The organism is Pseudomonas sp. A-RE-19, assembly GCF_019956555.1.
Lineage (GTDB): Bacteria > Pseudomonadota > Gammaproteobacteria > Pseudomonadales > Pseudomonadaceae > Aquipseudomonas.
Genome location: NZ_JAHBDQ010000044.1, coordinates 57,203 through 112,997, shown reverse-complemented (window position 1 = coordinate 112,997; position 55,795 = coordinate 57,203). Strand labels below are relative to the sequence as shown.

Below are 55,795 nucleotides of genomic sequence, written 5' to 3'. Positions count from 1 at the left end.
TGTGCTGCCGTGGCGATTCTTGCCGCGCAACGCCTGGAACGCATGGCCAGCCTGAGTATTCTGGTGTCGGCAGGCATTCTGTTGTCGGCCATCGGTTTCGCCCAACCGAACCTCATCGGCGCGGCGCTGTTCTATCTGGTCAGCTCGACCCTGGCCCTGAGCGCGCTGTTCCTGCTGGCCGAGTTGATCGAGCGTTCGCGTTCAGCCAACGAAATGCCGCTGTTCGATGACGGCGAGCTGCTTCCACGGCCTCTGGAATCCTTGCAGCCACCCAAGGGCATCAACCTCGATGACGACCGCAAAGCCGTGGTCGGTCAGGTGATCCCCTGGACCATGGCCTTCCTTGGCCTGAGCTTCATCGCCTGCGCCCTGCTGATCATCGGCATGCCACCGCTTTCCGGGTTTATCGGCAAACTCAGCCTGCTCAGCGCCCTGCTCAATCCGCTGGGTCTGGGTCATGGCGGCGACGTACCGGTGTCGAACGGCGCGTGGGGGTTGCTCGCCCTGTTGATCCTGTCCGGGCTGGCTTCGCTGATCGCTTTCTCGCGTGTGGGCATCCAGCGTTTCTGGACCCCGCAAGAGCGGCCGTCACCCTTGCTGCGGCGCTTGGAATGCGTGCCGATCGTCGTACTACTGGGCTTGAGTATTGCGCTGACGTTCAAGGCGGAACCGCTGCTGCGCTACACCCAAGCGGCTGCGCAGACGTTGAATAACCCTCAGCAATACGTGATGGCGGTGCTTGGCACCCGTGCGATTCCGAGCCCGGAAGCGAAGGCCGCACGGCTGGAGGTGCAACCATGAAGCGTCTGTTTCCCGCACCGTGGTTGTCACTGGCGTTGTGGCTGCTGTGGCTGGTGTTGAATCTGTCGATGAGCCCCGGCAATTTGCTGCTGGGCGCCATGCTGGGGTTCTGCGCGCCGTTGATGATGCGCAAGCTGCGGCCGCTGCCGATCCGCATTCGTCGCCCCGGGGTGATCCTGCGTTTGTTCTTGCTGGTCGGGCGCGACGTACTTGTGTCCAACCTCGCGGTGGCCTGGGGCGTGCTCAACGCGGACCGTCGTGCACCTCGCTCACGGTTCATCAAGGTGCCGCTGGACTTGCGCGACGCCAACGGCCTGGCGGCGCTGTCGATGATCTGCACGGTAATCCCCGGCACGGTCTGGTCGGAGCTGGCACTGGATCGCAGCATTCTGTTGCTGCACGTTTTCGATCTGGATGACGAAGGCCCATTCATCCAGCACTTCAAGACGACCTACGAGCGCCCCTTGATGGAGATCTTCGAATGAGCGAATTACTGTCGAACGCGATCCTGCTGAGCCTGTTCATTTTTTCGGTGGCGATGATTCTGACCCTGATCAGGCTGTTCAAGGGGCCGTCGGCCCAGGATCGGGTTCTGGCCCTGGATTACCTGTACATCGTCGCCATGCTGATGATGCTCGCGCTGGGCATTCGTTATGCCAGTGACACTTACTTCGAGGCGGCGCTGCTGATCGCCCTGTTCGGCTTCGTCGGCTCGTTTGCCCTGGCCAAATTCCTGCTGCGCGGCGAGGTGATCGAATGAGCGCCGAACTGTCTCTGTGGGTGGAAATACCGGTGGCGATTCTGCTGGTGCTCAGCAGTCTGTTTGCGCTGATCGGCGCGGTAGGGCTGCTGCGGATGAAGGATTATTTCCAGCGCATGCACCCGCCGGCACTGGCCTCGACACTGGGCGCGTGGTGCGTGGCATTGGCCTCGATCATTTACTTTTCGGCGCTCAACTCGGCGCCAGTGTTGCATGCCTGGCTGATCCCGATTCTGCTGTCCATCACCGTGCCGGTGACCACGCTGCTGCTGGCCCGGGCGGCGTTGTTTCGCAAGCGCATGGCGGGGGATGATGTGCCGGCTGAGGTGAGTAGCCGGCGCACAGGAAGCGAGAGTTAGTTCAGGGATTTGTGTTGTTTGGCGGCGCCTCTTCGCGGGCAAGCCTCGCTCCTACAAGGTCTGCGCATGATCTGTAGGAGCGAGGCTTGTCCGCGAAGCTTTTCAGATCCAGGCCACTGCCAACAACCCCGCACCCAACACCACACACAACGGCGAATACGCCCACGTATCCAGCCGGGCAAACCTCGAATCCTTGACCTGCTTGAAGAACCCCACCAGGTTCGAATCGCCGATCGCCCGGGCGAACATCAGCATTGCGATCGCGCTGATCACCCATTGCAAAGACCAGTGATGCACCGTGGGCAGATACAGCCCGACCCGCAGACACACCAGCATCGCGATCAGCAGCAAACCTACCGCCACCAGCAACGTGGCATAGCCCGACGGATTGAATGCAGGCTTTGACTCCTCGCCGCCCTCCCCGGGCACTCGTGGCACCGATACCTCGCTGCCCCACTTGCCACCCGCCGCCCAATACAGGTGTAAAAGGCTGATACATAGAAAGATTGCAGCAATCCATTGCGCGACCAAAAGGCTCATATTCAGACATCCAGCGTGAAATGTTGCAGCAGGATGAACTTCCTTGCGCGTTTTTGTAAGGGTATTCGCTTTCTAACAGTAGCTCGGCTGCAAACGCGGTTGGAAGCGCCCCCCGGTAGGAGCTGCCGCAGGCTGCAATCTTTTGATCTTGTTTTTCAGAAGCAAAGTCAAAAGATCGCAGCCTGCGCCAGCTCCTACGGGTTTTATGTACACCCGAGAATTTCCGGGTGTTCATGAATCGGTTTATTTCAGGGCGGCAGACACCTTGTCCGCCACATCCTTCGGCACCCAAGCCTGCCACACGTCCGGGTGCGCCTTCATGAACGCCTGCGCCGCTTGACGTGGCGGGGTGTGTTTTTCGCTCATGTCAGCCAGGGCCTTGTTCAACGCTTCGATCGGCAAATCGACCTTGCTGAAGAACTCGACAATCTGCGGATACTGCTTCTGAAAAGGCGCGGACACGCCAATGGACAGCTTCGAGGGCAGTGAGCGAGTCGGTTTCGGATTGGGGTTGTCGGCGTCGGTCAGGGTTTTCCAGGCTTCGGCGTCGAAGGGTGGCTCTTGCAGCTGAATCAGCTTGAAATGGCCGAGCAGCGGCGTCGGTGACCAGTAATAGAACAGAACCGGTTTGCCGCGCCGAATCGACGAAGTGATCTCTGCGTCCAGCGCCGCCCCCGAACCACTGCGAAAGTTCACGTAGCTGTCGTTCAGCCCATACGCCTTGAGCTTCTGTTTGTTGACCACTTCCGACGTCCAGCCGATCGGGCTGTTGAGGAAGCGCCCCTTGCCCGGGGTTTCCGGGTCTTTGAACACGTCCTTGTAGCGTGGCAGATCGCTGACACTGCGCAGGTCCGGTGCCATCGCCTTGATGCCCTTGGCCGGGTCACCCTTGATCACGTACTCCGGCACCCACCAGCCTTCGGTGGCGCCCTTGACCGTATCGCCCAGGCTCGCGACTTTGCCCTCGGCCTCAGCCTTGACCCAGACCGGACTGCGACCGGCCCATTCTTCGCCAATGACCTGAATGTCGTTGTTGGCCAGTGCGGTCTCCAGGGTAATGGTCGTCCCCGGCAGGGTGTCGGTCGGCAACCCGTAGCCCTTCTCGACGATGATCCGCAGGATATCGGTGATCAGGCTGCCGCTTTCCCAGTTCAGATCGGCGAAATGAATCGGCGCCTGGGCCGCGAATACCGGAACGGGTGAAGCCAACAAGCCGAACGTGGCCAGAGTGGCGGCCAGTAACCGTCGAAATCCTTTCATGCTTCTGCACCTCGTGCTGTTCACAGCAATAGCAGGATGGCCTGACAAAGAAGACCGCAAGCCTCTGAACACTCAGTCATCTGACTGTAGTAGAGGTTCCTGCTTTCGAGGGGCGAGGATTAATTTTCGGAATGTTCCTGCAAGCGCGCAAGCTCTCTTCTGACCATGCTGGCGTACGCCGCCGGACGCAACATGTAGATCTGTGACGCCACCCAACTCAGCCAGGATCCCTGCAGAACGGCCTTTTGAGCCAACAAGCGCTGCGCCTCGGCGTGGGCACTGGCCTGGTTCTGTTCGTGGAAATCGGCGCGGGTCAGGGTCATTACTCGCTGGCCTTGAAGGTCACCAGTTCACCTTTACGCCATTTGGCGGCCTTGGCGGTCACGGCCTTCAGTGTTTTGGTCAGGCCTTCCTGCAATTGTTGATGGGCCGCGAACACCATCACCACGCTATGACCTTCCTTGAACACAATGCCGTGGCCGTCCGCGGTGGTCACGAACGCGTAGTCACCCAGCCCATATACCGTCAGTTTGATTTCGCGGAACTTGATGTCCAGCTTGCCGCCTTCGCGACTGGGTAATACCGAGGCGCTGAAATGATCGCCGACCTTGAGTTTAAGCCCTGGTTTGTCATCCACTACCAGCGCTGATTCAGTGTCGAGTTCGGCAATGTAAATGCCTTCGGCGTTCTGTTCGGTGATGTAGACGAAACGTGACTGAAACTGTTTAACCAGCTTTGCGCGCAAATCACCCAGTACGAACAAAGCATGCATATCGAGATTACTTACTGCCAAGGAAACATCCCCACATCTGAAAATGACGCCATACGCGGGAAACGCGCACAGCAGAAAAAAGCGGCAATGCCGAGGTGTAGCCAAATGACCCGGGTCGAATCCTGGAATGAGCAGAGGGCCCATTCATCGCGAGGATTGAGAAGATTACTGGAACATCCCTCACGTCGTCTTGCCTGGCGGTCGTCAGATGTTGAAGGAAAACTCCCTTCTGACGGCCAGAGAAAACCGGATTACCAACTTTAGGGAAAAATCTCTTTAAAAAAAGCACTTTTCCGACATATCGCCAGTAAAAAATTGCTTTAGATGAACACCAATCGTCAACCAGTGATGACGATTCTAGAGCAGCGATGCTCACTGAGACTACCCAAAACGACGGACACACGTCGGTAAAACCACGAAAAGGACTTCATATGTGCACACTGACTCACTTTGCCCAGCCTCACACACAGCACACAAATGGCTCGTCACCTCTGCATTCGATGGTGCTCGGCCAGCAGGACTTCCTACCTGAAGAGCCTCTACTCCCACGTTTTCAGGTGGTATTGGCCGGCAACGCCTTTTTCCACATCAGGGAAATATCCACCGGACGTGTAAGAGGTTTCCGCGGCAGTCATAACGAAGCCTGCGCCCTTGCCCGTTCACTCGAGGCAGGCAGTTGAGGCACCTGCCGCATTCACTGCTATAGACGTTTCGTCACGCCGGCGACTTAACTCAGCCGCCGGCAGGCAACTACTGCCATACTGCCCGACCAATGAAACCCGTCCCCAGGGCGGACGGCGCTCAACACAACAGACTATTTCCAAGGGAAGACTGCTACGTGACGGAATTTGATATCGGTGAATTTTTTATCCGGGGCGAAGCCAGAGAGGTCGAAGGCGAATTCCAGGCAGTCATTATCATGCGCGCCAAACCGCCATTGACCACGGTGACGTATCACCAGGTCGAAAAGGATCGCTGGTTCAAGACCGTAGATGTCGCAGCCATTGCCGCCCAGGAAGCTGCCAAAGCCCTGAAGCTTGCCGTCGATGAAGGGGCATTGAAAGCCTGATCATCGAATTTGCAGTCTATGCTCATCCCTGCTTTTGAATATCGCTATCGAACGCCTGAAGCGCGGCTCCCTCGGATGCAATGAAGCCGCACCTCGGATCTCGCACTCGACGCGACGGATGATCAGCAAGGAGATGAAGATGGATTCACCCATTCATGATTTGAAAGGCTTGTTCGACCAGCTCGGCCTGGACTCCAGCGAGAAGGCCATCGACGATTTCATTGCCAGCCATTCACCCTTGGCTGACGACAAAAAACTCATCGATGCCGAGTTCTGGACCCCGCAACAAGCCGGCTTTCTCAAGGAACAACTGCGTGAAGACGCCGATTGGGCGCATGTGGTCGACGACCTGAACCTGCGTATGCACCAGATCCACTAGCCCGGGATTCAATGCAGGCTGTCGGTCATTTCGGCGTTCAACTGCGCCAACCAGGCAGCCCTGCACTCTTCAGCTTCATGGCGACTGGAGAACGCCGTCCCCCGGCGCTCACCGTTGAGCAGCACGACCCAACAGACGCTCTGCCCCATCGCACGCAAACTGGCGGGCACTCCGCTGCCAATCATGACCGCGACATCGACTTTACTGTGCATGCTCACCTCTCGAATTTCATTAGCGACCTAACTATGTAGGCATGTTAATGAGTTCACCCGTGAGGAAACAGCAATGGCCGTGCACAGCTTCATTGCGTAACCGGTAACAATTGCCGGAGCTGTCAGCGAGGACTTTCCGGTTTGTAGCCCAAGCGCAACCCACCCCAATGCCGGCCCTTGAGCATGATCGGTACCGAGAGGTCGTGCATCAGTTCACCGGTGTCGCGAGTATAAGTCTGCAACAATACGGCCTGCTGATGGCTGCCGCAGCGGATCCCGGTGCGGTCGGCGAACTTGCGCTTGGTGCGATTTTGCAAGGTATCGACCTGTACATCACCGGTCAGCGGCTGACTGAACACGGTGTTGTGGGTCGGCACATAACCCTGCTGCGTGCAGGCGATGGCGAACACCAGGCCTTCATGACGCGGCAGCAAAGGTTCCTGAATCGCCGGCAGTACCTGATCGGTGTAGCGATCGAAACGGGTCTGGTATTTGGCCGGGCTGGTGTTGGGGATCGCCTGGTAATTGCGATCAAACAGGTCATCGAGGCTGATCCGGCCCTGGTCGATATCCGCTTCGAAACGCGCCGCAATCTGACTCGCGCCTTCGCGGGCCAGGTCGTAAATCCGTTGGTGATAGTCATCCAGCCCGACTTCGGCAAGACGTTCGCTGATGGTTTCGGCCTGCCCCTCCATTTGCACCGCCGCCCGGGCCAGACGCTGGGTTTGCTGGTCGCTGATCGCCAGGTCACTGCGCATCTGTTCGATGGCGTGGAACAGGCTGTCGAGCTGTTCGCGATTGGTGTCCGCACCCTGAGCGATTTCCCCGACCTGCCTTTCGACGCCGGCGGCCAGGCGCGCGATGTTTTCCAAGTGCTGACCGGTGTGCTCGACCTGCGCGACACCGGTATTCAGATCGCTGGCCAGTTGACGAATCTGCTCCACCACTTGCGCCGTGCGTTGCTGGATGTCCGCGACCATCTCCCCGACTTCACCGGTCGCCGTCGCCGTGCGCGCGGCCAGACCGCGGACTTCATCGGCCACCACCGCAAACCCGCGACCGTGCTCCCCGGCCCGGGCCGCTTCGATGGCCGCGTTCAGCGCCAACAAGTTGGTCTGGCTGGCGATGGACTGGATCACCAGCGTTACCCGCTGGATATCGTCACTGCGCAGGCTCAGGGCTTCGATCAGCTCGCGACTGCTACTGGCACGCTGACTGAGTTGATGCATGCGCGCAATGGACTCGATCAGTTCCGTGCACCCTGCCGCGCTGCTCTGATGAGCCTCACTGGCCGCACTCAAGGCTTCCCGGCTGAGTTTCGACGTGGCGTGTTCGGTGGTGATCATCACTTCAGCACTGCTGACAATCTGCGCGGCGGCGTCGAGCTGCGATTGCAGTTTGTCCGCCAGTTGCTTGACCGAGTAGGCCACGCCGGCGGCCGATAAGGCGTTGTGACTGGTGGTGTAGGAAAGATCGCGGGTCAACGTGGCGATGGCGCTGGTGCTGTCCGTGGGGGCGGCCTCAGGGGCGGTGCGCGAGCGCAGGCGCGGCAGCCAGATAATCACCACGGCCAGGGGCAGGCCAAGGTAAAGCGACCAGCCCGCCAATGCCATGCCGCACAGCAATAGCATCAGGGCGATGCTTTGCAAGGTCGGCGTCAGCCAGCGGGTTTTCGGTAACAGCACTGGAGCAGGCACAGCCTGAACCAGAGATCCGTCTCTCGTCATCTTCGTCACCCCACGCGTCTTCTAATTGTTGTGATCGCATTAAACGCCACTACAAAGCCATTATCTATGGTCCATTAGTAGTGGGCGTTGCAGCAGATCAATAGAAATGCGTGGGATTTTTCGGACGACAAAAAGCTTCACGGGCAAGCCTCGCTCCTACAGATATCCGTAGGAGCGAGGCTTGCCCGCGATGGGGGCGCTACTGAATCAGGCCTGACGCTGGTGCTTGTCGATCTGCTCGTGACGCTCTTGAGCTTCGATGCAGTATTTGGTGGTCGGGCTGATCAGCAGGCGTTTCAGGCCAATGGCCTCGCCGCTGTCGTCGCACCAGCCAAAGCTGTCTTCCTTGATGCGTTCCAGGGCCTGTTCCAGTTGAGGCAGCATGCGCTGGTCGCGATCGATCGCGTTCACCAGCCAGGTGCGCTCTTCTTCGACGGAAGCCGCGTCAGCCGGATCGGCCGGGGTATCCAGGCTCTCGATGGCGATGCGATTCTGCTCGATGCGCTCGTGGGTTTCGACTTTCATCGCTTGCAACAGCTTGGTGAAATAAGCCAGTTGCTCGGCATTCATGTAGTCATCCGCCGGCATGGCCAGCAACTTGTCCTTTGTCATTGATATCTCTATAAAAAAACGTGCATTAAGGCGAATTAGGGAGCGTTCCGCTGAACCTGAGTCGGTCATTGGAAAGGCGCCGTTTATTCCAAGCGCCACCCGGCACTCAATTTACGAGGGGCGGCAGTCTAAGGCCGACTTGAAGCCTCAGCAACTGAAAAGACAGCGAATCTGTCCGACAAAGCCCCGAAAGTGCTCTATGGCAGGCTTTGAGGTGGTCATCGGAGTGCGTTTATAGCAAGAAATTCAATCAAGCGGCGGCATATAGAAGACAAACGGCTGCGCCACGCGGGTCAGGCGTGGCGCATTTTCGTGTTTCTTCCGGCTTCAGCGCTTGAGTTTGCGCTTGTTGCGGTATTGGTCGATGACCACCGCCACCACAATAATCAGCCCCTTGATGATGTCTTGAATATAAGCATCAACACCGACAAAGGTAAAGCCGCTGGCCATGACCCCGAGGATCAATGCGCCGATCACGGTACCGGTGATCCGCCCCACGCCACCGGCCAGGCTGGTGCCGCCGATGACCGCCGCGGCAATCGCGTCCAGCTCATAAGACATGCCCATCCCGGCCTGCCCGGTCGCGGCCCGCGCCGACGCCACCACGCCCGCCAGGCCTGCAAGCAACCCGGCGATGCTGTAGACGATCACCAGATGCCGCTTGACGTTGATGCCGGAGGTGCGCGCCGCTTGCATGTTGCCGCCGATGGCGTAGGTGTACTTGCCGTACTTGGTGTAACGCAGGGCGATGTGAAAAATCACCGCCACCACCAGAAAGATAATCACCGGCATCGCGCCATGTCCGATGGCCGTGTAGGAATCCGAGAGCATGCTCACCGGCTGACCTTCGGTGTAGTAGCGCGCCAGGCCGCGAGCCGAGACCATCATGCCGAGGGTGGCAATGAACGGCGGAATCCCGGTGATCGCAATGATGCTGCCGTTGATCGCCCCCGCCAGCAATCCCACCCCAAGCCCGGCGATCACCGGAATCCACACCGGCAAGTCCGTCAGGGACGGAAACACTGCCCGGGCAAAGTCCGAGGTCTGGGCCAGGCTGGCGGCTATCATTGCCGACAGCGCCAGCACCGAACCGGAGGACAGGTCGATACCGGTGGTGATGATGACCTGGGTCACCCCGATCGCCAGCAGGCCGATGATCGACACTTGCAGGATCATCAGCACCAGGCGCTGAGAGTTCATCAGGAAGCTCTGGTCCCGCACGATCCAGCCGAACATTTCGAAGACCAGGCCAATGCCGATCAGCACCAGGAAGATGCTCAACTCGGTCGGAAAGCGCCGGCGACTCTTGACCGGTGCCACGGCAGGCTTGTTTTCCAGTATCGCGTTCATAACCACTCACCCTTCTATAGCGTCGTCGACGGAGGCCATGGCCACCGCCGGCATCCATTAGTGAACCGCGGACATGCCCGAGGCCAGTTGCATGACCCGTTCCTGGGTCGCTTCGCTGCGGTCGAGGGTGCCCATCAGGTCGCCCTCGTGCATGACCATGACCCGGTCGCTCATGCCCAGCACTTCCGGCAGCTCCGAGGAAATCATGATCACCGCCATGCCTTCGCTGGCGAGGTAGGAAATAAGCCGGTAGATCTCGGCCTTGGCGCCGACATCGATGCCCCGGGTCGGCTCGTCGAGAATCAGGATGCGTGGATTGGTCATCAGCCAGCGCGCCAGCAAGGCCTTCTGCTGATTACCGCCGGACAGCGTGTCGATGCATTGCTCCAGCGACGGGGTTTTCACCCGCAGCTTCTTGCACATGTCTTCACACAACACGCGCAGGGCTTTCTGCTGGATGAAGCCGTTGCCGACGTAATGCGGTAATACCGCCATTTCCATGTTCTCCAGCACCGACAGGCACGGGAACAGGCCACTGAGCTTGCGATCTTCAGTCAACAGCGCGAAGCCCTTCTCGATCGCCATGTGCGGATCGCTGATGCGCACTACCTCGCCGTCGAGGCGGATTTCACCGCCGTCGCTTGGCGTGATGCCGAAAATCGCTTCGGCGACATTGGTTCGCCCCGAACCCATCAACCCGGCGATGCCAAGAATCTCACCGGCATGCAGATCGAAAGAGACGCCCTTGAAAATGCCGTCCAGCTTGAGGTCGCGTACCGACAGCAACAGGTCGCCGATCGGCTTTTCGCGCACCGGGAACAACTGGCTCAGCTCGCGGCCGACCATCATCGAAATCAGGCTGTCGCCGTCCATGCTGTCGGCCCGTTGCAAGCCGATGTAGGCGCCGTCACGGAACACCGCCACTTCATCGGCGATGTTGAACACTTCGTTCATTTTGTGAGTGATGTAGATGATGCCTTTGCCCTGGCTCTTGAGGTCGGCAATGATCGAGAACAGGTGCGCGACTTCCTTATCGGTGATGGCCGAAGTCGGTTCGTCCATGATCAGGATGTCGGAGTCGTAGGACACCGCCTTGGCAATCTCGACCATCTGCCGTTCGGCGATGCTCAGGTTACCCACCTGCTCTTCCGGGTCGAGGTTGATCCGCAGACGCTCCAGCAATTGCGCCGTGCAACGGTGCATCTCGCGGTGGTCGATCATGTGCAGACCGTTGAGCTGTTCACGGCCGATCCAGATGTTCTCGGCGATGCTCATGTGCGGCATCAGGTTGAGTTCCTGATGGATCATCGCGATCCCGGCCTGGAGCGCAGCCAGGGGTGTTTCGAAGACCACCGGTTTGCCCCGCAGGCGCAGCTCGCCAGCGTCCGGCTGGTAGATGCCGGCAATGATTTTCATCAGGGTCGACTTGCCTGCGCCGTTCTCGCCCATCAGTGCCAGCACGGAACCGGGGCGCACCCGAAGCTGTACGTCGGACAAGGCCACCACACCGGGAAAACCCTTGCTGACGTTGATGATCTCCAGCAGGTACGGCTCATCGACAGGTGTTGCGGTTGGCTGGACACCCATAAACGGGGTGCTCGAAGCAGTCGCTGAAGCGAACATGATCAGGTCCTCCATCAGCAAGGTCGCGTTGCAACCTTGCGTGCTTATTGTTGTTATCGAACGGACGGGCTATTTGAAGGTGTCGACGTTTTGCAGCGTGATCAGACGATATGGCACCCACACGGCCTGTTCAACCGGTTCGTTCCTGGCCATTTTCACCGCCGTGTCGATCGAACCGTCCGCCTGACCCTTGGCATCCTGGAACACCGAGACCAGCAGAGAGCCCTTCTTCACCGCGTTCAAACCGTCGGGCGTACCGTCGACACCGGCGATCAGCACACTGCCTTTGGCAACGCCAGCCTGTTGCAGGGCCATTGCCGCGCCAATCGCCATCTCGTCGTTGTTAGAGACCACTGCGTCGAATTTGCGGCCCTGGGTCAGCCAGTCGTTGACCAGGGTCATGCCCTTGTCCCGCGACCAGGTGCCGGACTGCTCTTGCTCGATCTTGATGTTCGGGTACTTGGTCAGCACCTCTTTGACGCCCTTGGTGCGGTTGGTGGTGGAGTTGTTCGCGAGGTCACCCAGCAGAATCACGATGTCGCCCTTGCCGCCCATCTTGTCGGCCAGGTACTGCATCTGCATCTGGCCGGCCTCCAGATCGTTGGAGGCGACAGTGACCACGCCTTTGGGCAGGTTCAGGTCATCGGGACGACGATTGACGTACACCAGCGGAATACCGGCCTTGACCGCTGCTTCAGTGATTTTTTTGGTGGCGGCGGTATCCACCGGATTGACCACAATGGCGTCGACCTTCTGACTGATGAAGCTTTCTACCTGGCTCAGTTGCTTGACCACGTCGCTGCGCGCGTCTTCGAACTGCAGCTTGACGCCATCGGGATAGGACTTGGCTTTTGTGTCCATGGATTCGCGCAGGTAGGTCAGCCAGGTGTCATCGAACTGCGACATGCTGACGCCGATCTTCATGTCAGCGAGTGCGGCGCCGCTGGCGAACATCAGGGACAAGGCCAGCGAGGCGAAACGGATGTTGGTCTTCATGAAAAGTCTTTCTCCACATTCTTGTTGGTTTTATGGATAAGGCGTGACGATTTCAGTGAACGGGCAAGCGGACAATCGGCGCACCCGGAATACCGCAGACCAGGGCGCCCTTGCGTTCGACGCAAAGCAAACGAAAGAAGGAATGAAACGAGACGCGAGGCAAGTCGCGAGAGAGGTGCAGCGCGCAACGTAAAGCATGCAAAGCAGAGTTGAAGGTTTTCATCGACGGTACCTGGCTTTTGTTTCTTGTTTTTGGTGCGTCCTTCACCCGTTCAAGGCCTGCTTGAGCGTGATCGGACGTTGATAGTCGGCAACCTGGAAATGACTTTATTGGAAAATAATTTCTATATCAACTCATTTTAGAATTTTATTCTGATTTTGTTCCATGGCTCTCAAATGGGCTCAACGCCACCACTTGATGCCGCTCGAAGCTGAGTCGCGCAGCGTCTAGCACGCGGGTGGTCGCCAGTGCATCATGGGCATCGACCGGCAGTGGGCCACCGCTCTGCAACGCGGTTTGTAGCTGCAAATAGAACTGGTTCCAGCAGCCACGCTCGGACGGCACCCGCTCCCGCACTTCGCCCTGCTCGAACCAGCCCCAGCGCCGGTGCTCTTCGACACCCCAGCGCTCGCCTTCGGATTTCGGCGTAAGCCCGGCGAGGGTCGACGCTTCCTGCCCGTCCAGCCCCTCGACGCTGTAACAGCCTTGGGTGCCCGTCACGCGAAAACGCGGGCCGGGTGTGTTTTGCAGGCAACTGCCGCCCAAGTGCGAGGTCACGCCGCTGGCATGGGTCAGGGCCATGAAGAAGCCATTGTCGAAGACCTGGCCTTTTTCAAGGTATTCCAGTTCGGCATAAACACGGGTGACGGGACCGAACAACAGCAGCGCCTGATCCACCAGATGGCTGCCCAGATCGCGCAGGAAACCGCCACCGCTGCCGTTGTTCACCGACTGTGGCGAATAGCGCTCGATCCGCGATTCGAAACGGGTGATCTGGCCCAGCGCACCGGACTCGATGAGTTTGCGCACGGTGAGAAAGTCCGAGTCCCAGCGCCGGTTCTGGTAGACGCTCAGTTGCACGCCCTGACGCTCGGCCATGGTGATCAGGGTTTGCGCCTGTTGCGCATCGGCGGCGAACGGTTTGTCGCTGACCACCGCCACCCCGTGTTCGATGGCGTCGAGCACCAGCGCCGGGCGACCTTTGAGCGGCGTGGACACCACCAGCACATCGACCCCGGCTTCGACCAGTTGGCCAATGCTGTCGAAGGCCGGCACGCCAGGGTGTTCCGTGGCCAGCAATTGCCGGCGCTCGGCGGATCGGGTGACCACGCCCACAAAGCTCGCCGCCGGCAAACTGCTGATCAGCGGAGCATGGAAAAACCGGCCGCCATGGCCGTAACCGACAAGTCCGATACGCATCATTGATTCCTGTGTTCGCATGATCCGTAGGAGCGAGGCTTGCCCGCGAAGCTTTTAGCGATCTTGAGGGCCTCTTCGCGGGCAAGCCTCGCTCCTACAGGGATAGGGTTATTGGCAGAGTTCTCGGGTGACGCGTTCGAGCATCATCCGGTTGGACTCGTCCGGCCGGTCTTCCCAGGCGAACACCGAGACAGTGGCGATGCCATCGAACTTGATCTCGCGCAAGGTGCCGAAAAACGCGTCCCAGTCGACCTCGCCCTGGCCGATGTCCAGATGCTGGTGCACGGTGGCGGTGACGCCCGGCGGGTTGACGATGTAGCGCAAGCCCGAGGAAGCCTTGTGGTTGTAAGTGTCGGCGATGATCAGGTGGCTCAGTTTCGACCCGGCGTACTTGAGCATCGAGGCGATGTCACCCTGGCCATCGTCGTAGAAAAACGTGTGTGGCGCGGCGTAGAGGTAGTTGATCCAGTCCCGGTCCAGCCCGCGAATGATGTCCACCGACTCGTTATTGCGCTCGCAGAAATCATAAGGATGGGCCTGAATATCGAGCTTGATGCCTTCGCGTTCGAACTCGGGGATCAACTCGTCCATGGAGCGCATGAACTGGTTCTCGCACACCAGCGGGTTGTCCGACTGGCCGGTGAACTCGGTGTTGACCAGTTCGCAGTCCATCTCCACGGCAATCTGGATCGCCCGCTTCCAGTTGCGCACGGCGGCCACACGCAAACCTTCATCGGCGGCGGCCCAGTGGTACATCGGTAATAAGGAAGAGAGTTTGACCCCGGTGTCGCTCAAGGCTTTGCGAAATTCCTTGATCCGCGCCTTGTCGACTCGCGGGGCTTTATAGAAGGGCAAGAAATCTTCCCGGGGTGACAGCTCGATGTGTTCGTAACCGAGCTCGGCGACCTTGTCGACCATCTTGCCCAGGGACAGGCTGCGGTACATGTAGGGGTCGAGTGCGATGCGCATGTTTTTCTCCTTGATCAGGTCCTTAGCCTTACCACTCCTGTGGGAGCGAGCCTGCTCGCGATGACGACAGCACATCCAACATCAATGTGACTGTCAGATCGCAATCGCGAGCAGGCTCGCTCCCACAGGGGATCGGGTTTAGTCGTAGAAGCGGGGGCGGTCTGGCAGGCCGACTTTTATGATCTGCCCACTGTTCTGCGCTTCGATGCAGGCATCCGCCGCCACCGCCGCCGCAAAACCATCCCACGCCGACGGCCCGCCCACCTGCCCGGCCCGCACGCCATCGATGAACGCCTGCAACTCGACGTCATACGCGGCGATGAACCGGTCCTTCCAGTCCATCAGAATCGCATTGGACAGCTTCGCCCCGCTGCGCAATTGAACCTGCGACGGTTCCGGCAGTTTGGCGATGCCCGTCTCCCCCACCACTTCGCACTGGATGTCGTAGCCGTACTGACAGTTGACGAACACTTCCACATCGATGCGCGTGCCCTTGGCGGTTTCCAGCAGCACGATCTGCGGGTCTTTCAAATGGGCGTGAGCCTTGCTGGTCTTGCGCGGGAACACCACTTGCACCGACACATAGTCGTCGTCGAGCAACCAGCGCAACACGTCCAGCTCATGGATCAATGTGTCGGTGATCGCCATGTCGGTCTTGTAGTTCTCACCCACGGTCGGGTTACGGTGAGCGCAATGCAGCATCAACGGCTCGCCGATCTGGCCGCTGTCGATCACTGCTTTCAACGCCCGATACCCTTCATCGTAGGGGCGCATGAAACCGACCTGCACCAGCCGCTTGCCGTGAGCCACTTCGGCCTCGACGATCTTGCGGCAACCTTCGGCGGTGACGGCCAATGGCTTCTCGCAGAACACCGGTTTGCCGGCGGCAATCGCTGCCAGTACAAACTCTTCGTGGCTCGGGCCCCAGGAGGTCACGAGGATCGCTTCGACTTCCGGCGCCTTGATCAGCGCATGACCGTCGGGATAGACCTCGGCCGTCAGCTTCAGATCGGAAACGACCTTGGCCGCTTGCTGCAAATTGATGTCGGTGACCGCGACAACCTGGCTGTTGAGCAAGGTCTGGCTGCAACGACGGATGTGGTCCTGGCCGATGGCCCCGGTGCCGATGACGCCAATGCGCAACGAATTGGAAAGCAAAGACATGTAAACACTCCTGTGGGTTCGTTCAGGGCAATCAGTATTGACGGGCCTTGGCCAGTCGCTCGTTGAGGGTCTTGGCCACCGCGTCGGTGCGGGCGCTGGTCGAGACCTGCGCCACGCCGACCCGCCACCACGACAGGTATTTGTGAATCATGGTTTTGGGCAGGACCTTGATGTCGATCAGCGTCGACACGGTCTGCAACCGCGCATCCGCCAACGCGGCTTGCAACTCTTCAACGGTGTTCACTTTGTAAGTCTTACAGCCGTAAGCCGCCGCGCTCATGGCGAAATCCACCGGCACGAAACCGCCATCGAGCTTGCCGGTGTCCGGATTACGGAAACGGAACTCGGTGCCGAAGCTGTCCATGCCGTGTTCCATTTGCAGGTTGTTGATGCAGCCGAAGGTCATGTTGTCCAGCAGCACCACGTTGATCTTGCGCCGCTCCTGGATCGAGGTCGCCAGTTCCGAGTGCAGCATCATGTAGGAGCCGTCGCCCACCAGCGCATAGACCTCGCGCTCAGGCTCGGCGAGCTTCACGCCCAGTGCGGCGTTTACCTCGTAACCCATGCACGAATAACCGTACTCGACGTGGTAGGTGTTCACGCCTTTGCTGCGCCAGCTGCGCTGCAAGTCGCCGGGCAAACTGCCGGCGGCGGCGACGATCACGGCGTCATCGGCCAGGGTTTCATTGAGCACGCCGAGTACCCGGCTTTGGGTCAGGCAGGAACCGGTCAGCTCGATGAATTCGCGCAGCACCGCCGGGTCCAGGTGGTCGTTGATTTCCGGGACGAAATCTTTCGCCTGGTATTCGACCTGATAAATTCGATCGACTTCCTCATCCAGTTGCGCCTTGGCCTGACGGGGTTGATCGTCCCAACTCGAGCGGTAATCGCCCAGCGCTTCGGCCAGTGCCTGCAAACCGGTTTTGGCATCCGCCAGCAGTTGCACGCCGTCGAGTTTCAGGGCATCGCAGGGGCTGATATTGAGGTTGAGAAACTGCACATCCGGGTGTTTGAACAAGGATTTCGACGCGGTGGTGAAATCACTGTAGCGCGTGCCCACACCGATGATCAGATCAGCGTCCCTGGCCAGCAGGTTCGCGGCCAGGCAACCGGTTTCACCGATGCCACCGACGTTCAGCGGATGACTGGACACCACCGCGCTCTTGCCGGCCTGGGTTTCGGCGAAGGGAATATCGAAGCGCTCGGCGAACGCCTGCAATGCTGCATTGGCGCCGGAGTATTTGACCCCACCGCCGCAGATGATCAGCGGTTTGCGCTTGCCTTTGAACAGTGCCAAGGCATCACCGAGCATCGCTTCGGTGGCCGGGCGACGCTCAATGCGGTGCACGCGTTTTTGCAGGAAGTAATCGGGGTAGTCGTAAGCCTCGGCCTGCACGTCTTGTGGCAAGGCCAGGGTCACGGCGCCGGTTTCGGCGGGGTCGGTAAGCACGCGCATGGCGTGGATCGCCGCCGTCATCAATTGCTCGGGACGGTTGATGCGGTCCCAGTATTTGCTCACGGCCTTGAAGGCATCGTTGGTGCTGATGCTCAGGTCGTGGAACTGCTCGATCTGTTGCAGCACCGGGTCCGGTTGGCGGCAGGCATAAACGTCGCCAGGCAACAGCAGCAAGGGAATACGGTTGGCGGTGGCTGTCGCGGCAGCGGTCAGCATGTTCGCCGCACCCGGGCCCACCGATGAAGAACAGGCGTAGATCTTGCGCCGCAGGTGTTGCTTGGCGAAACCGATGGCGGCGTGGGCCATGCCTTGCTCGTTGCGGCCCTGATGGACGATCAGGTCGCCACTGTCCTGTTCCAGGGCTTGCCCCAGACCCAGCACGTTACCGTGGCCGAAAATGGTAAAGATCCCGGCGACGAATTTGCTCTGAACGCCATCGACCTCGATGTACTGGTTATCGAGGAATTTCACCAGGGCCTGGGCCATGGTCAGTCTTGTTGTGGTCATAACCGCCCCTTTCAAATACACACTTGATCCCTGTAGGAGCTGCCGAAGGCTGCGATCTTTTGATCTTGTTTCTAAACAGCAAAGTCAAAAGATCGCAGCCTTCGGCAGCTCCTACAGGGGAAGTGTCAACTAAGAGATTTGCTCAGGTGATCCATGCTCGCGCCGATCGCCGTCCGGATATCCGCCAGGCCATGGACGCTGTCGGCAAACGGTTCGAACGACAGGTAGCCGCTGTAGCCGGTAGCGAGCAAGGTTTCGATCTGCGTCGCGTTGCCGAGGATATCGCCCTCGCCCACCAGCACCCGGTGACCATCGCGGATGGTCGCCAGCGGCGCCTCGCCATCTTCAACGCCAGAGATGTGCACCAGCCCGGTCAGTTCGGGGAAGAACTCATGTTCGCTGGCCAGGTGATGGTGAAAGGTGTCATGCACCAGACGGAACACATCCAGCCCACCGATGGCCTTGATTGCATCGACCGCTGTGCGTTTGCGCCGCAGCGAGCACTCTTCGAAACCCAGCGGCTCGATGAAACCGAGGATGCCGTGATCGCGCAGGATCGGCGCCAGTTCACTCAGCGCCGTGCGCAGCCCGGAAGCACGCTGCGCCTCGGTGCGTGGATCAGCGCGGTCGTTCAACGGGCACATGACCAAACCCTGCGCACCGCAATCACGGGCATAGGCGGCGAGCTTCAGCGCCTGTGCGCGGCGTTCGTCATTCCAGACATCGAACGGATACAGCGCGTTGATCGACAGCACGGTGATGCCTTTGGCGGCGCACAATTCACGGACCTGTTCGGGCGCGGTGCCGTCCTCGATTTCGACGCCTTTGAGGTCGTTGCGGATCTCGATAGCGTCGGCCTTGAGGGTCACCGCCAATTCGATGAACGCGGGCAGGGATAAACGTGGGGCGACCATACGGTTCAGGGCGAATCGCAGGGGTTTGTTCATTATTGTTGTTCTCCGCACAAGTGAATTATTTGGCCGTCGGCATGCTGAATTCAGGGCCCTTGGCAATGCTGTCGGGCCAGCGCTGCATCACGCTTTTGTAGCGGCTGTAGAAGCGGATGCCTTCTTCGCCATAGGCATGGTGATCACCGAACAGCGAGCGCTTCCAGCCACCGAACGAGTGCCAGGCCATGGGCACCGGAATCGGTACGTTGATGCCGACCATGCCGACCTTGATGTTGCGGGCAAACGAGCGGGCGATGCCGCCGTCGCTGGTAAAGCAGGACACGCCGTTGCCGAACTCATGGGCGTTGATCAGCGCCACGGCGCTGGCGAAGTCCGGCACCCGCACGATGCCCAGCACCGGCCCGAAGATCTCTTGCTGGTAGATGCTCATCTCGGTCGTGACGTTGTCGAACAGCGTCGCACCGACGAAGAAGCCGTTCTCGGCCCCCGGCACCTTGAAGTTGCGCCCGTCGACAATCAGCTGCGCGCCCTGGGCCACGCCGTCGCCGATAAAGCCCTCGACCTTGGCCTTGTGTTCGGCGGTGACCAGCGGCCCCATGTCGCTGTCGCCCTGCATACCATTGCCGACTTTCAGTTGATCAATGCGCGGCAGCAGTTTGGCAATCAGTTGGTCGCCGACATCACCGACGGCCACGGCAATCGAAATCGCCATGCAGCGTTCGCCGGCCGAGCCGTACGCCGCACCGATCAACGCATCCGCCGCCTGATCCAGATCGGCATCGGGCATGACGATCATGTGGTTCTTCGCCCCGCCCAGCGCCTGTACGCGTTTGCCGCGTGAGGTCGCTTGCTGGTGGATGTATTCGGCAATCGGTGTCGAGCCGACAAAGGAAATCGCCTCGATGTCCGGGTGTTGCAGCAAGGCGTCGACCGCGGTCTTGTCGCCCTGGACCACGTTGAACACACCGTCCGGCAACCCGGCTTCGGTCAATAATTTCGCCATCAGCAAACTGGCCGACGGGTCGCGCTCGGAGGGTTTTAGGATGAAGCAGTTACCGGTGACCAGCGCCAGCGGAATCATCCACAGCGGCACCATCACCGGGAAGTTGAACGGGGTTACGCCGGCACAAACGCCCAAGGGCTGGCGCAGGTTCCAGTTGTCGATGCCGCCACCGATGTTGTCGCTGAACTCGGTTTTCAGCAGGTTCGGCGCGCCACAGGCGTATTCGACGATCTCGATGCCGCGCGTCACTTCGCCCTTGGCGTCCGAGAACACCTTGCCGTGTTCACGGCTGATGATTTGCGCCAGTTCGTTGTGATGATGGTCGAGCAATTCCTTGAACTTGAACATCACCCGGGAACGGCGCAGGGAGGATTGCTCGGACCACGCCGGGAACGCCTTCAGGGCCGAGGCGACGGCATCGTCCACGGTCTTCTGGCTGGCCAGCCCGACACGCGCCTGAACGCTGCCGGTGGCCGGGTTGAAGACATTGCTGAACCGCTCGCTGCTGTCCTGCACCTGACCGTCGATGTAATGGCCTATTACCGGGGCATCGCTCATTGTTCTTGTTCTCCGTTCGGATGTTGGAATTCAGGCTTTTTGGTTCAGAGCTCAAGCAGCCAACTGTGCTGCGGATCGTTATGGAACTGCCAGACGCGTTTCGGGCCGGCCATCACGTTCAGGTAATACGACTCGTAGCCGTAGGGCACGCTGACCGGGTGATAGCCTTTGGGCACGACCACCAGGTCGCTGTTTTCCACGGCCATGGCCTGATCAATGCTGCGATCATCGGTGTAGACCCGCTGGAACACCAAGCCCTGGGGCGGGTTGATCTGGTGGTAATAGGTTTCTTCGAGAAAACTCTGGTGCGGCAGGTCGTCGGTGTCGTGCTTGTGCGGCGGGTAGCTCGACGAGTGTCCGGACGGCGTGCGCACTTCCACCACCAGCAGCGAATGGGCTGGCTCGGTGTCTGGCAGGATGTCGCAGACGTAACGGGTGTTGGCGCCCTTGCCGCGCACGCTGCGTTTCATGCTGTCGGGTTTGATCAGGCGTGGACCGAGGTTTTCGGCGGTCGAACCGGGCGCGGCGCAGACGGCGATTTGCACGTCGCTGAGCGCCACCACTTGCGCCTGGCTGCCGGGCGGCAAGTACACCGCGAACGGGGATTTGTCTTCGAAGACCGATTGGCGATCGCCGATGTTGTCCCAATTGAACGCGCCCTGCCCCGGCGCTTCGCCTTTGACGCTGACCCGACCGCTGAGCAGCACCAGGCACAGTTCCTTGTCACCCGCGCTGACTGGCAGGGTTTCGCCGAGGCTCAGGCGGTAAGCGGCGAAACCGACGTATTCCAGCTCACCCTGCCCCAACTCGACCATGGTCCGGCCGCGAGCATTGCTTTTGACCAACAGGCTCATCGCGCGGTCCTCTCATTGAGCAGTGCACGTAAGGTGTCGTAGCCTTTTTTGGCGTAAACGTAACTCGGTGCCACCGCCGGATCCTGCTCGGCCTCGACCACCAGCCAGCCGTGGTAATCGGCAGTCAGCAGCACATCAAGCAAGGCGCCGAAGTCGATGTCGCCATCACCGGGCACAGTGAACGTGCCGTTGATGATGCAGTCCGGGAAGCTCCACAGGTTATTGCGCGCCAGTTGCACCACCGGTTTGCGCACATCCTTGAAATGCACGTGGCAGATGCGTTCGATGTGTTTGCGCAGCACCTGCAACGGCTCGCCGCCGCCCATGTAGCAGTGGCCCGAATCGAACAGCAGGCCGACTTCGCTGCCGGTCAACGCCATCAATTTGTCGATGTCCGCCGGGGATTCGACGTAGGCACCCATGTGGTGGTGATACGCCAGGCGCACGCCTTGGGACAGGGTGAAGCGCGCCAGTTCGGTGAGTTTGTCGGCGTACTCCTGCCATGCCTGCTCGGTGTGAAAACGCGGGCGCTCTATCAGTGGAATGCGCTGGCCTTGAATGGAGTCGGCGACTTCGCCATAGACCAGCACCTTGGCGCCGTTCTTCGCCAGCAGCTCGACATGGCTGGCGATGGCGTCGATTTCCTCGGCCACGGAGCGGCGGGCCAGACGGCTGGAGTACCAGCCGGAGACCAGCGCCAGATCGTAGGGCCGCAACACGTCGCCGACGCCTTTGGCATCTTTGGGGAATTTGCCGTTGAGTTCGAAACCTTCGTAGCCGATGTCCTTGCCCTCGCTCAGGGCGGTGCTCAACGGCGTCTCGCCGCCGAGGGAAGGCAGGTCATCGTTGCTCCAGGAGATCGGGTTGATGCCAATTCGGATAGCGGGCATGGCTGCACCTTTTATTGTTTTACATAAATCAGTAAGAACGACGCTCCCACAGGTTCAGTGTTCACACATTGAAAATGTTCAATTCCGGGCCGTGCGCCAGGCTTCGATCAATTCGACGAACGTACCCTGCACTTGGCGGATCAGCGTTTCGTCGTCGATTTCACCGGCCATCCACGCGCGGCTCGGTTCCTGAAAAATCGTCCGGCCCACGGCGAAACCTCGGCAGGTCTGGCTCTGGCTGGCTTGTTGAAACCCTTCGGCCAAGGCCGCCGCTGGCGCATTCAGGCCCAGCAGCACCACGCCACGGCAATACGGATCGCGTTCCTGAATCAGTTCGTCGAGTTGCTTCCATTCCTCGGCGCTTTGCGCTTCGATCTTCCACCACGCCGGGTAGATGCCCAGGTTGTAGAGGCGTTTGATCGCGCGATACAGCACGTCCGGATGGGTAGACGGGTGATCCTTGGGCGGAATGATCTCCAGCAGCAGTTCATGACCGCTGACCTGGGAAGCCTGATACAAACCCTTGATCTGCGCTTCCTGTTCCAAGCGCAGCAGCGGTTCATCGTCGGGATGGAATTGCACCAGGCATTTGATGATCTGCTCTTGCGGCCAGGCGATCAGGTTGCTGCCGATCGAACGCCCGTGTTCGAACGCCAATGGCCGCGAACCCTGCACTTCCACCGGCCGCGCCACCCACCAGCCACGACCGGTGGCGGCGTTCAGCGCGTCCTGACCGAAACGTTGATCGGCCAGCAAGCCGACATCGGCATCGACACCCTGCTCACGCAAATCCGCTTCGGCCCGCTCCACGGCCTGGATAAAAAGTTGTTTGAGTTCGCCGATAGCGCTCAGGTCGCGCCCGCCCTTGTGGGCCAGCTCCACCAATTGCCCGCGATGATCGAAGGCGAAGATGAACAGTTGTTTCCACTGTTTGCGCGGCACGCTGACCTGATGCAAACGCTGTAACACGGCGTCCTGATCCGGCCGGGTGATCGGCACCGGGCTGCTGAACAGGTAATCGAGTTCGGCGCGGGTCGGCATCGCCGGGGCACAGGCATGGCGCGACACCACCAGACCGCCGCAGGCATTGGCCAACTGGCAGCAGCGCTCGTCGCTGGCATCCTCCAGCCAACCGCTGAGGAAACCCGACATGAAGGCATCGCCGGCTCCCAGCACGTTGAGCACTTCGACCCGCACGCCGGGATGGATCTCACCGTCTTCAAGACGCACCGGGATCACGCCGTGAATCACCGTGCAGCCTTGTGGGCCAAGCTTGACCACCAGAGTCGCCGCGCTCAGGCGCCGCACATTGCGCAGCGCGGTGAGCAAATCCTCGGAGCCGCCGGCGATCAGGAATTCTTCTTCAGTGCCGACGATCAGATCGAAACGCGGGAGGATTTTCTGTACGTGCTGGCTGACGTTCTGATCGGCGACGAACCGGGTTTCGCCATCCGCCTTGCCGGCCAGGCCCCAGAGCACCGGGCGATAGTCGATATCCAGCACCCGTTTGACGTTGTGCTTCTCGGCGTAGTCGAGCGCCTGAATGCTCGCTTTGTAGACACCGTCGGTGGAGAAATGGGTGCCGGTGATCAGCAAGGCTTTGCTGGAAGCGATAAAGGCTTCGCTGATGTCTTCGGCCCGCAGCGCCATGTCGGCGCAGTTTTCGCGGTAGAACACCAAGGGAAAGGTTTCGCGGTCCTTGAGGCCCAGCAGGACCATGGCGGTCAGGCGTTCCGGATCGATCTTGATACCGCTGACGTCACAGCCTTCGCGGGTCAGCGATTCAACCAGGAAGCGACCCATGTGGTCGTCCCCTACCCGGCTCAGCATCGCCGACTTCAAACCCAGCCGAGCGGTGCCGAAGGCGATGTTGGCGGACGAACCGCCGAGGTATTTGGCGAAGCTGCTCACATCCTCCAGCCGCGCCCCGACTTGCTGCGCATAGAGGTCGACGCCGAGGCGCCCAAGGCAAATCAGATCCAATTGACGCCCACTGGCAAAACGAGTCTGGCCCATGCTGGCTCCTGTTATTTTTATCAGCCTGCGTTCGGGACGATGAAGGCGCCGAACACTCTTGGTGGATGCAGACTAAAACGACCGGGACCGAACAATCAATAATTATTCTAAATATTTTTTACGTGGAATATTTTTTCCAATAAACTTCTGCACAAGCGTTCCAGACACAGTGCATCGTTTCAGCAGACCCCATGACGGTCGCAAGCTCAAGATTTTATTCCGGCCTACCCTGTAGACTGCGCACAGCCAACCTATTGTCAGGGGACGACGCAACCTGTCATCCCTATAAGAACAAGCCAGAAGGATTCCTTATGTCCCGCACCGATCAGCCGGCTACGACCGAGAGCACGCCCGACAGCGATCTCCCCAGCCCCCCGATCAATGCCGAGCGTTTGTTGCAGCTGATCACCGATGAATACGAAAGCCTGCCGCGCCAGCTCAAACGCATCGCCAGCTACATGAGCCAGCAGAGCGACCGGATCATGGTCGACCGCATCAGCGACATCGCCCGTGAATGCGAAGTGCACCCGTCGGCCATCGTGCGGTTTTCCCAGCGTTTCGGGTTCAGCGGTTTCAGCGAAATGCAGGCGCTGTTTCGCGAGGCCTACACCCACAAGACCACACCGGTGCAGAACTACCAGCAACGCATCCGCAGCATGATCGCCAACAAGTCGCAGAAGGCCAGCGGCGGCGATCTGGCGCGCGAGTGCATCAACGCCACCCTGTCGGGCATTGAGCGGCTGGGGCTGGAACTCGATGATCAGGCCTTCGATAAAGCCGTAGACCTGGTGGTGAATGCCGACAACATCTACGTAGTCGGGGTGCGCCGCTCATTCGCGGTGGCCGATTACCTGGTCTACAACCTGCAACACACCAACAAGCGCATCCATTTGGTGTCGGGTCTGGGCGGCAGTTACCGCGAGCAGATGCGCAGCGTGCGCGCCAATGACCTGGTGATCGCCATCAGCTTCACGCCCTACGGCAAGGAAACCCAGCACTGCCTGCGTATCGCCCAGCATCATCAGGCGAAAACCCTGATCATCACCGACAGCAACCTTTCCCCTTTGGCCAAGCGCGCCAGCACTGTGTTGCTGGTCAACGAGGGCAGTTCGTTTGCCTTTCGGTCATTGAGTGCGACCTTGTGCCTGTGCCAGGCGCTGTTTATCGCCGTGGCGTATCGGCTGGAATTGAAGGTCGATGAGATTCATGAGCAGGTGGGTTTTGAGGATTAGCGTTAGCCTTTGAGGATTAGCGCCAGGCCTTGCAGGTCGCTGCACCTCAGCTAAGGTTGTCCATCCCCCAAGGACGTCTGAAGGAGAGGCTCAATGAAACTGATCGGCATGCTGGATTCGCCCTACGTGCGGCGCGTCGCCATTTCCGCCAAATGCCTGGGCATACCGCTGGAACACGAGTCGGTTTCGGTGTTCAGAACCTTCGAGCAATTCCAGCAGATCAACCCGGTTGTGAAGGCGCCGACCCTGGTGCTGGATGACGGTGAGGTGTTGATGGATTCGACGCTGATCATCGACTACCTGGAGGCTCTGGCCGCGCCGGGTAAAAGCCTGATACCCAACGATCTGGAGCAGCGCTTGCGCTCGCTGCGACTGATCGGCCTGGCGTTGGCGGCGTGCGAAAAGTCGGTGCAGCTTTACTACGAACGCAACCTGCGGCCAGCGGAGATTCAGTACGCGCCTTGGGTGGAACGGGTCGAAGGGCAATTGGCTGCGGCGTATTCGGCGCTGGAGCGAGAGCTGGAAAAACAGCCGCTGAAAACCGACGGTTCGATTGCGCAGGACGGGATTACCCTGGCGGTGGCCTGGAGTTTTACCAACCTGATGGTGCCGGATCAGGTAGAGGCCGCGCAGTTTCCGCGGATCAGCGCGTTCACGACGTATGCCGAGGGGCTTGAGGTGTTTGTCAGTACGCCGATCGATTGAAAGATACGGCGCCAGTACCGAACCCATCGCGAGCAGGCTCGCTCCCACAATTGATCTCCATCGGTTGCACATTTCTGCATCCGACGCAGAACCCCTGTGGGAGCGCGCCTGCTCGCGATGGCGTCCTCAGGCCATTTTCTTCAGGTCAGGCTTCGGCACCACTTCAAACCGATCCGCCAGAAACGGTGCGATGTCCAGCGGCAAGGCCTCGTTGTTCACCAGTTTATCCAGCAACACCCCAGTGATCGCCGACGTCAGGATGCCAGTGCGAAAGTGTCCGCAGGCATTCAGGTAACCCTCGACCCCTTTCATCGGCCCGAGAATCGGCAGCTCATCCGGCGAGCCCGGACGCAACCCCGCCCAGCAGCGTTTCAGGTTGATGTCGGCCAGCGCCGGAATGCAACGCAGCGCGCCTTGCACCAGGCCGCTGATTTCCGGGTAGGTGGTGGTCACATCGAAACCTTTGTCTTCAGTGGTGCTGCCGATCAGGATTTCGCCATTGTCTTTCTGCGCCACGTAGCAGTCACTGGTGGTCAGGCAACCGTGCAGGATCTTCGGCATGCGCTCGGTCAGCAGGATCTGGCCCTTCACCGGTTTCACCGGAATGCGAATCCCGGTGGCCTGCTCGCTGAGGTCAGCGGCCCAGGCACCGGTAGCGTTGATCAGCGTGTTGCAATGGAACACCCCGGCCTCGGTGGTCTGCACGCCGCTGACCCGCGAGCCGTGGTGCAGCACGCCGGTGACGTTGGTGTTGAAATACAGATCCACACCGTTTTGCCGCGCACCTTCGGTGTAGGCGTCAGCCAGGCGGAACGGGCTGACTTGATGATCGCAGAGAAACTCCAGCGCCCCCTTCGCCTCATGGCTGACACTCGGTTCAGCTTCGCGCAGCGCCGCTTGATCGAGCCAGCGCACCTGATCTGCCAGATGCGGAATGCAGGCGGCGATGTGTTCGGCGTAGAGGTGGTCTTCATCGTCATAAATCACGAATTTCAATCCGGTCTTTTCGAACTTGAAATCCATCCCGTGGTTTTCCTGCAACTCCCGGTGCAGGTCCGGGTACATCGCGTTGGACTGCAAGGCGAAATCGAAGAATGACTGCGGCAGGATGTGCGGCGTGCTGGAGTCCACGGCCACCGCCGCGCCATGGGCTTCGCGCTTGCGATTGGCCGACATCATGCGAAAGAAAATCACCCCGCACCCCAGGCCCACCGATTCGCCGATCGCCCACAGGCCGCCGGCCGAAGCCCGGGTCGCGTTGCCCGGACGCTTGGCATCGATCAGCGCGACTTTGAGGTGTTTGCGCTTGGACAATTGATAGGCACAGGACGCCCCGATCACACCGCCGCCGGCGATGACCACGTCGTAGAACTTACTCATGGCTTGCGGCCTCCTTGCCGACAGGCTGGAACGCTGAAAAAGGAATCGGATCGACGGGAAAACGCGGTCGCAACCAGCCCACATCCTGCCGGCCGGTGGCTTCGCGTAAACGGTCGGTGCAATAACCGACACACATGCGTCCCTGACAATCGCCCATGCTCACGCGGGTGCGCATTTTCAGGCTGGCCAGGTCCCGCACGCCCTGCTCCAACGCCCGATCGATGTCGGCGCGGGTCGCGTGTTCACAGCGGCAGATCACTGTGTCGGCGGCCGGTAATGCGATTTGCCCGGCACCGCGTTCGGTGTAGCGGTCGACGGCGGCTCGAAAGCGCACGATGGACTTGAGTTTCGACAGGTAACGGTTGCGCCTGACAAGCGCCAGCTCCGAGCCCAGTACATCGCGTTGCAGCAAGATCGACACCGCCGCGATCCGTCCCGCGAGCATGGCCGCCTCGCCTCCGCGAATCCCGCCCATGTCCCCGGCCAGATGCACGTGAGGCTCGCTGCTTTGCTGCCAGACATTGGCGCTGGCCCGCAGATAACCGTCAGCGCTGAAACCGTGGTTCAGGCCCATTTGCTGGCTGAGTTGGGTGCGTGGAATGAAGCCGTAGCCGACCGCCAGGGTCTTCGCGGCAATTCGTTCGGCGCGGCTCAGGTCCGGTACCCAGGTGTCGGAGTACGGCGCGACGGTCACCGAACGCAAGTCGCCCTCGCCCTGCGCCTCGACCACGCCCCAGCCATAGTGCATGGGAATGCCGTGGAGTTTCAGGTACGCGAGCATGCTCAAGCCATCGAGAAACAGCTGCGGTTTATTCAACAGCCCCAGGCTTTCCCGAGCGATCTTGCCGAATGCGCACGCCTCATAGACCCCGGCGACGCTCACCCCGCAAGTGTGCAGCTGGCAAGCCACCAGCGGCAATAACGGACCGGTGCCCGCGATCACCACTGGCCCCTGGGGTTTGACGACGCCGCTCTTGATTTGCAGTTGCAGACCACCCAGGAGAATCACGCCGGGCAAGGTCCAGCCGGGAAACGGCACGCTGCGCTCATGGCAACCGGCCGCCAACAGCAACTGCGGATACTCGATCTCCTGCACGCGTTCATCGGCGTCCAGCAGCACCAGTGCGCGAGTACCTTCGGCACCGACCACGCGATGGTTCAAGCGCACGTCGATCAGGCCCGACTGCTCCCGGAAATCTCCATGCAGTTTGGCCAGCACTTCCGAATAGCGCGGCCCCAGATAGTCCAGTTGAACGTTATCGCGCAAGGGGCCGCGATAGACCACGCCGCCGAGCCGCGAAGCTTCTTCAAGCAAGGTGCTGCGCACCCCGTGCCGAGCCAATTCAATGGCCGCGGCCATACCCGCCGGGCCGCCGCCGACGATTACTGGATGCAGGCTCATAACACCTCCTGCCCGGCGATGCGGTTGACTCGGGTTTCGACGTTCATGCCTTCACGCACGATGGTCTGGCAGGCGCGACGTTTGTGTCGGCCATTGATTTTCACCAGGCAGCACTGGCACACGCCCATGCCGCAATAGGCACCGCTGACTTGGTCGTGATCGTTACGGGCCACTTGGCGAATGCCCAGTGATTGAATGACCGTCAGGACGGTTTCGCCGATGGCGGCGTTGACGGTTTGGCCATTGATGCGCACGGTCAGGTCCGCCTGTATCAGCGGCTGGATATCGAAGGTTCTGTCTTGACGCTGCATTGCGACGTTCATCCTTGAAAAGTTCAGGTAAGGGTTGCTCAGCTCCATGCTGCACTTACACCTGCGGGGCCCGATGACAGGCGACATCGAGTGGGCCTGCCCGGGCACTTCGTCAGCGCATCAGCTGCGCGCTGATGCACCGTATTCGATGTCGCAGCAGGGGCCTGGATTGTTCACCGTAAGGCATATCGCCGAACGGAATGTTGATCCAGGCCAGTAAAAGCTGCCGCGCTCGATTTCGGTCGTCAGCTGGAAAACACGTAGCGCCCTTTGACCTTCTTCGAGCCGAGGAATCCCAGATCCGGGAACAGCAGTGTTTTGAGGTAAGCGACAAAAAACACCATGCCCAGGGTGATCCCGGCACCGACGAGCGTCAGCACCGGATCCTCGTCAAACCCCTGGAACATTCGTGGAGACTGGCTCAGGGACAGGATCACGTAAATGGTGTAGGCCTGCGCAACGTTCTTATAAAAACCCCAGGCGAACAGCAGCGGCACCCCGGCGGCAAACAGGGCAAAAAACACGGCGGCACCTGGCCCGATCGTCAAGCCGAGGAAGAAGCCGAAGATGGCACCCAGCAACGCTTGAGCAATCGTCAGAAAAAGTAACGTCTTGATCTTGCCGGAGTGCCGCTGACACAGCGCAGGGTCCGCATGGGCACCGATCCAGTACGCCAGCACCCGATCCTTGACCTCCCCGCCGGACAGCGTCTTGAAAATTTCGGTCTTCGAATGCCCGCTTTCGAGCATCGCCACCAGTTGCCGTTTGCTTTCCTTTTTGTCCAAGGTAGTTCTCCTGTGAGGCAACACGAAATGAAAAGTGGAAGCGCATTGTGCGCCTGCAGGGGGATTCTCGTTGCATCAGGGGCCGAAAAGAAAAACGCCGCTTCTACCTGAGTTACTTGCGCTTGTAACTCTTGTTGCCGCCGGGCGTCAGGCAATACACCCCGCCTCTTGGCCCGGTGCAGAACGTACCGGTTCCGCACGCGCAGCCATCGGTATCCTGTAACAACGTCTGCGGTCGCGCCTGTTCTTTACTGCCAAACATCGCCGAGCAACTTTTCTTCGAGCCGCTGATGGAGCCGTCATTGCACAGGAACAGATCACCGTCGCAACGATCGATGCCGCCCTTCTTCCCCGAACACGGCGTGTTGGCAGCCCAGGCGGATGAGCCGGACACGCACAACAACAGCAAAAACATTGGCATCGCGCCACGAACCATTAAAGTGCGCACAATGCAGCTTCCTTTTAGAGTTATGGCCGGATGATATCAACGTTCCGACCAGGCTCACGAGACCACATGAAAGTTAATTTAAAAAGCCGTGCGAAATTCTTGGCAAAATGATGCCCACTCGTATTGAACCGATTATCAGGCAAGCCCATGACCCGCATTTTGACCATCGAAGATGACGCCGTGACCGCCCGGGAAATCGTCGCCGAACTGAGCAGCCACGGCCTCGATGTGGATTGGGTCGACAATGGCCGCGAAGGCCTGGCGCGCGCGGTCAGCGGCGACTATGACCTGATCACCCTCGACCGCATGCTGCCGGAGCTCGATGGCCTGGCTATTGTCACGACGCTACGGACCATGGGTGTGGCCACGCCGATCCTGATGATCAGCGCCCTCTCCGACGTCGATGAACGGGTTCGCGGCCTGCGCGCCGGTGGCGACGATTACCTGACCAAACCGTTCGCCACCGATGAAATGGCGGCCCGGGTCGAAGTCCTGCTGCGCCGGCAGAACACCGTGACCGCCCAGGCCACCACATTGCGCGTGGCCGATCTGGAGCTGAACCTGATCAGCCACGAAGCCAGCCGCGACGGTCAATTGCTGACGCTGTTGCCCACCGAGTACAAGTTGCTGGAATTTCTGATGCGCAACACCGGGCAGATCCTGTCGCGGATGATGATTTTCGAAGAGGTCTGGGGTTATCACTTCGACCCCGGCACCAACCTGATCGACGTGCACATTGGCCGTTTGCGCAAGAAGATCGACCCGCCAGGCAAAGTCCCACTGATTCGGACCGTGCGAGGCTCGGGTTATGTCATTGCTGAACCCCTCTAAAGGCTGGCGCTCCTCCAGCAGCCGCTTGCTGGCGCTCTACAGTTCGCTGTTCGTGGCCTGGAGCGGGATTCTCATGGGGGTCATGTACTACGAAGTCTCCAGCTACCTGGACACCCTGGCCAAGCATTCGCTGATGCAACGCCAGCATCTGTTTTCACGCTTTTCGGGCGAGCAACTGGTGGACGCCCTCGCCGCCAGCATGACCTTCGACATTCGCGGCATCGATGCCTATGGCCTGTTCGACAATCAGCAGCGCCACCTCAGCGGAGACTTGCGTCAGATCCCCAAGGACCTGCCACTGGACGGCAAGATTCACATGCTCAGCGACTGCGTCGACGTCGACGACCCGACCCTGCCCGCCGACAGTTGCGATGCCGTGGCGACCCGGACCCTGGACGGGCGCTGGCTGGTGCTGGTGCGGGACAATGGTTCGTTGTTTGCCGTGACCCGGATCATCCTGCACGCCCTGCTGTGGGGCGTGTCGCTGACCATTCTGCCCGGCATCGCCGGCTGGCATTTATTAAGACGGCGCCCGCTACTGCGGATCCGGGCGATTCAGGCCAGTGCCGAAGCCATCGTCGCCGGTGACCTGACCCGCCGCCTGCCGCTGTCCAACCGCCGCGACGAACTGGACATGCTCGCCGCCATCGTCAACGCCATGCTCGAACGTATCGAGCGCTTGATGAACGAGGTCAAGGGCGTGTGCGACAACATCGCCCATGACCTGCGCACGCCGCTGACACGCCTGCGGGCGCAGCTGTACCGGATTCAGCAGCAGGCCGAAGACGGTTCGACGCTGGCCGTGCAACTCGATTCCGTACTCGGCGAGGCGGACACCTTAATGGCGCGCTTCCGTGGCCTGTTGCGAATCTCCGAGCTGGAAGATCGTCAGCGCCGTTCGGGTTTCGTGCAACTGGACCCGGTGCCGTTGCTGCAAGAGTTGCATGACTTTTACTTGCCGCTGGCCGAAGAAGGTGAACTGACCTTTGAACTGCAACTGCCCGAGTCCCTGCCTCGGCTGAACGGTGACCGGGCGCTGCTGTTCGAAGCCGTGGCGAATTTGCTGAGCAACTCGATCAAATTCACACCGCCGGGTGGCGAGGTGATTTTACGTGGGGTCAATGATGCCGGGCATACGCGCATTGAAGTACTCGACTCCGGCCCCGGCATCGCGCTGGCCGAACGGGAGGCGGTGTTTCAACGTTTCTATCGTGCCGAGGGCGGTAACCCCAAAAGCGGTTTCGGGCTGGGGCTGTCGATCGTCGCGGCGATTGTCAGCCTGCATGGGTTTACGCTGGAAGTCGGTAGCAGCGAACTGGGTGGCGCGCTGTTGGTGCTCGATTGCCGGCAGAGCCTGATTTCTCAGGCCTGACACCATCTCCATCACACAGAAGATCCCCCTTGTGGGAGCGAGCCTGCTCGCGATAGCGCAGTGTCAGACAACATCAATGTTGACTGGTAAGCAGCCATCGCGAGCAGGCTCGCTCCCACATTGGATTTGGGCCGGGAAACTCGATTCAGTACCCCGGCACCTCGCGCAGAAACACCGAAAGGTCGGTGATCGGCGGCAGGGCCGGAATCTCGACGTACATCTGGACCACCCAGCCGCGGTGATAACTGGCGTGGTTGACCACATGCAACAGCATCGCGCCGGCGCTCATGACCCCGCTTTCCCCCGACACGAAGGTGAATTCGATGGGTTTATCCAGCGAATCGTCGGTCTGGGCCGCGCTCCACCCACAGAACCATTGATCGATCTCCTGTTGCGCCATTCGCAGCTCGGGGAGTTCGGTATGGAGCAAGTCATGGGAGGTTTTGAAGTCGTGCCCTCGGCCCTCCAGGTGGGCTTGCCAGATGCAGTCCACCACGTAGATGTGGTTCAAGGTGCCGATCATGTTGTTGAACACCGACATCCGTTTGCGGTTGAGCTCTTCCGGTGGCAGCGCCATGAGGCTGTCGAAGAGTCGCTGATCGGCCCAGCGCCTGTAATCGGCGAGCATGCGGGCAGTGCGTACGTTGATCATCAGAGGTCTCCCATGACGATGGGCGCATTGCCAAGGATAGCCCTCGTGGTGAACGCCATCGCAACCGCCGATCACCGGCACCTTCGCGCAACGCGATCCGTGTAGCTGCTGGCGTCATGTGGGAGCCGCTACAGGATTTCGTCGTGAACTAAATCAAGACAGACGCTGCACCACCCGTTCGGCCAGCGCCAGGCAACTGGTCAGCCCCGGTGATTCGATGCCGAACAGGTTGACCAACCCTGGCACGCCATGCTCGTTCGGGCCGCTGATAACGAAGTCGGCCGCCGGCTCGGTCGGCCCGGTGATTTTCGGGCGAATGCCGCTGTAAGCCGGTTGCAGGCCATCATCGGGCAACGCCGGCCAGTAACGCCGGATCGCCTGATAGAAACCTTCGCTACGGCGCGGATCGACGCGGTAATCGACTTGCTCGACCCATTCGACATCCGGCCCGAAACGCGCCTGGCCACCCAGGTCCAGGGTCATGTGCACGCCCAGCCCGGCGCTTTCCGGTGCCGGGTAAACCAGATGCCGGAACGGCGCCGGGCCGCTGAAACTGAAATAGCTGCCCTTACACAACCAGGCCTTGGGAACGTGCCGCGCTGGCAAGCCTTCGATCCGGCTCGCCACTTCAGGCGCGGACAATCCCGCGCAGTTGATCAACTGACGACAGCTCAACGTCATCGGCTGAGCACCGCCCATGTGCAGCTCGAAACCGTGCCCGGTACAACGGGCCGATTCCAGCGGCGTGTGAAAGGCCATCGAAGTACCGCACGCTTGGGCGTCTGCCTGAAGCGCCAGCATCAAGGCATGGGAGTCGACAATACCGGTGGACGGCGACCAGAGCGCGGCAACGCAGGACAACGCCGGTTCAAGCGCTTGCGCCTGCCCGGCATCCAGCCATTGCAGGTCATCGACGCCGTTGCGCCGGCCCTGCTCCAGCAACGCCTGCAAGGCATGACGCTGGGAGTCATCGCTGGCCACGATCAGCTTGCCCAGGCGCCGATAATCGACACAGCGCTCATCGCAGAAGGCGTACAGCCGTTGCCTGCCCTCCACGCACAATTGCGCCTTGAGACTGCCGCTCGGGTAATAGATCCCGGCGTGGATCACTTCCGAATTGCGTGAACTGATGCCCACGCCAATCCCCTCGCCCGCCTCGACCAGAATCACTTCTCGCCCGGTCCGGGCCAGGGCCCTGGCCACTGCCAGCCCGACCACCCCGGCCCCGACCACCACGCATTCGATATCGACGCTCACCTGCCCTCCATTCATTCAAGCCAGCCCTCGCTCCCGATAATCGACCACGCTGAAGATTATCGCCAGCAACATGGCCATGACCACGAAGCACGGTTGTATACGGTCCATGCAGGAGTTGGCGAAGCCTGCGATCTTTTGATCTTCGGCGGCCGCTGAAATACCAAAGATGTAGCTCCAGGTATCTAAGGGAGGAGTTCCGGGCCAATCGATTCTGAACGGTCGACAGTGCATATCTCGCATCGGCAGGGAACTCCTGAGCGCTGCCAGGCATCCTAAATTATGTGTTACTTCCTTTACGCTTTCGGAGAACGCCGTCATGCGCCGTCTGTTGCTTATATCTTCACTAGTGCTTTGTTTGCCCGTTGGTTCGGCCATGGCCGATGTCGATGCAAAAGATGTCGCCACTTCGGCCGGGGTCTCCGCATCGCTGTACTCGACGTTCAAGGACCATAAAATGATGATCCCTGCCCGGGATGACGCCTCCAGCTTTGTTGCCAGCGGCGGGACAATTCGCGGTGCCTATCTGGAGTCTGTGTTGACACAGATCCGGCAAACCCATCCTGATCTGAAGGCAAGCGATGAGGATCTGGCCAAGGCCATTCTGGTTCAGGAAAACCAGTAAAGCCTCAGTGATAGAGCCAGCGACACTTCAATAGTGTCACTGGCTCTGCCTTGCCTCAGCGCTGCTTTTTTCCACCTCGGCGGACAAACGTGCCCAGCCGGCAACCAATTGCGCGCTGATGCTGACGCCGCCGCACACCACAATCACCACATCATGGGCCTCGGCAATGGCCGGATGGTCAAGGTACGCCACCGCCAATGAAACGCCGCACGCGGGCTCGACCAACTGGCGCAGGTCGTTGGCATAACGAACCACCCCCATGATCGCCTCATCATCGCTGAGCACCACGCATTCGTGCGCAAAGTCGAGGATGTGCTGCACCGGCCAGGCCGCCACTTGCGCCGCGCCAAGTGACGTGGCGACGGTGTCGATGCGCGGCAGTCTGACCGGGTGCCCGGCACTCATGGCGGCCGCGAAAGACGCCGCGCCCTGGGTTTCGCACGCAACGATCCGGCAGTCCATGCGCTGATGACGGATCAATCCGGTGAGCAGGCCAGCCAGCAAACCGCCGCCCCCCACCGACGTCACCAACACATCGACCTGAGGACAGTCCTCAAGGATTTCATCGACCATCGTGCTGTGCCCTTCCCACAACACCGGATGATCGAAGGCAGGCACGTATTCGGTATCCGCACCCTTTGCGAGTTCTTTGGCCCGTTGATTCGCTTCGTCCCAGACCTTGCCGTGGACGATCACCTCGGCACCGGTTTTCCTGATCCTGGCGCGGGTGGTTTCCGGGGTGGTGTTCGGCACTACGATGCAGGCTTTCAACCCGAGGCTCGCAGCGGCCACGGCGGTGGCCAACCCGGCATTGCCACCGGAAGGACAGACCACTTTGCGCTTGCCCTGCTCCGCTGCCTGGCTGCACAGAAGGCCCATGCCGCGCAGTTTGAACGAGCCGCTGGGTTGCAGGTTTTCCAGTTTGAGCCAGATCCGCCGGGTCGGGGTCGACAGGCCAGGGTGCAGGATCAGGGGCGTTCTGATGTGAAGCATCGCGTGCTCCTTGTGGCGCTCCCGGATCGTCGAGATGTTCAATACGCCGGGAGTGCGCAAATGGAATCATTCTTATCCAAGCTTAGTTCAGCCTGTCCCACGTCTACCGTTTTGGCCACAACACAATGCCCCGCGTAGGAGCTGCCGCAGGCTGCGATCTTTTGATCTTTGAATCAAAATCAAAAGATCGCAGCCTGCGGCAGCTCCTACACTGCTTTTATGTCCTATGTGAAGTCCGTCATGAACATCTCGGCCAAACTCGCATTTTTCACCCTCGTCTCCACCCTTGCCTACCTCGCTCTCGCGGTGTTCGGACTGGGCGGGTTGGCGGCTTTTTTCTCCCATCCGCCGCTAGTGGTCATTGCGCTTGCAACCCTGGTGATGGCGATCATCTCCTTGTTCAGCGAGGGCAACCTGAGCTCCGGCGTACGTGAAGACCGGGCCAATCGTTGGGTACTGCCGGTCTTCGGGGTGCTCGGATTGTTGAGTGGGTATTTGCCGGCCTACACCGACCGGATCGATTTCTGGACCTTCGGTGACGAGGGCGTACGTTGGCTGGGCGCGCTGCTGTTCATCGGCGGAGGCGCACTGCGGATGTGGCCGGTGTTTGTGCTGGGCAAACGTTTCAGTGGACTGGTGGCGATTCAACCGGGCCACCGCCTGGTCACCGACGGCATTTATCGTAACTTGCGCAACCCCAGCTATCTGGGGTTGCTGATCAATGGCGTGGGCTGGGCGCTGGCGTTTCGTTCTGCGGTCGGGTTGCTGCTGGTGGCGCTGATGTTGATACCACTGATCGCTCGCATTCGCTCCGAAGAAGCGCTATTACGCACGCAATTTGGCAGTGAATACGAGGCTTACTGCGCCCGTAGCTGGCGATTGATTCCCGGAATCTACTGAACCCTTCACAACTCCAATGTGGGAGCGGGCTTGCTCGCGAAGGCGGTTTATCATCCAGCATGGATGTCGACTGACACACCGCTTTCGCGAGCAAGCCCGCTCCCACATTAAAGTATGTACAGGCTGATTTGGCTGTGGAGATCCACTCGCGCCTCGACCGAGTCATAGCTGGCCAACGTGGCATGTGGGGTTTGAAGCGGATGAACGTGCGTCGCGGTGATGACCATGACGTTGGCACCCGCCGCCTCGCCTGCGCGAATCCCCACGGCGGCATCTTCGAAGATCAGGCACTCGGGGGGCTCGACGCCTAACCGGCGCGCAGCCAGTCGATAGCCCGCAGGGTCGGGTTTGCCGGCATTGACGTCTTCGGCGGTGACCATCACCCCAGGTTCGGGAATACCCGCCGCCGCCATTCGGCGCAAGGCCAGCGCCCGTGGCGCGGAGGTAACGATGGCCCATTGGTGGGCGGGCAGCGAATTCAGGAAACTCGCCGCGCCAGACACCTCGACAATCCCCTCCACGTCCTCGATTTCCGCCTCGGTAATCCACGCCGCTTCAGCTTCGGCGTCCACTCCGGGCAAGGCCAGACGGTTGATGGTGTCGATGGCGCGAACACCGTGGATGGTCGGCAGGAAGGTATCGACATCGACACCGTGGCGCAGGGCCCAGGTGGTCCAGATCCGCTCGGCGGCGGCGATGGAATTGAGGACCGTTCCGTCCATATCGAACAGGAAGGCGCGGTACGAGGTGTTGAACACGGAGACTTGAATGGACAAAGGACGAATTCCAGAACCAGGCGAGTATTTTCAAGCAATGTACATCACCCGCGCAGCCTGCGGCAGCGCCTACAGGTGGCGGTTCGAGTGCAAGGCGCTTTGCACGCAATCGAGCAACTGCCCCACCGCCCAAGGTTTCTTGATGAACGCAACCCGATGTTTGACCCCGGAGCTTTTCGGGGTTTCGAAGCCGGACATGATCATGATCGGTTTGTCCGGCCAACGGTCGCCGAACTGATTGGCCAGGTCCGCGCCATTGAGTTTGCCCGGCATGGTGATGTCCGTCAGCAACAGTCCTACCTCCGGCGCGTGCTGCTCCAGAAACTGCGACGCGGCGTCCGCGCTGACCTGCGGTTCAACCGCAAAGCCTTCCTCCTGAAGAATTTCGCAAAGAAACTCCAGAATCAACGGGTCGTCCTCAACCACAAGAATCAATCCGTCAGACAAGTGCGCGCCCGCCGTCGATACTGGACCCATGACTGTGTCACTCCCTGATTACGTAAATGATTTGCGCGGGCTCAAATCCGCCACCTACAGGTATGAACATCGGACTTCGTGGAAAATTCATTTTTGATACACCTGACATGGACATTCTCCGACCAGCTCGACAAACATGACCGTTTGTCAGCGCCTGATTGTGGTTAAAATGCGCCCCCTTCTACTTTGCCGACCTTGCCCGATGACCCCAGACGCCCTCTCCGTCCTCCACGACCATTTGCTGACAGCGCTCGCGGCCGCCCCCGCAGAAACCCGTCGGCTGTTCCACGGCCGTGGCCGCTGCTGGCCGGGGCTGGAGCAATTGACAGTCGATTGGCTGCAGGGCGTGGTGCTGGTTTCGCTGTTCAAGGAGCCAGACCCTGCACAGTTGGAAGATTTGAAGCGATTGCTGATGGAGATCACTCAGGCGCCAGAGTGGAAGCAATCCGGCGCGCACACCTTGCTGCTGCAACATCGCTATCTGCTGCAAAGCACCACCGAATGGCTGCTCGGGGAGCCGATCGAGGAGATGACGATCACTGAGGGCGGCTTGCATTATCGCGTCGACCTGGGCCGCAAACAGAACACCGGCCTGTTCCTCGACATGCGCTACGGCCGCGATTGGGTGCGGGCCAATGCTCAGGGCAAGCGCGTGTTGAATCTGTTCGCCTATACCTGCGGTTTCTCGGTGGCGGCCATCGAGGGCGGTGCCGAACACGTGGTCAATCTGGACATGTCCAGTCCGGCCCTGAGCCGTGGGCGCGACAACCACCGACTGAACGGACACGACCTGAGCAAGGTGACTTTTCTTGGCCATGACCTGTTCAAGTCCTGGGGCAAGGTGATCGGCAAGGGGCCGTATGACCTGGTGATCATCGACCCGCCGTCCTTTCAGAAGGGCAGTTTTCTGTTGACCAAGGATTACCAGCGCGTGCTGCGTCGTCTGCCGGAATTGCTCAGCCCTCAGGGCACGGTACTGGCCTGCATGAACGACCCGGCCCTCGGTGCGGACTTTCTCATCGATGGCGTCACCCGCGAAGCGCCGAGCCTGCGGTTTGAGCAGCGGCTGGAGAATCCGCCGGAGTTTCCCGATGCCGATGTCGAGTGCGGGTTGAAGGCCTTGGTGTTCAGGCAGGGTTAATTCAAAAGATCAAAAGATCGCAGCCTGCGGCAGCTCCTACGCGCCTGAGGGCGCTGGCGAAGGCTGCGATCTTTTGATGTTGATTCAACGCGGCTGCAACACCAGCGCAAACAGCTCCCCATGCCCATTCACATTCAGCTTGTGATAGAGATTGCGCCGATGCACCTTCACCGTTTCCGGGGAAATACCCAGTTGCTGGGCGATGGCTTTGCTGGAGAAGCCCTGGAGAATCAGCCGCGCCGTTTCGACTTCGCGCACCGACAAACGCGCATCGAAGCGATCCAGCAAGGTCGCCAGATCGCCAGCCACGGCCTCGGCGGTCGACCCTTCCGGCGGCATCAGCTGCAGGTGACGGCGCATGGCCGCCAGCACCCAATCACGCACACACAGCAGTCGGCCCTGCTCCTCAAGGGTGAACGCCGTCGAGCGCCCCAACGATAAACCGAGCACCGCGCCGTCGACGTTGACCATGAACTGCAACTCGTCGCTCCCCACCACCGAGCGGAAGTAGCTCAGGTAATACTCGCTCTGCTGAAACTGGTCGGGAGCCACTGAGGCCAGGCTGTGCAAGCCATCGGCAATACCGGCACAAACGGCCTGATAGAACGGGTCGAGCAGGTACATGCCGGCGCTGTAGTCAGCCAGTTCTTCATGCTCATCGGCACCGCTCTTGGCGTCGAAATCAATCAGCAGCCGTGGCACCCGCCCCGAGCGCATCACCGCGACCAATGCGTTATCCAGCGGCACCAGCAAGCGCAAGGTGTCCACCAGCGCACGCCAGAACCCGTCCTGCCCCAACGCGCCAAACACCCGCGCCAGCCCCTGGTGCACCGGCAATTCCTTGAGCAACGCGTCCACGCCCTACCCCTTTCGAGTAACCCATGATGGGAATGGGTGAGTTCCCCGCCTGCCGATACGCTGCAAGCACCTGATCATCACCGGCCTGCAGCAGGCCAGGAGTGCCGCATCATGAGTGGTCATCGCTCGCATATCAACCTGGGACTGGGCGCCTGTTTATGCGCTTCGCTTTCGGCATTCGCCGCTGACGCTCCCACCGTAAACGTCTACAACTGGTATGACTACATCGGTCCCAACACCTTGCAGGATTTCAAGCGCGACACAGGGATCCAGCCGGTTTACGACACCTTCGACAGCGCCGAAGTCCTGGAAGGCAAACTGATGACCAGCCGCAGCGGCTACGACGTGGTGGTGGCCAGCAACTTCAGCCTGCCGACGCTGATCAAGGCCGGGGCGCTTGCACCACTGCCCCGCGCGCAAATGCCTGACTACAAAAACATGGACACCGGGCTGCTGGCGAAACTGGCCAACAACGATCCGGGTAACCAATACGCCGTGCCCTATCTGTGGGGCACCAACGGCATCGGCTACAACGTCGACAAAGTCCGCGCCGCGTTGGGCGACAAGGCGCCCGTGGACTCCTGGGAGCTGGTGTTCAACGAAGCGAACCTGGCCAAGCTCGGCGGGTGCGGCGTGGCGATGCTCGACTCGCCTTCGGAGATGCTGCCGGTCGCGCTGCATTACCTGGGCCTGCCGCCCAACAGCACCGACCCCGAGGACTACAAGAAAGTCCAGGCGCTGCTGCTCAAGCTGCGCCCGCACATTGCCTACTTCAACTCTTCAAAGTTCATCAGCGACCTGTCCAACGGCAACATCTGCGTGGCGGTGGGTTGGTCCGGCGCGATGCTGGAAGCCAAGACCAACGCCGAACAGGCGGGCAACGGCGTGAAGATCGCCTACAGCCTGCCGAAGGAAGGTGCGCCGGTGTGGTTCGACACCTTGGTGCTGCTCAAGGACGCGCCGCATCCGCAGCAAGGCCTGGCGTTCATCGACTACTTGATGCGCCCCGAAGTCATCGCCCCGGTCACCGACCATCTGTCCTACCCCAACGGCAACCGCAGTGCGACCCGCCTGGTGGCCGAGGTGACTCGCAACAACCCTGCCGTTTACCCACCAGCCGAGGCCATGGCCAAGCTGTTCACCCTTGAACCTCTGCCCAAGGCGACCGAGCGCGTACGCACTCGCGTCTGGAGCACGGTGAAAAACGGTCAATAAACCTACGCAAACCCTGTGGGAGCGGGCTTGCTCGCGAAAGCGGTGTGTCAGACGACATCAATGTTGACTGTGCCGCCTTCGCGGGCAAGCCCGCTCCCACAGGTTCACCTTCGGGCCAATAAGCCTCTTTTTTCAGACGAATCGAACACGAGAACCACAATGAAACCACGTGCCCGCGACCTGAACATTCAGTTCGGCCAACTGCAACCCGGCCCCCTCAACGCCATCACCGATGTGCCCGGCGTACGCGTCGGCCACAGCAATGTGCGAGGACAAACCGCCAGCGGCCGCGACATCTACACCGGTGTCACGCTGATCGAGCCCCGCGCCGGTTCCGCCAATCAACAGCCATGCTTCGCCGGTGTCCATGTACTCAACGGTAATGGCGACGCCACGGGGCTTGAGTGGATTCGCGAGGCCGGTCTGCTGACCAGCCCGATCGCCTTCACCAATACCCACAGCCTGGGCATCGTGCGCGATGCGCTGATTGTTCTGGATCGTCAGGAGCAACCCGACGACGGGCGCCTTTACTGGAACATGCCCGTGGTGCTGGAAACGTTCGACGGTTTGCTCAATGACATCAACGGTTTTCATGTGCGTCCTGAACATGTGGCCGACGCTCTGCATGCAGCCGTCGGCGGCCCGGTCATCGAAGGCGCGGTGGGCGGTGGCAGCGGGATGATCTGTCATGAATTCAAGGGCGGCATTGGCACCGCATCGCGACGGCTGAATGGTGCCCAAGGAGGCTGGACCGTCGGCGCAATCGTTCAGGCCAACCACGGTATTCGCCACGAATTGCGCGTCGACGGTTACCCGGTGGGGCGTTATATGGAGCAGGTCGACTCGCCCTTCCTCAAAGCCTCCCTGCCCCATCCGGGCATGGGCTCAATCGTCGTCTGCCTGGCCACCGACGCGCCTCTTTTGCCACACCAATGCACGCGCCTCGCGCAACGTGCCAGCCTCGGCCTGGCCCGCACCGGTGGCGGCAACGAAGACCACAGCGGCGATATTTTCGTGGCCTTCGCCACCGGTAATCAGCACGTGCCGCCAGCCGCTTACGAAGGCAAAGGCGCACCTACTTGCGATCACCTGAGGATGGTCAACAACGATCACATCAGCGAACTGTTCCTGGCCGCCACCGAAGCCGTGGAAGAAGCCATCATCAATGCACTGCTGGCCGCGAACACCACCGAAGGCAACGGCCATACGGTACCAGGCCTGGGCGCCAACACCTTGCTCAAGGCACTGCGCCAGGCAGGCTGGCCGGGAGGATTAGACTAATGGTACTTGAGTGCCAGCCTCCGTTTTCTTACGATTATTGTACGTAGCGGTTGGAGGTTTAAGCCGTTGCGTAGGTGGTGAGTGAACTGAACCCCAATAAGCTCACCACTTGTTTCATGCGCATCTTGAGCCTCTGGGCTCTACTTCCTCCCCATCAAAGAGCTTTGAGGCTCTTTTTTTTGTCTGTCAAAAAGCGTCGGCGCTGACCGGTCGGCAAAGGTGAATATCCTGAGCCGCGTCATTGCGCCCGGATGCACCGAAAAGATCACGACCGATCACCCGCGCAGCCTCCAGATGAACCGTCGGCTCCTGAATTTCCGATTCGAGCAACAGCACGGACGTCACAACGCAGGCGCCGCAATAATCGAAGATCCCATGGTCGATCTGCGTCTTCATGGCGTCGGCATAACCGTGGCGCGCATAGGTTCCCGCATCGGCGCCACCGACAGCCACAAGGTGAACCCGCAGATGGCGAAGCTTCTTCTCCAACTTGGCATCCGCACTGAAATCGAACGCCCAGCCATTGGCGAACACCCGATCGATCCAGCCTTTGAGCAGCGCTGGCATCGACCACCAATAAACCGGATAGACCAGCACCAGCACATCGGCGCGATCGATCCTCGCCTGCTCGGCAGCAACATCGGCAGGGGGTGGGGCTTCCCGGTGATGGACGGCGAGATCGCCCGCGCCGAACCTCGGATCGAACCCTTGCGCCCAGAGGTCTGCGATTTCGAAAGAGTTGTCCGGATTGGCCCCGGATACACCTTCGGCAATATGCCTCGCGAGGCTATGGGTGAGCGACTGAGGGTCATGGTGAGCCACAACAACGAGCGCGTGCATGTCGAAAAACTCCTGCTACGGAATGAGTGATTGAGGGCTTGAAGCGAGCCTTATATACTCTTGGTAAGTTACGACCAGTAAGCTACTTTTGGTATATAGGCATGTCAAGCACCGAAACACCTGAGCAGGATTCCAATCCGCCACCGCGCCGCCGGATGTCGCGGGAAGAGCGCCAGCGCCAGTTGATGGAGGTCGCCTGGCAGCTGGTTCGAGAGGAGGGCACGGAAGCCTTGACCCTGGGTCAGCTCGCCGAACAGGCGGGGGTTACCAAACCGGTGGTTTACGACCATTTCACCACCCGCCCCGGGCTGCTGGCGGCGCTTTATCAGGAGTTCGACGCGCGTCAGACCACCCTCATGGACACCGCGCTTCAAACCAGTGAACCGACGCTGGCCAGCAAGGCCATGGTCATCGCCTCGTCTTATGTTGATTGCGTCCTTCTTCAGGGCCGCGAGATACCCGGCGTAATCGCCGCATTGACCAGTTCGCCCGAGCTGGAAAAGATCAAGCGCGAGTACGAAGCGATCTTCATGGACAAGTGCCGCAACGCCCTCCTCCCCTTCGCCGGAACGGGTGATATCGCGCCAGCGAGTCTTCGGGCGATGCTCGGTGCAGCCGAGGCGCTGTCCCATGCCGCCGCGACTGAAGAAATCACGCCAGTGCAGGCACAGGACGAACTTTTCGCAACGATTGTGGCGATGGTCGAAAGGAGCGCACGCACTGGCGGTAGCCTCGAAACCTGAACTGCTGCCCCGCCAGGACAGCAGCGTAATGCCACCTATACTACAAACCACCTTCCCCCACGGGGGCCTGCGCTACCAACAATAAAAAGCAGAGGTGGAACATGGTCTGGCAGCAAGTCTACGACCCCTTCGGTAACCCGGTGCTATCAACCTTCGTGGCAGCGGTGCCGGTGGTGGTGATGCTGGTCTCCCTGGCGTTTTTCCACATCAAGGCGCATCTGGCGGCGTTGTTGGCCCTGGGCTCGGCCTTGCTGATCGCGATTTTCGCCTTCGGCATGCCAGCGAACATGGCGGGCTCGGCCGCACTCTACGGCGCCGCCAACGGCATGCTGCCGATCGGCTGGATCGTGCTCAACATCATTTTCCTGCACCGGCTGACCACCGAGAATGGCTCGTTCAAAGTGCTGCAGGATTCCCTGGCGCGCATCACCGACGATCGACGTCTGCAGTTGCTGCTGATTGCCTTCTGCTTCGGTGCTTTTTTCGAAGGAGCCGCCGGTTTCGGCACCCCCGTGGCGGTGACCGGGGCCATTCTGATCGGGCTGGGCTTCTCGCCCCTGGCCGCGTCTGGCCTGGCATTGATCGCCAATACCGCGCCCGTGGCGTTCGGCGCCCTGGGCACGCCTGTCATCACCCTGGCCAAAGTGACCGGGCTGGATGAAATGGAGCTGTCGATGATGGTTGGCCGGCAATTGCCGTTTTTCTCGGTCATCGTGCCCTTCTGGCTGATCTGGGCCTTCGCCGGCTGGCGCAAGATGCTGGAAATCTGGCCGCCGATTCTGGTTGCCGGGGTCAGTTTCGCCATACCGCAGTTCCTCGTGTCCAACTACCACGGGCCGATGTTGGTGGACGTGATCGCCGCGCTGATTTCCATGGCCTGCCTGACCGCTTTCCTCAAGGTCTGGAAGCCAGCCACCGTGCATACCTCCGCCGCCTTGTCCGGCCGGGCCGACAACTCCAGGGTGGAGACAGACCCGAACGAGAAACCCAGCGCGACCTTTGCCAGCGATGCCAAGCCTGCCGTGATGCGCGCGTGGATGCCGTGGATCATCCTCACGGTCTTCGTCTTTGCCTGGGGCACTCAAAGCTTCAAGAACATGTTCGACACCCGCCCCGCCATGGATCCGCAAACCCACTCGGCCAAGCTCGATCCTCAGGGCAAACCGATGCGCGAGGCGAATCCGATTTTTGCCCCGACGTTGACCTTCACCACGATTCACCAACAGATCGAGAAGGTCCCGCCCGTAGTACCCGTGCCTAAAACCGAAGACGCGATCTACAAGTTCACCTGGTTCACCAGCACCGGCAGCGGCATCTTGCTGGCGGCGATCCTCGGCGGACTGCTGATGGGTTATTCCATCCCACAGCTGCTGAACCAATATGTGCGAACGCTATGGGTGGTGCGCTACTCGCTCATCACGATTGTGGCCATGCTCGCTCTGGGTTTTATCACTCGCTACTCGGGCCTCGACGCCACCATGGGCCTGGCCTTCGCTGCAACGGGCATCTTCTACCCGATGTTCGGCACCCTGCTTGGCTGGCTCGGCGTTGCCCTGACCGGCTCGGACACGGCCTCCAACGTGCTGTTCGGCGGCTTGCAACGGGTAACCTCCGAGCAACTGGGCCTGAGCCCGGTGCTGATGGCCGCGGCCAACAGTTCCGGCGGGGTCATGGGCAAGATGGTCGACGCCCAGTCAATCGTGGTCGCGTCCACCGCCACCCGCTGGTACGGCCATGAAGGGGAAATTCTGCGTTACGTGTTTTTCCACTCCGTGGTGCTGGCGATTCTGGTCGGCGGGCTGGTGACGTTGCAGGCGTATGTAGCGCCGTTCAGCCATATGGTGGTGGGCGGGCATTGACCGAGACGGCGGCTATTCACCATGGCCCGGGGTCACCGCCCGGGCCGTTCACCTCAGACCAAAACTTGCGCACAGCAGCAGTAGGCTAAGCTTCCAGCAGCTCATTGCTCACGATGCTCGATTCTGCAGGTTTTGGTTTTTTCTGGAGAGCGTCTGCAACAGCTACTTCAGACAGGCCCAAACTTTTCACGCAGGACTGACGTGATGACCGAGCCCCTACTCAGTTTTGATGCACTCAAGCGCGCCGCAGCCGCAGGCGAAATCGATACCGTGCTGGTCTGCATGGTTGATATGCAGGGGCGACTGGTCGGCAAACGATTCCAGGTCGAGTTCTTCATCGACAGTGGCCACGAAGAAACCCACTGCTGCAATTACCTGCTGGCCGACGACATCGACATGGAACCGGTGCCGGGTTACGCCGCGGCCAGCTGGAGCAAAGGTTATGGCGACTTTGTGCTCAAACCGGACATGGCCACCTTGCGGCGCGTGCCCTGGCTTGAGTGCACGGCGCTGGTGCTCTGCGACGTGCTCGATCATCACCACAGAACAGACCTGCCGCACAGCCCGCGCGCGATCCTGAAAAAGCAGATCGAGCGCCTGCGCGAGCGCGGTTATACCGGCATGTTCGCCTCTGAGCTGGAGTTCTATCTGTTCGACGAGAGTTACGAGGCCATTCACAAGCGCAATTACCATAAGCCCAAGACCGCCGGCCATTACATCGAGGATTACAACATCCTCCAGACCACCCGCGAAGAGCCGGTACTGCGGGCGATTCGCAAACACCTGCAGGCATCCGGCATTCCCGTGGAAAACTCCAAGGGTGAATGGGGCCCGGGGCAGGAAGAGATCAACATCCGTTATGCCGACGCCCTGACCATGGCCGACCACCACGTGATCATCAAGCACGCTTGCAAAGAGATCGCGCAACTGCAGGGCAAGGCGATCACGTTCATGGCCAAGTGGCGCTACGACGCCGCCGGTTCCAGCAGCCATGTCCACAATTCGCTGTGGGACAAAAATGCCAAGAAGCCGCTGTTCTTCGATCCCAAGGCTGAGTTCGGCATGTCGAAACTGATGCGCTCGTGGGTGGCCGGTCAGCTCAAATACGCCAACGACATCACCTGTTTTCTTGCGCCCTACATCAATTCGTACAAACGCTTTCAGGCCGGCACGTTTGCACCGACGCGGGCCGTCTGGAGTCGGGACAATCGCACCGCAGGCTTTCGTTTGTGCGCCGAAGGCAGCAAGGCCATCCGCATCGAATGCCGCATCGGCGGCGCCGACCTCAACCCCTATCTGGCCTTCGCCGCCTTGATCGCTGCGGGCCTGGCCGGTATCGACGAGAAACTCAGCCTGGCGCCGCCCTTCGAGGGCGATGCCTACGTCGACGAGCACTTGCCTGAAGTGTCGAAGACCCTGCGCGATGCCTGCGCCGCCCTCAAGGCGTCGAGCATGTTGCGCGAGGCGTTCGGTGATGAAGTGATCGACCACTACGTGCACACCGCCGAATGGGAACAGAAAGAGTACGACCGGCGAATAACCGACTGGGAACTGCAGCGCGGCTTCGAGCGCTATTGAGCACACCATGACTGAGATCGTTCAACTCATCTCACCGGTCGATGGCCGGGTCTACGCCGAACGTCGTCGTGCCGATGCGGCGCAGATCGAGCAAGCCCTGGCGTCTGCCGCCACCGCCCAGGCGCAATGGAAGCATCGCCCACTGAGCGAACGCGCCGCGTTATGCAGCGCCGCCGTGGACGCGATGCTGGCAATGAAGGCCGAGATCGTGCCGGAGCTGGCCTGGCAAATGGGCCGCCCGGTGCGCTTCGGTGCCGGCGAGCTGCGCGGTTTCGAAGAACGTGCCCGGCACATGATCGCCATTGCGCCTGAGGTGTTGGCAGCAATTGAACCTGCGCCTGTCGCCGGATTTCGGCGCTATATCAAACGCGAGCCGCTGGGTACGGTGCTGGTCGTCGCGCCCTGGAATTACCCCTACCTGACGGCGGTGAATACGATCATTCCGGCGCTGATGGCGGGCAACAGCGTGATCCTCAAGCACGCGTCACAAACGCTGCTGGTGGGCGAACGTTTCACCGAGGCTTTGCGCCGCGCCAATCTGCCCGATGGCCTGTTTCACAACCTGCTGCTCGATCATGAGCAGACCGCCGCGATCATCGCTTCAGAACGCGTGCACCAAGTGAACTTCACCGGTTCGGTCGACGCCGGCAAGGCCATCGAAGCCGCCGCCATGGGCCGCTTCCTCGGCGTGGGTCTGGAGCTCGGCGGCAAAGACCCGGCCTACGTCCGGGCAGACGCCAACCTTGAGCATGCGGTGGAAAATCTGGTGGACGGCAGCTTCTTCAACTCCGGACAGAGCTGTTGCGCCGTCGAACGTATCTATGTCGATGAAAAAATTTACCCGGCCTTTGTCGAGCGCTTCGCCGCCTTGACCCGCCAATACGTACTCGGCAACCCGCTGGATGAAGCCACCACCCTCGGCCCGCTGGTCACGCCGAGCGCCGCTGAATTCGTTCGCAAGCAGGTCGCCGATGCGCTGTCACAAGGGGCCCGGGGGCTGATCGATCCAAAGGACTTTCCCGCCGATGCGCCAGGCAGCGCCTACCTCGCGCCGCAGGTATTGGTAGACGTCACCCATAAAATGTCGGTGATGTGCGAGGAAAGTTTTGGCCCGGTGGTCGGCATCATGCCGGTGGCCAGCGACGACGAAGCCATCGCCCTGATGAACGACAGTGAGTTCGGGCTCAGCGCTTCTATCTGGACCCAAGACCTCGCCGCCGCCGAACGCATCGGCGACGAGATCATCACCGGCACCGTGTTCATGAACCGCTGCGATTACCTGGACCCGGCCCTGGCCTGGACCGGGGTGAAGCACAGCGGGCGCGGCGTAACGCTGTCGCGCCTTGGCTATGAACACCTGACCCGAGCAAAATCCTTCCATCTGCGCCACGAGATCTGAGCCATGAGCCTGACCGCGAACTGGAACTACCCCACGAGCATCCGCTTTGGCGTCGGCCGCATCGCCGAGCTGGCCGAGGTCTGCCGCAGCCAAGGGATCCAGCGACCGTTGCTGGTCACCGACAGTGGCCTGGCGCGTGCCCCGATCACCACGGCGGCGCTGGAATCCTTGCGCGCCGCCGGCCTTGGCGTTGCGCTGTTTTGCGACCTTAAACCGAATCCGATCGAAGCCAATCTGGCTGGAGGACTCGACGCCTGGCGCGCCGGCAAACACGATGGCGTGGTCGCCTTCGGCGGTGGCAGCGGCCTGGATATGGGCAAGCTCATCGCGTTCATGAGCGGCCAGACGCGCCCGGTTTGGGATTTCGAAGACATCGGCGACTACTGGACACGGGCCGACGAAGGCAATATCGCCCCGGTGATCGCGGTGCCAACCACTGCGGGCACGGGTTCCGAAGTCGGCCGCGCGGCGGTGATCATCGACGAAAGCACGCACACCAAACGCATCATTTTTCACCCGAAAATGATGCCGCGGGTGGTCATCAGCGACCCCGCCCTCACCGTCGGCATGCCGGCAAAAGTCACCGCCGGCACCGGCATGGATGCGTTTGCCCATTGCCTGGAGTCGTACTGCGCTCCCGGTTTTCATCCCATGGCCGAAGGCATTGCGGTGGAAGGCATGCGCCTGGTTTCCAATGCCCTGGTACGCGCCGTACACACCCCCTCCGACCTCGACGCGCGCGCGCAAATGCTGGCGGCTGCGGCGATGGGCGCCACCGCTTTCCAGAAAGGTCTGGGTGGCATGCACGCACTCGCGCATCCGGTGGGCGCCCTGTACGACACCCACCACGGCATGACCAATGCCACCTTCATGCCCTATGTGCTCAAGTTCAACCGCCCGGCCATCGAGGAACGCATCACCCGTCTGGCGGCTTACCTGCGTCTGCCCTCCCCGGGCTTCGACAGCTTTCTGGCCTTCGTCCTCAAGCTGCGCAAAGACATCGGCGTGCCCCATACGCTGTTTGAACTGGGGGTGGATGACAAGCAGGCCGATTTGATCGCGGACATGGCGATTGTCGATCCCTGCGCCGGCGGCAACCCGCTGCCATTGACACGAACGGGGGCGGCAGAAATTTTCGACGCGGCTTACCACGGTCGTCTCTAGCGCTATCGTCTGTCCAGGACCGGGTTTGAACACACAAAGTGGATGGTTTTCATCTGTTTTAACGCTGTGTTGATAACCCTTCATTAATGGCGATAACGATACTTATCGCTTATGAAGAAATAACTGAACCCGGTTTTTTTCATCGCCAATCTTAATATTGAACAAATAACTCCTAACCGATCGCTATTAATAAAATAATATTAAAAATTACTCTTCCAATGTCCATTGCATATTTATCCGCGCCTGCTTAACTGCAAAAACTGCTGATGAGAGCAGTGCCCGCAAACACCACGGAAGGAATCGTTATGAGCAGTTCAACTCGCCATAGCATGCCCCCCTATGGGGTGGCCATTCAAAGCGCGATCAAGGCAGGCGACCTGCCACAAATGAAGACGCTGTTGAAACAACGCGATGTATCCACACCTGAAAACAAAGAACTCAGTTCCGCCTACGAAAATTTGGCGAAGGAAGTCGCACGCCTGGAAAAGCACTGATCGCTGTTTCCGTTCCCCTATTGCAATGGAGGCAATAATTATGTCTGGTTCTAATCAACAACCTGTCGGTTTGTTCCCACTCTGCTACCGAATTGGTACTTCGATGCCAGGTGCACAAAGTCTGGCACTCAATCTTCTGGTTTTTACCCCTGAGCAAACGGTCAGCGGCACTGCCACAATCACTCAGGCAACCAACCCGCCGCTGGATGTGCACTCCGATGTCTGGGGCGAATACACCTACATGACAGTTATGAAACCGGGAGTCAGCAAGATCCTGATCACCGCTCAAGGTAATAATGGCGGCCCGGGTTCAAACTCCATCGTGAATTTCAAGCTGCACCTGGTGGTGGGTAGCGACTGGAAAGAAGGGGTTGCCAATTACGAGTACTTCAATGGCCAGCGATGGGTCAAGGTCAATGCTCCCGCCCATCTCGTCGAATCGGTGCCTTCCAAAGCCTATGCAGTGCCTTTGGAACCCGGCCCGGTCATTCCGGCATATCCACCGATCATGCCGTTGTATGCCGCACCGATTCAAAGTGCCATTGCCAGCGGTGACCTGGCCCAGATGAAAAACCTGTCGCGCCTGGCTCAACAACAACTGGATCAGCAACCCCAATTGCAGAGTGCGCTTGAAACGGCCAAGGGCGAAATCAGCCGGCAGGAACGCCGCTGACCCGACCACGAAACATGCCGACTTGTCCTGAATACAAAATAAGGGAGTAGCACCATGTCAATCGGACTTTTTCATACCCGCCTGAATGTCAGCAATCATCTATTGGGTGCACCGGTTTTAACCCTGGACCTGCTGGTGGATACCGTAAACAAAAAAGTCAGCGGTGAGGCCAGCATTTATCAAAGTACCTACCCTCCACTCAACTTCCGTGCCCGTGTGTGGGGTAGTTACTCCGAAGCCAAACTGATCCCCGAGGCGGAAAGCCATATCCTCCTCTCCCTGGATGGCAGCCCAAGTGGCCCTTACAGCCAGATCGCCCAGACTTTTGATCTAAGGGGCATTTTAGGCGCCGATTGGGCCAGCGGTTTTGTCGACTACAAATACTTCGATCAGGACCACTGGACTACGGTAAGACACGCCGCTGTCAGCCAGGCCCCCGTTATTGTGCGCCCAGAGCATCCGCACCATGCGGTGCCGCTCTATGCCGTCGCGGTACAGCAAGCGCAAGCCAGCGGTGACCTGGCGCAACTGAAGGCCGTGGTGAGCCAGGGTGAACAGCAACTGGCCCACAGCGGCGCCCTGCGCAATGCGCTGGATCAGCTGAACGCTGAAATCGCCCGCCTGGAGGCCCGCTAACCCCAGTCAGTTAAGCGCAACCCCATGTGGGAGCGAGCCTGCTCGCGATGACGGCCTTACATTCAACATCAATGTTGGCTGATCCACCGCTATCGCGAGCAGGCTCGCTCCCACACGTTGCGCACCTTAACTGACTGGCATTGGGGCAAGCCCGCTCCCATAGGCTCCGCGCCCATTGACCAGAATCAAAAGGTAAATCCGGTCGCGCCACAGACACAGGAAAGGCGCGAACACTTCGATGGATTCGTGCCGCGCACGCGTTGTGCGCAAGGATTTTCCATGTCAGACAGTCGCCCTGCCCGCTACCTCAGTGAAACCGACCTCAAACGCTATGTGCCCGTGCATGTGGTCTGGGAAATCACCCTGGCCTGCGATCTCAAATGCCTGCACTGCGGCTCACGTGCCGGCCATCGACGCCCCGATGAATTGAACACCCGGGAATGCCTGGACGTCATCGATTCCCTGGCCGCCCTCGGCACCCGCGAAATCACCCTCATTGGTGGTGAAGCCTATTTGCGCAAGGACTGGACGCAACTGATCCAGGCCATCCACGATCACGGCATGTACTGCGCCATACAAACCGGCGGACGTAACCTGACACCCGCAAAAATGCAGGCAGCGGTGGATGCCGGGCTCAATGGCGTCGGTGTTTCGCTGGATGGGCTGGCCCCGCTGCATGACGCGGTGCGCAATGTTCCGGGCTCGTTCGACAAGGCGGTGGATACCCTGCGACGGGCCAAACAGTCCGGGCTTGCAGTGAGCGTCAACACCCAAATCGGCGCGGCCACGTTGCCCGATCTGCCCGAACTGATGGACCTGATCATCGGCCTCGGCGCCACGCACTGGCAGATCCAGCTGACGGTCGCCATGGGCAACGCCGTCGACCACCCGGAGCTGTTGCTGCAGCCCTATCAACTGCTGGAAGTGATGCCATTGCTGGCACGGCTCTACCGCGAAGGTGTCGATCGCGGCCTGCTGATGAACGTAGGCAACAACATTGGCTACTACGGCCCTTATGAACACATGTGGCGTGGTTTCGGTGACGAGCGCGTGCACTGGAGCGGCTGCGCCGCCGGCCAGACCGTATTGGCACTGGAAGCCGACGGCACCGTCAAGGGTTGCCCGTCATTGGCAACGGTGGGGTTTTCAGGCGGCAATGTACGCAACATGAGCCTGCACGATATCTGGCACTACAGCGAAGGCATGCACTTTGGCCGCCTGCGCGGCGTCGAAGACCTGTGGGGCTACTGCCGAAGCTGCTACTACAACGACGTCTGCCGTGGTGGCTGCACCTGGACGTCGCACTCTCTGCTCGGCAAACCCGGCAACAATCCCTACTGCCATTACCGCGCACTGGACCTGCAAAAACGCGGGCTGCGCGAGCGCATCGTCAAACTCGAAGACGCGGCAAAGACGTCCTTCGCCGTCGGACGTTTTGACCTGATTACCGAACGCATCGACACCGGCGAGAAGGTCAGCAGCGTCAGCGACAGCGGCCAGGTGATCAAACTGGCCTGGGCGAACCAGGGTCAGAAATCGCCGGATGAAGGACGTATTCCACCGCAACTGGCGCTGTGTCGTGGCTGCTTGCAATACATCCATCCACACGAAGTGATCTGTCCTCACTGTGCCGCCGATGTCGCCGCCGCTGAAGCCGTGCACCAGACAGACCGTGCCCGGCAACAAGCGATTATCAACACCCTGACCGGCCTGTTGGGGATGCCGCAAAATACCTTGATGTGACCTTCGTCACGCAAAAAAAAGCCACTCGGGGGAATGGCATTTGGTGTACTGGCGAATCGAAAACAGAGACATTCGGTGCGTATCAGATCGCCAGGATCGCAGCCTTCGGCAGCTCCTACAGGTGTACGCAAATACTGTAGGAGCTGCCGAAGGCTGCGATCTTTTGGGGCAGACAACGCTTAATTGACTGGCATGGGACACACTGCCGATGACACCGGCTCACGCGCCGCCAAACCTGCTCGAGGGTCATCACCTCAGGGGCGCCGGTGTGTGAAACACAAACGAACCCTCCTTCACTTCAACGCAGCCCATCTGCGCGATGTGCAGGGAGTATCAGCACTCGATTTCAAGCGAACAATATAGCCTCACTGCAGTTCATTACTGCACACGGTGCAGCAGTGTGAATCTCGCAGCGTCAAGGCGACGGCGAGGGCCATGACGATCAACAGCGCGGCGGCGGCAAACGTTATCCGCATACCGTCGGCGATGGCTGCGGGAGATGCCGTGGTGATGTCTGCTGTCGCGGACCCAAAGGCAAACACAGCGCCCATGACCGAAGCCCCGGTAATCAAGCCAAGATTGCGCGACAGGCTGAGCAGGCCGGCAATCACGCCGCGCTGGTCGGGGCGGATGTCGGTCATGATCGCGGTGTTGTTGGCCGCCTGGAACAACGCGTAGCTGGCCGTGATCACCGCGATGGGCGCAAGGTAACCGAGGAGGCCGAAACCCGCCGGCATCATCGATAAAGCACCCGCGCCGAGCGCCATCGTTGCGAGCCCGATGAGGGTCATGCGCCGCGTGCCAAAACGGTCCACCAGGCGGCCGGCCGGCACGCCGGTCAGCGCAGCCACCAACGGGCCGACGGACAAGGCAAGGCCAACAAGCGCCGTACCAAGGCCAAGCGCACCCGAAAGATAAAACGGCCCGACCACCAGCGTCGCCATCATCACGGTCGAAACGAGCGTGCTCATGGCCAGGCTTGCGCTCAATCCAGGCTCCCGGAACAGCGCCAATTTAATCAATGGCGATGCAACCCTGACCTCAACGACCATGAAAATCCCGGCGCCGAAAACAGCCGCCAGCAGCAGCGCGATATTGAGCAGACCAAAATGACCTTGCCCGGTCGTCATGGCGAGCGCATACGCCGCAAGCGTCAGGGCCAGCAACAACGTGCCCGCCTTGTCGAAACCCACCCGCCCCGCTTTCGCCCGCTGTGGATCCGCCGGCAAATAGCGATACGCGAGCCACATATTCAGAATGCCCAGTGGCACGTTGAGCAGAAAAATGGCCTGCCAGCCTGCGCCTGCAATCAACATTCCACCGAGCGACGGCCCCAGCGTGGTGCCAATCGCCGACATCGTGCCAAGCAATCCCATGGCGCTGCCAGTCTGCACCTTCGGCACCGTCTCGCCGACAAACGCCACGGTCAGCGCCAACATGATTGCCGCCCCGAGCCCCTGCACCGCCCGGGCGCCGACCAGCCACCAAAGCGATGGCGCGACACCACACGCCAGCGATGACAGGGTAAAAATGCCGATGCCCGCCAGCAGCAAGCGTCGACGACCGACGAGGTCACCGAGCCGTCCGACGCTGACAATCAGCGTGGTGATCGCCAACAGATACGCCAGAACGATCCACTGCACCTGCTGAAAGGACGCATCTAACGCCTGGGCCAACGTCGGCAATCCCGCATTGGCGATGCTGGTGTCGAGTGAGGGCATCAACATTGACAGCGACAGGCTGGCGAGCGCCCAGCGAACCGAGCCTGATGGGGTGATGAGTTTCATGGTTTGGCCACGTCTGAAAGGTAGATCAGCAGC

The 55,795-nt window shown here is 60.2% G+C and carries 59 protein-coding genes (1 of these 59 only partly in view); 25 read left to right on the top strand and 34 right to left on the bottom strand.

What is annotated here, in order from left to right; translation table 11 throughout:
- The 4 genes in view from KGB14_RS22260 to KGB14_RS22245 are tightly spaced (each overlapping or abutting the next) and all read left to right on the top strand, a layout consistent with a single transcriptional unit that may run on beyond the window.
- Positions 1-801, top strand: partial view of a monovalent cation/H+ antiporter subunit D gene (locus KGB14_RS22260; protein ID WP_223488842.1) — the 3' portion only. Its footprint begins 885 nt before the window's first position; only the last 801 of its 1,686 coding nucleotides appear in the window; the start codon falls outside the window, past its left edge; the stop codon is at positions 799-801.
- Entirely contained in the window at positions 798-1,286 is a 489-nt protein-coding gene (locus KGB14_RS22255) for a Na+/H+ antiporter subunit E (protein WP_223488841.1), read from the top strand. Before KGB14_RS22260 ends, KGB14_RS22255 begins: the two co-directional genes overlap by 4 nt.
- Entirely contained in the window at positions 1,283-1,561 is a 279-nt protein-coding gene (locus KGB14_RS22250; RefSeq protein ID WP_223488840.1) for a K+/H+ antiporter subunit F, read from the top strand. The genes KGB14_RS22255 and KGB14_RS22250 overlap by 4 nt, the downstream gene beginning before the upstream one ends.
- Positions 1,558-1,920 carry a Na+/H+ antiporter subunit G gene (locus KGB14_RS22245; protein ID WP_223488839.1) on the top strand — a complete coding sequence of 121 codons (363 nt, stop codon included), beginning with the start codon at positions 1,558-1,560 and terminating at the stop codon, positions 1,918-1,920. Before KGB14_RS22250 ends, KGB14_RS22245 begins: the two co-directional genes overlap by 4 nt.
- Positions 1,921-2,022: 102 nt before the next feature.
- Here the strand turns inward: KGB14_RS22245 and KGB14_RS22240 are convergent, their stop codons facing one another.
- The 4 genes from KGB14_RS22240 to KGB14_RS22225 all read right to left on the bottom strand — a co-directional run bounded on the left by KGB14_RS22240 (position 2,023) and on the right by KGB14_RS22225 (position 4,513).
- The gene (locus KGB14_RS22240) at positions 2,023-2,460 is read right to left on the bottom strand and encodes a DUF3995 domain-containing protein (protein ID WP_223488838.1); all 438 of its coding nucleotides are present in this window, start codon (positions 2,458-2,460) and stop codon (positions 2,023-2,025) included.
- Positions 2,461-2,703: 243 nt separating this feature from the next.
- Complete coding sequence (locus tag KGB14_RS22235) at positions 2,704-3,720, bottom strand: ABC transporter substrate-binding protein (RefSeq protein WP_223488837.1); 1,017 nt, start codon at positions 3,718-3,720, stop codon at positions 2,704-2,706.
- Between the two features lie 119 nt (positions 3,721-3,839).
- Positions 3,840-4,043, bottom strand: a complete 204-nt coding sequence (locus tag KGB14_RS22230) for a hypothetical protein (protein ID WP_223488836.1) — start codon at positions 4,041-4,043, stop codon at positions 3,840-3,842.
- Positions 4,043-4,513 carry a hypothetical protein gene (locus KGB14_RS22225; RefSeq protein ID WP_007907879.1) on the bottom strand — a complete coding sequence of 157 codons (471 nt, stop codon included), beginning with the start codon at positions 4,511-4,513 and terminating at the stop codon, positions 4,043-4,045. Before KGB14_RS22225 ends, KGB14_RS22230 begins: the two co-directional genes overlap by 1 nt.
- Before the next feature lie 410 nt (positions 4,514-4,923).
- Here KGB14_RS22225 and KGB14_RS22220 point away from each other — a divergent pair, with 410 nt between their 5' ends.
- From KGB14_RS22220 to KGB14_RS22210, 3 genes are all read left to right on the top strand, one after another.
- Positions 4,924-5,172 carry a hypothetical protein gene (locus tag KGB14_RS22220; protein ID WP_223488835.1) on the top strand — a complete coding sequence of 83 codons (249 nt, stop codon included), beginning with the start codon at positions 4,924-4,926 and terminating at the stop codon, positions 5,170-5,172.
- A gap of 158 nt (positions 5,173-5,330) precedes the next feature.
- Positions 5,331-5,561 (top strand): hypothetical protein, encoded by a 231-nt coding sequence (locus tag KGB14_RS22215; protein ID WP_223488834.1) that lies wholly within the window; start codon positions 5,331-5,333, stop codon positions 5,559-5,561.
- A 139-nt stretch (positions 5,562-5,700) separates the two neighbouring features.
- A complete protein-coding gene (locus KGB14_RS22210) occupies positions 5,701-5,940 on the top strand; it encodes a DUF2789 domain-containing protein (protein WP_223488833.1) in 240 nt (79 codons plus the stop codon).
- Between the two features lie 8 nt (positions 5,941-5,948).
- On the opposite strand, the gene KGB14_RS22205 is transcribed toward KGB14_RS22210, so the two are convergent.
- The 16 genes from KGB14_RS22205 to KGB14_RS22130 all read right to left on the bottom strand — a co-directional run bounded on the left by KGB14_RS22205 (position 5,949) and on the right by KGB14_RS22130 (position 24,208).
- A complete protein-coding gene (locus tag KGB14_RS22205) occupies positions 5,949-6,152 on the bottom strand; it encodes a hypothetical protein (protein ID WP_223488832.1) in 204 nt (67 codons plus the stop codon).
- A gap of 122 nt (positions 6,153-6,274) precedes the next feature.
- Positions 6,275-7,498 carry a methyl-accepting chemotaxis protein gene (locus KGB14_RS22200; RefSeq protein ID WP_411740801.1) on the bottom strand — a complete coding sequence of 408 codons (1,224 nt, stop codon included), beginning with the start codon at positions 7,496-7,498 and terminating at the stop codon, positions 6,275-6,277.
- 588 nt (positions 7,499-8,086) lie between these two features.
- Complete coding sequence (locus KGB14_RS22195; RefSeq protein WP_223488830.1) at positions 8,087-8,491, bottom strand: TraR/DksA family transcriptional regulator; 405 nt, start codon at positions 8,489-8,491, stop codon at positions 8,087-8,089.
- 327 nt (positions 8,492-8,818) lie between these two features.
- Positions 8,819-9,841, bottom strand: a complete 1,023-nt coding sequence (locus KGB14_RS22190) for an ABC transporter permease (protein WP_223488829.1) — start codon at positions 9,839-9,841, stop codon at positions 8,819-8,821.
- A gap of 57 nt (positions 9,842-9,898) precedes the next feature.
- A complete protein-coding gene (locus KGB14_RS22185; RefSeq protein ID WP_223488828.1) occupies positions 9,899-11,464 on the bottom strand; it encodes a sugar ABC transporter ATP-binding protein in 1,566 nt (521 codons plus the stop codon).
- A gap of 69 nt (positions 11,465-11,533) precedes the next feature.
- Complete coding sequence (locus KGB14_RS22180) at positions 11,534-12,460, bottom strand: sugar ABC transporter substrate-binding protein (protein WP_223488827.1); 927 nt, start codon at positions 12,458-12,460, stop codon at positions 11,534-11,536.
- 52 nt (positions 12,461-12,512) lie between these two features.
- Positions 12,513-12,683, bottom strand: a complete 171-nt coding sequence (locus KGB14_RS22175) for a hypothetical protein (protein WP_223488826.1) — start codon at positions 12,681-12,683, stop codon at positions 12,513-12,515.
- A gap of 144 nt (positions 12,684-12,827) precedes the next feature.
- Positions 12,828-13,880: a Gfo/Idh/MocA family oxidoreductase gene (locus KGB14_RS22170; protein ID WP_223488825.1), complete on the bottom strand. Its 1,053-nt coding sequence runs from the start codon at positions 13,878-13,880 to the stop codon at positions 12,828-12,830.
- A gap of 108 nt (positions 13,881-13,988) precedes the next feature.
- Positions 13,989-14,849 (bottom strand): sugar phosphate isomerase/epimerase family protein, encoded by an 861-nt coding sequence (locus tag KGB14_RS22165; protein WP_223488824.1) that lies wholly within the window; start codon positions 14,847-14,849, stop codon positions 13,989-13,991.
- Positions 14,850-14,987: 138 nt separating this feature from the next.
- Positions 14,988-16,013, bottom strand: coding sequence for a Gfo/Idh/MocA family protein (locus KGB14_RS22160; RefSeq protein WP_223488823.1), 1,026 nt, complete (start codon positions 16,011-16,013; stop codon positions 14,988-14,990).
- Between the two features lie 31 nt (positions 16,014-16,044).
- On the bottom strand, positions 16,045-17,976 hold the full coding sequence (gene iolD / locus KGB14_RS22155) for a 3D-(3,5/4)-trihydroxycyclohexane-1,2-dione acylhydrolase (decyclizing) (RefSeq protein WP_223488822.1): 1,932 nt from the start codon (positions 17,974-17,976) through the stop codon (positions 16,045-16,047).
- A 125-nt stretch (positions 17,977-18,101) separates the two neighbouring features.
- The gene (locus KGB14_RS22150; RefSeq protein WP_223488821.1) at positions 18,102-18,923 is read right to left on the bottom strand and encodes a TIM barrel protein; all 822 of its coding nucleotides are present in this window, start codon (positions 18,921-18,923) and stop codon (positions 18,102-18,104) included.
- A 25-nt stretch (positions 18,924-18,948) separates the two neighbouring features.
- Positions 18,949-20,448 (bottom strand): CoA-acylating methylmalonate-semialdehyde dehydrogenase, encoded by a 1,500-nt coding sequence (locus tag KGB14_RS22145; protein WP_223488820.1) that lies wholly within the window; start codon positions 20,446-20,448, stop codon positions 18,949-18,951.
- A 44-nt stretch (positions 20,449-20,492) separates the two neighbouring features.
- Positions 20,493-21,302 (bottom strand): 5-deoxy-glucuronate isomerase, encoded by an 810-nt coding sequence (gene iolB / locus KGB14_RS22140; protein WP_223488819.1) that lies wholly within the window; start codon positions 21,300-21,302, stop codon positions 20,493-20,495.
- Positions 21,299-22,192, bottom strand: a complete 894-nt coding sequence (iolE, locus tag KGB14_RS22135) for a myo-inosose-2 dehydratase (protein WP_223488818.1) — start codon at positions 22,190-22,192, stop codon at positions 21,299-21,301. The genes iolB and iolE overlap by 4 nt, the downstream gene beginning before the upstream one ends.
- Before the next feature lie 78 nt (positions 22,193-22,270).
- Positions 22,271-24,208, bottom strand: a complete 1,938-nt coding sequence (locus KGB14_RS22130) for a bifunctional 5-dehydro-2-deoxygluconokinase/5-dehydro-2-deoxyphosphogluconate aldolase (RefSeq protein WP_223488817.1) — start codon at positions 24,206-24,208, stop codon at positions 22,271-22,273.
- Between the two features lie 311 nt (positions 24,209-24,519).
- Here KGB14_RS22130 and KGB14_RS22125 point away from each other — a divergent pair, with 311 nt between their 5' ends.
- The gene (locus KGB14_RS22125) at positions 24,520-25,440 is read left to right on the top strand and encodes a MurR/RpiR family transcriptional regulator (protein ID WP_223488816.1); all 921 of its coding nucleotides are present in this window, start codon (positions 24,520-24,522) and stop codon (positions 25,438-25,440) included.
- 93 nt (positions 25,441-25,533) lie between these two features.
- Entirely contained in the window at positions 25,534-26,145 is a 612-nt protein-coding gene (locus KGB14_RS22120; RefSeq protein WP_223488815.1) for a glutathione S-transferase, read from the top strand.
- Between the two features lie 126 nt (positions 26,146-26,271).
- Here the strand turns inward: KGB14_RS22120 and hcnC are convergent, their stop codons facing one another.
- The 5 genes from hcnC to KGB14_RS22095 all read right to left on the bottom strand — a co-directional run bounded on the left by hcnC (position 26,272) and on the right by KGB14_RS22095 (position 30,459).
- The gene (gene hcnC / locus KGB14_RS22115) at positions 26,272-27,525 is read right to left on the bottom strand and encodes a cyanide-forming glycine dehydrogenase subunit HcnC (protein ID WP_223488814.1); all 1,254 of its coding nucleotides are present in this window, start codon (positions 27,523-27,525) and stop codon (positions 26,272-26,274) included.
- A complete protein-coding gene (gene hcnB, locus KGB14_RS22110; RefSeq protein ID WP_223488813.1) occupies positions 27,518-28,927 on the bottom strand; it encodes a cyanide-forming glycine dehydrogenase subunit HcnB in 1,410 nt (469 codons plus the stop codon). Before hcnB ends, hcnC begins: the two co-directional genes overlap by 8 nt.
- Positions 28,924-29,238, bottom strand: a complete 315-nt coding sequence (locus tag KGB14_RS22105) for a (2Fe-2S)-binding protein (protein WP_223488812.1) — start codon at positions 29,236-29,238, stop codon at positions 28,924-28,926. Before KGB14_RS22105 ends, hcnB begins: the two co-directional genes overlap by 4 nt.
- A gap of 245 nt (positions 29,239-29,483) precedes the next feature.
- Positions 29,484-30,023, bottom strand: a complete 540-nt coding sequence (locus tag KGB14_RS22100; protein WP_223488811.1) for a hypothetical protein — start codon at positions 30,021-30,023, stop codon at positions 29,484-29,486.
- Between the two features lie 112 nt (positions 30,024-30,135).
- Positions 30,136-30,459, bottom strand: a complete 324-nt coding sequence (locus tag KGB14_RS22095) for a hypothetical protein (protein ID WP_223488953.1) — start codon at positions 30,457-30,459, stop codon at positions 30,136-30,138.
- Between the two features lie 159 nt (positions 30,460-30,618).
- On the opposite strand from KGB14_RS22095, the gene KGB14_RS22090 reads away from it, so the two are divergent.
- Both KGB14_RS22090 and KGB14_RS22085 read left to right on the top strand, forming a co-directional pair.
- A complete protein-coding gene (locus KGB14_RS22090; RefSeq protein WP_223488810.1) occupies positions 30,619-31,302 on the top strand; it encodes a response regulator transcription factor in 684 nt (227 codons plus the stop codon).
- Positions 31,280-32,674, top strand: coding sequence for a sensor histidine kinase (locus tag KGB14_RS22085; protein ID WP_223488809.1), 1,395 nt, complete (start codon positions 31,280-31,282; stop codon positions 32,672-32,674). Before KGB14_RS22090 ends, KGB14_RS22085 begins: the two co-directional genes overlap by 23 nt.
- A gap of 145 nt (positions 32,675-32,819) precedes the next feature.
- Here KGB14_RS22085 and KGB14_RS22080 read toward each other — a convergent pair whose 3' ends face one another.
- From KGB14_RS22080 to KGB14_RS22070, 3 genes are all read right to left on the bottom strand, one after another.
- On the bottom strand, positions 32,820-33,326 hold the full coding sequence (locus KGB14_RS22080; RefSeq protein WP_223488808.1) for a DinB family protein: 507 nt from the start codon (positions 33,324-33,326) through the stop codon (positions 32,820-32,822).
- 153 nt (positions 33,327-33,479) lie between these two features.
- Positions 33,480-34,583 carry an NAD(P)/FAD-dependent oxidoreductase gene (locus KGB14_RS22075; RefSeq protein ID WP_223488807.1) on the bottom strand — a complete coding sequence of 368 codons (1,104 nt, stop codon included), beginning with the start codon at positions 34,581-34,583 and terminating at the stop codon, positions 33,480-33,482.
- Between the two features lie 15 nt (positions 34,584-34,598).
- A complete protein-coding gene (locus KGB14_RS22070) occupies positions 34,599-34,958 on the bottom strand; it encodes a hypothetical protein (protein ID WP_223488957.1) in 360 nt (119 codons plus the stop codon).
- On the opposite strand from KGB14_RS22070, the gene KGB14_RS22065 reads away from it, so the two are divergent.
- Positions 34,900-35,205, top strand: coding sequence for a DUF2388 domain-containing protein (locus KGB14_RS22065; protein WP_223488806.1), 306 nt, complete (start codon positions 34,900-34,902; stop codon positions 35,203-35,205). The genes KGB14_RS22070 and KGB14_RS22065 overlap by 59 nt on opposite strands.
- A gap of 36 nt (positions 35,206-35,241) precedes the next feature.
- Here KGB14_RS22065 and KGB14_RS22060 read toward each other — a convergent pair whose 3' ends face one another.
- On the bottom strand, positions 35,242-36,198 hold the full coding sequence (locus KGB14_RS22060) for a pyridoxal-phosphate dependent enzyme (RefSeq protein ID WP_223488805.1): 957 nt from the start codon (positions 36,196-36,198) through the stop codon (positions 35,242-35,244).
- Between the two features lie 240 nt (positions 36,199-36,438).
- On the opposite strand from KGB14_RS22060, the gene KGB14_RS22055 reads away from it, so the two are divergent.
- Positions 36,439-37,098, top strand: a complete 660-nt coding sequence (locus KGB14_RS22055) for a methyltransferase family protein (protein WP_223488804.1) — start codon at positions 36,439-36,441, stop codon at positions 37,096-37,098.
- 107 nt (positions 37,099-37,205) lie between these two features.
- Here KGB14_RS22055 and KGB14_RS22050 read toward each other — a convergent pair whose 3' ends face one another.
- Both KGB14_RS22050 and KGB14_RS22045 read right to left on the bottom strand, forming a co-directional pair.
- Complete coding sequence (locus KGB14_RS22050; protein WP_223488803.1) at positions 37,206-37,874, bottom strand: HAD-IA family hydrolase; 669 nt, start codon at positions 37,872-37,874, stop codon at positions 37,206-37,208.
- A 69-nt stretch (positions 37,875-37,943) separates the two neighbouring features.
- Positions 37,944-38,351, bottom strand: coding sequence for a response regulator (locus tag KGB14_RS22045; RefSeq protein WP_223488802.1), 408 nt, complete (start codon positions 38,349-38,351; stop codon positions 37,944-37,946).
- A gap of 202 nt (positions 38,352-38,553) precedes the next feature.
- Here KGB14_RS22045 and KGB14_RS22040 point away from each other — a divergent pair, with 202 nt between their 5' ends.
- Complete coding sequence (locus KGB14_RS22040; protein WP_223488801.1) at positions 38,554-39,492, top strand: class I SAM-dependent methyltransferase; 939 nt, start codon at positions 38,554-38,556, stop codon at positions 39,490-39,492.
- Positions 39,493-39,576: 84 nt separating this feature from the next.
- Here KGB14_RS22040 and KGB14_RS22035 read toward each other — a convergent pair whose 3' ends face one another.
- Positions 39,577-40,350, bottom strand: coding sequence for a helix-turn-helix transcriptional regulator (locus tag KGB14_RS22035; RefSeq protein ID WP_223488800.1), 774 nt, complete (start codon positions 40,348-40,350; stop codon positions 39,577-39,579).
- A 111-nt stretch (positions 40,351-40,461) separates the two neighbouring features.
- Here KGB14_RS22035 and KGB14_RS22030 point away from each other — a divergent pair, with 111 nt between their 5' ends.
- Positions 40,462-41,565 carry a polyamine ABC transporter substrate-binding protein gene (locus tag KGB14_RS22030; protein WP_223488799.1) on the top strand — a complete coding sequence of 368 codons (1,104 nt, stop codon included), beginning with the start codon at positions 40,462-40,464 and terminating at the stop codon, positions 41,563-41,565.
- 159 nt (positions 41,566-41,724) lie between these two features.
- Entirely contained in the window at positions 41,725-42,846 is a 1,122-nt protein-coding gene (locus tag KGB14_RS22025) for a P1 family peptidase (protein WP_223488798.1), read from the top strand.
- Positions 42,847-43,032: 186 nt separating this feature from the next.
- On the opposite strand, the gene KGB14_RS22020 is transcribed toward KGB14_RS22025, so the two are convergent.
- On the bottom strand, positions 43,033-43,686 hold the full coding sequence (locus KGB14_RS22020; RefSeq protein ID WP_223488797.1) for an NAD(P)H-dependent oxidoreductase: 654 nt from the start codon (positions 43,684-43,686) through the stop codon (positions 43,033-43,035).
- Between the two features lie 101 nt (positions 43,687-43,787).
- Between KGB14_RS22020 and KGB14_RS22015 the strand changes: the two genes are divergently transcribed.
- The 9 genes from KGB14_RS22015 (at position 43,788) to KGB14_RS21975 (ending at position 53,975) form a co-directional block, all read left to right on the top strand.
- On the top strand, positions 43,788-44,429 hold the full coding sequence (locus KGB14_RS22015) for a TetR/AcrR family transcriptional regulator (protein ID WP_223488796.1): 642 nt from the start codon (positions 43,788-43,790) through the stop codon (positions 44,427-44,429).
- Between the two features lie 101 nt (positions 44,430-44,530).
- Entirely contained in the window at positions 44,531-46,288 is a 1,758-nt protein-coding gene (locus KGB14_RS22010) for an L-lactate permease (RefSeq protein ID WP_223488795.1), read from the top strand.
- Between the two features lie 204 nt (positions 46,289-46,492).
- Complete coding sequence (locus tag KGB14_RS22005) at positions 46,493-47,866, top strand: glutamine synthetase family protein (RefSeq protein WP_223488794.1); 1,374 nt, start codon at positions 46,493-46,495, stop codon at positions 47,864-47,866.
- A gap of 7 nt (positions 47,867-47,873) precedes the next feature.
- Positions 47,874-49,265, top strand: a complete 1,392-nt coding sequence (locus KGB14_RS22000) for an aldehyde dehydrogenase family protein (RefSeq protein ID WP_223488793.1) — start codon at positions 47,874-47,876, stop codon at positions 49,263-49,265.
- Positions 49,266-49,268: 3 nt separating this feature from the next.
- The gene (locus tag KGB14_RS21995) at positions 49,269-50,429 is read left to right on the top strand and encodes an iron-containing alcohol dehydrogenase (protein WP_223488792.1); all 1,161 of its coding nucleotides are present in this window, start codon (positions 49,269-49,271) and stop codon (positions 50,427-50,429) included.
- A 305-nt stretch (positions 50,430-50,734) separates the two neighbouring features.
- On the top strand, positions 50,735-50,923 hold the full coding sequence (locus tag KGB14_RS21990) for a DUF1843 domain-containing protein (protein ID WP_223488791.1): 189 nt from the start codon (positions 50,735-50,737) through the stop codon (positions 50,921-50,923).
- Between the two features lie 40 nt (positions 50,924-50,963).
- Positions 50,964-51,596 (top strand): DUF1842 domain-containing protein, encoded by a 633-nt coding sequence (locus KGB14_RS21985; RefSeq protein WP_223488790.1) that lies wholly within the window; start codon positions 50,964-50,966, stop codon positions 51,594-51,596.
- 54 nt (positions 51,597-51,650) lie between these two features.
- Complete coding sequence (locus tag KGB14_RS21980) at positions 51,651-52,232, top strand: DUF1842 domain-containing protein (protein ID WP_223488789.1); 582 nt, start codon at positions 51,651-51,653, stop codon at positions 52,230-52,232.
- Positions 52,233-52,511: 279 nt separating this feature from the next.
- Positions 52,512-53,975 (top strand): GDL motif peptide-associated radical SAM/SPASM maturase, encoded by a 1,464-nt coding sequence (locus KGB14_RS21975; RefSeq protein WP_223488788.1) that lies wholly within the window; start codon positions 52,512-52,514, stop codon positions 53,973-53,975.
- A gap of 365 nt (positions 53,976-54,340) precedes the next feature.
- Here KGB14_RS21975 and KGB14_RS21970 read toward each other — a convergent pair whose 3' ends face one another.
- The gene (locus KGB14_RS21970; protein WP_223488787.1) at positions 54,341-55,762 is read right to left on the bottom strand and encodes an MFS transporter; all 1,422 of its coding nucleotides are present in this window, start codon (positions 55,760-55,762) and stop codon (positions 54,341-54,343) included.
- Positions 55,763-55,795: the final 33 nt, after the last annotated feature.

Excerpts from the sequence above, each read along its gene's own strand:
- KGB14_RS22255 (WP_223488841.1), top strand. The coding sequence starts at position 798 with ATGAAGCGTCTGTTTCCCGCACCGTGGTTGTCACTGGCGTTGTGGCTG.
- KGB14_RS22250 (WP_223488840.1), top strand. The coding sequence starts at position 1,283 with ATGAGCGAATTACTGTCGAACGCGATCCTGCTGAGCCTGTTCATTTTT.
- KGB14_RS22245 (WP_223488839.1), top strand. The coding sequence starts at position 1,558 with ATGAGCGCCGAACTGTCTCTGTGGGTGGAAATACCGGTGGCGATTCTG.
- KGB14_RS22240 (WP_223488838.1), bottom strand. The coding sequence starts at position 2,460 with ATGAGCCTTTTGGTCGCGCAATGGATTGCTGCAATCTTTCTATGTATC.
- KGB14_RS22235 (WP_223488837.1), bottom strand. The coding sequence starts at position 3,720 with ATGAAAGGATTTCGACGGTTACTGGCCGCCACTCTGGCCACGTTCGGC.
- KGB14_RS22230 (WP_223488836.1), bottom strand. The coding sequence starts at position 4,043 with ATGACCCTGACCCGCGCCGATTTCCACGAACAGAACCAGGCCAGTGCC.
- KGB14_RS22220 (WP_223488835.1), top strand. The coding sequence starts at position 4,924 with ATGTGCACACTGACTCACTTTGCCCAGCCTCACACACAGCACACAAAT.
- KGB14_RS22210 (WP_223488833.1), top strand. The coding sequence starts at position 5,701 with ATGGATTCACCCATTCATGATTTGAAAGGCTTGTTCGACCAGCTCGGC.
- KGB14_RS22205 (WP_223488832.1), bottom strand. The coding sequence starts at position 6,152 with ATGCACAGTAAAGTCGATGTCGCGGTCATGATTGGCAGCGGAGTGCCC.
- KGB14_RS22200 (WP_411740801.1), bottom strand. The coding sequence starts at position 7,498 with ATGATCACCACCGAACACGCCACGTCGAAACTCAGCCGGGAAGCCTTG.
- KGB14_RS22195 (WP_223488830.1), bottom strand. The coding sequence starts at position 8,491 with ATGACAAAGGACAAGTTGCTGGCCATGCCGGCGGATGACTACATGAAT.
- KGB14_RS22190 (WP_223488829.1), bottom strand. The coding sequence starts at position 9,841 with ATGAACGCGATACTGGAAAACAAGCCTGCCGTGGCACCGGTCAAGAGT.
- KGB14_RS22185 (WP_223488828.1), bottom strand. The coding sequence starts at position 11,464 with ATGTTCGCTTCAGCGACTGCTTCGAGCACCCCGTTTATGGGTGTCCAG.
- KGB14_RS22180 (WP_223488827.1), bottom strand. The coding sequence starts at position 12,460 with ATGAAGACCAACATCCGTTTCGCCTCGCTGGCCTTGTCCCTGATGTTC.
- KGB14_RS22175 (WP_223488826.1), bottom strand. The coding sequence starts at position 12,683 with ATGAAAACCTTCAACTCTGCTTTGCATGCTTTACGTTGCGCGCTGCAC.
- KGB14_RS22170 (WP_223488825.1), bottom strand. The coding sequence starts at position 13,880 with ATGCGTATCGGACTTGTCGGTTACGGCCATGGCGGCCGGTTTTTCCAT.
- KGB14_RS22165 (WP_223488824.1), bottom strand. The coding sequence starts at position 14,849 with ATGCGCATCGCACTCGACCCCTACATGTACCGCAGCCTGTCCCTGGGC.
- KGB14_RS22160 (WP_223488823.1), bottom strand. The coding sequence starts at position 16,013 with ATGTCTTTGCTTTCCAATTCGTTGCGCATTGGCGTCATCGGCACCGGG.
- iolD (WP_223488822.1), bottom strand. The coding sequence starts at position 17,976 with ATGACCACAACAAGACTGACCATGGCCCAGGCCCTGGTGAAATTCCTC.
- KGB14_RS22150 (WP_223488821.1), bottom strand. The coding sequence starts at position 18,923 with ATGAACAAACCCCTGCGATTCGCCCTGAACCGTATGGTCGCCCCACGT.
- KGB14_RS22145 (WP_223488820.1), bottom strand. The coding sequence starts at position 20,448 with ATGAGCGATGCCCCGGTAATAGGCCATTACATCGACGGTCAGGTGCAG.
- iolB (WP_223488819.1), bottom strand. The coding sequence starts at position 21,302 with ATGAGCCTGTTGGTCAAAAGCAATGCTCGCGGCCGGACCATGGTCGAG.
- iolE (WP_223488818.1), bottom strand. The coding sequence starts at position 22,192 with ATGCCCGCTATCCGAATTGGCATCAACCCGATCTCCTGGAGCAACGAT.
- KGB14_RS22130 (WP_223488817.1), bottom strand. The coding sequence starts at position 24,208 with ATGGGCCAGACTCGTTTTGCCAGTGGGCGTCAATTGGATCTGATTTGC.
- KGB14_RS22125 (WP_223488816.1), top strand. The coding sequence starts at position 24,520 with ATGTCCCGCACCGATCAGCCGGCTACGACCGAGAGCACGCCCGACAGC.
- KGB14_RS22120 (WP_223488815.1), top strand. The coding sequence starts at position 25,534 with ATGAAACTGATCGGCATGCTGGATTCGCCCTACGTGCGGCGCGTCGCC.
- hcnC (WP_223488814.1), bottom strand. The coding sequence starts at position 27,525 with ATGAGTAAGTTCTACGACGTGGTCATCGCCGGCGGCGGTGTGATCGGG.
- hcnB (WP_223488813.1), bottom strand. The coding sequence starts at position 28,927 with ATGAGCCTGCATCCAGTAATCGTCGGCGGCGGCCCGGCGGGTATGGCC.
- KGB14_RS22105 (WP_223488812.1), bottom strand. The coding sequence starts at position 29,238 with ATGCAGCGTCAAGACAGAACCTTCGATATCCAGCCGCTGATACAGGCG.
- KGB14_RS22095 (WP_223488953.1), bottom strand. The coding sequence starts at position 30,459 with ATGGTTCGTGGCGCGATGCCAATGTTTTTGCTGTTGTTGTGCGTGTCC.
- KGB14_RS22090 (WP_223488810.1), top strand. The coding sequence starts at position 30,619 with ATGACCCGCATTTTGACCATCGAAGATGACGCCGTGACCGCCCGGGAA.
- KGB14_RS22085 (WP_223488809.1), top strand. The coding sequence starts at position 31,280 with ATGTCATTGCTGAACCCCTCTAAAGGCTGGCGCTCCTCCAGCAGCCGC.
- KGB14_RS22080 (WP_223488808.1), bottom strand. The coding sequence starts at position 33,326 with ATGATCAACGTACGCACTGCCCGCATGCTCGCCGATTACAGGCGCTGG.
- KGB14_RS22065 (WP_223488806.1), top strand. The coding sequence starts at position 34,900 with ATGCGCCGTCTGTTGCTTATATCTTCACTAGTGCTTTGTTTGCCCGTT.
- KGB14_RS22070 (WP_223488957.1), bottom strand. The coding sequence starts at position 34,958 with ATGGCCGAACCAACGGGCAAACAAAGCACTAGTGAAGATATAAGCAAC.
- KGB14_RS22060 (WP_223488805.1), bottom strand. The coding sequence starts at position 36,198 with ATGCTTCACATCAGAACGCCCCTGATCCTGCACCCTGGCCTGTCGACC.
- KGB14_RS22055 (WP_223488804.1), top strand. The coding sequence starts at position 36,439 with ATGAACATCTCGGCCAAACTCGCATTTTTCACCCTCGTCTCCACCCTT.
- KGB14_RS22045 (WP_223488802.1), bottom strand. The coding sequence starts at position 38,351 with ATGGGTCCAGTATCGACGGCGGGCGCGCACTTGTCTGACGGATTGATT.
- KGB14_RS22040 (WP_223488801.1), top strand. The coding sequence starts at position 38,554 with ATGACCCCAGACGCCCTCTCCGTCCTCCACGACCATTTGCTGACAGCG.
- KGB14_RS22030 (WP_223488799.1), top strand. The coding sequence starts at position 40,462 with ATGAGTGGTCATCGCTCGCATATCAACCTGGGACTGGGCGCCTGTTTA.
- KGB14_RS22025 (WP_223488798.1), top strand. The coding sequence starts at position 41,725 with ATGAAACCACGTGCCCGCGACCTGAACATTCAGTTCGGCCAACTGCAA.
- KGB14_RS22020 (WP_223488797.1), bottom strand. The coding sequence starts at position 43,686 with ATGCACGCGCTCGTTGTTGTGGCTCACCATGACCCTCAGTCGCTCACC.
- KGB14_RS22015 (WP_223488796.1), top strand. The coding sequence starts at position 43,788 with ATGTCAAGCACCGAAACACCTGAGCAGGATTCCAATCCGCCACCGCGC.
- KGB14_RS22010 (WP_223488795.1), top strand. The coding sequence starts at position 44,531 with ATGGTCTGGCAGCAAGTCTACGACCCCTTCGGTAACCCGGTGCTATCA.
- KGB14_RS22005 (WP_223488794.1), top strand. The coding sequence starts at position 46,493 with ATGACCGAGCCCCTACTCAGTTTTGATGCACTCAAGCGCGCCGCAGCC.
- KGB14_RS22000 (WP_223488793.1), top strand. The coding sequence starts at position 47,874 with ATGACTGAGATCGTTCAACTCATCTCACCGGTCGATGGCCGGGTCTAC.
- KGB14_RS21995 (WP_223488792.1), top strand. The coding sequence starts at position 49,269 with ATGAGCCTGACCGCGAACTGGAACTACCCCACGAGCATCCGCTTTGGC.
- KGB14_RS21990 (WP_223488791.1), top strand. The coding sequence starts at position 50,735 with ATGAGCAGTTCAACTCGCCATAGCATGCCCCCCTATGGGGTGGCCATT.
- KGB14_RS21985 (WP_223488790.1), top strand. The coding sequence starts at position 50,964 with ATGTCTGGTTCTAATCAACAACCTGTCGGTTTGTTCCCACTCTGCTAC.
- KGB14_RS21980 (WP_223488789.1), top strand. The coding sequence starts at position 51,651 with ATGTCAATCGGACTTTTTCATACCCGCCTGAATGTCAGCAATCATCTA.
- KGB14_RS21975 (WP_223488788.1), top strand. The coding sequence starts at position 52,512 with ATGTCAGACAGTCGCCCTGCCCGCTACCTCAGTGAAACCGACCTCAAA.
- KGB14_RS21970 (WP_223488787.1), bottom strand. The coding sequence starts at position 55,762 with ATGAAACTCATCACCCCATCAGGCTCGGTTCGCTGGGCGCTCGCCAGC.